The organism is Gracilibacillus saliphilus (assembly GCF_010994085.1).
Classification (GTDB): Bacteria; Bacillota; Bacilli; order Bacillales; family Amphibacillaceae; genus Gracilibacillus; species Gracilibacillus lacisalsi.
Window position 1 is genome coordinate 1 of record NZ_WJEB01000041.1, and the last position, 56,527, is coordinate 56,527.

Sequence of the window (56,527 nt, forward strand, 5' to 3'; positions counted from 1 at the left end):
ATATACCTCACCTCTCCTTTTTTTAGAAGTACCCAACAAACGCAAACTTACGTTCCTTATTTATTATATACCCGAACAAACGATCTGTCAAAAAACGTTCACCATTCATCTCATCACTAAAGTAACGAGTTTTCTGGTGAACATTTATAAAATAAAATTATCCTTTATACAGAGTAAACACCCCACTTCATAGTGCGAAGTGGGATGTTTCTATACATATTCAAGTATTTGTTGCAGTTCTTCCACATATTCAGCTGATCCCGTCACAACTAAGCGGTCGTTCAATTTCAATTCTGTATCTCCATGTGGAACAATGGAATCCTTACCGCGAAAAATACGAACCATAATAACGTCACCTGTAAACGGAAACTCTCGAAGTAGTGTACCATCATAATTAGCGTTATTCATGTTAATTTCATACAACGCACTGTCTTGTTGGGTAAAGATATTTACAACATTTGGTGCTTCAATCAATGCCTTCAATAGTGTTTTAGATGACATTAATACAGAGAAAACATCGATACCAATTTCCTGTAACTTTTTTTCAGTAACTGGGTTTTCGATACGAGCAATAACTCTTTCTACACCATGTTCCTTAGCATACGTGGCAATTTCCTCATTCTTGTATTCATTTCCAGTAGAAACGACAACAATATCATGATCAAATACACCAGATGCTTCTAGCGTGTCTAGTTCATAGTTATTAAGCTCGTTAATATCAAAAATAGTACGACCTTTTTTTACATCCAGTTTTTCTTGTTTTGTATGGAATAAATGCGTCTCAAATTCTTTCGGATCCAACTCACGAACAACCGGAATGGTTGCTTGATTTGTACCAATGAAAGAAACGGTTTGCTGATAGTCTACTTCTTCTTGATTTTCATAATATTTTTTAAAGAATGACGGTGTAATAATACAAGATAGCACGGCAACTAACACAAGAGCACCATGCATTTCACTTGAAATAATCTCTAGTCGTTCACCAATCGTCGCAGCAGCGATGACTAGCGATAATGTAGAAGTTAATAGCATACTTGCTGCAACGACCGTTTTGGTATCATACCATTTTCTCAAAACAGCGACCGGTATAACTTTTGAAATCAAGAGTGCGATAAATAATAAAGGAATCAACGCTAATACTTTTGGTTCATCAAATAGTGCCCATAAATCTAAATCTACTCCCACCATCACAAAGAAAATAGGAATTAAAAAACCATATCCAAAGCTATCCAATTTTTGTACTAACTCTTGATTTGGTGCTAATAACGAGACTAATGCTCCAGCTAAAAAAGCACCAAGAATATTTTCTGCCCCTACCGATTCCGATAAAGCTACAAGGAAAATGATTAAGGTAAACACTGCCCTTGTCCCAATTTGAATCGTTCCTTTAGACATTGTTTCGATAAATGACTGATTGCGAAAATACTTGCCGACAAAATACAGTAAGACACCAACACCAAATAGGATTAACAACAACCACATATTGCCGGATTCTTCACCATAGAATGATACGAATACTGCCAATAAGATCATGGTAACTAAATCGGCAATGACAGCAATTAATAAAATCGTTTGTCCTACGGTAGTTTGCATCGCTTGTGCTTCCTTCAACGTTGGAACCACAACCCCTAATGAAATCGTAGAGATAATTAACGTCATTAAGTAAACATTATCGATAAATCCAAATAACACAAATAGATAAGACAGGATGAATGATAATATTAAAATGCCAACAAAAACAAGACTTGCTAATAAAACTGGATTGGGCATTTTTTCCGTCATATTCTTTTGATTTTTTCGTTGTTTTTTACTAGAAAAAATCGAAAAATCTATTTCCAAACCACTAAGAAACATTAAAAAAATAAAACCTAATGTCGATAATGTTTCCAACCAGTTACTCTCTTCAACAAGGTTAAACCCGCTATTTCCAATGATCAAACCTATGATAATTTCCGCTACCACAACCGGAATCATCTTCAACCGGAATCTGTGTAACAGTATTGGTGTTAAAAATGCCGCGATGATGACTATTACTAATGAACTAACAGACTCAGCATGCTCCATCTTACCGCACACTCCTTTCCCCTTAAACTAAGAAGCTCATAAACGCCGTTGCTAAACCAAAATAGATAAATATGGAAATTAAATCATTTAATGTCGTGATAAATGGTCCTGATGCTACTGCCGGATCGATATTAAAGCGGTCCATCATCATGGGAACAAAAGCTCCAGATATAGTTGCTATCAATAGAGTAGCCATCAATGAAATTCCCACTATGATTCCTAAAAAGAATTGATTATACACTAAGCTAATAAGCATGATAATGATAATACCACAACAGAACCCTGTAATTAAGCCTGTCTTTGTTTCTCTCCAAATCACTTTAATTTTTCCCTTTTTTTCTAACTCTCCTGTTGAAATACTCCTAACTGCTACCGCCAACGCTTGCGTGCCTGTGTTTCCTGCCATACCAGCAATTAATGGAATGAAAGCAGCCAAGATGGCTACTTCTTCTAAAGCCGCTTCAAAGCGGGTTATAATACTGGCAGTAAGCATGCCTAGGAATAGGAGTGCTATTAACCATGGCAATCTTTTTTTTGCAGAAGAAATAGCTGTATCACTACTACTTTCAACATCAGAAATACCAGCTAGCTTGGAATAATCATCACTTGCTTCTTCATCCATAACGTCCATAATATCATCGACGGTTATAATACCTAATAGATGTTCTTGAAAATCAACAACTGGAAGTGCTAAAAAGTCATAGTCTCGCATCATTTGTGCGATATCCTCTTGATCTTCTCCAACTGGTACGGAGACAACGCGCTCACTCATAACATCTTGAATAAGCCATTCACCTTCCGCAATAATTAAATCTCTTAATGATATAACACCGACAAGTTTTTTAAAGGAATCGACAACATAAATATAATAAATCGTCTCGGCAGAAGGAGCTTCTTTTCTTAAATGCCTCATCGCCTCTTTGACGGTCATTTGTGTATGAATCACAACAAATTCTGTAGTCATAATACTACCGGCTGTTTTTTCTTCATAATGAAGCAATTCTTTAATTTCTTCTGAAGATTTCTTTTCCATTATCGTTAAAAAACTCGCTACTTTATTTTTATCAAGCTCATTTAAAATGTCTACCGCATCATCCGTTGACATATGTTCCAATACTTTTGCTGCAAATGCTGGAACCATCTCCGTGATGAATGCTTCAACTAAATCCTCATCAACTTGCTCAATCACATCAGCCATTTCTTCTGGGGATAGATAGGAATAAATTAAAAAGCGGATATCCTCATTTTGTTCTTCAAAAATCTTTGCCTGATCATAAGGATGCAACTCTAAAAATTCTGCTCGAAATTTGTCAATTTGTTCATCAAATAATGCTTTTTGAATTTTTTCCCACATTTCCAATCGCTCATGCTGTTCTAAATGTTCCATTATACCGTCCCCCCTTACTTACACTGACTTATTCTATATCTTGGGATGTTAAAAGAATAACACAAATTTCGAAAAAAAACGCTAATTTTACACATTCTTATCAAAAGAAGATGTTACAATAAAGTGAGACTTCCACTAGCGGGGGAATTTGTCCCCCACTGGGCTCGGCGAAGTTACAGTGTTAGCATCCGTTATCTCCCTTAGCTTCTTCGACGAAACTTGATTGGGAGTTTACGACCGATTAGCACCATGGTAATGTGGGAAAATTATTGTTTTTATTCTCAAAAAACCATTTATACACTATACTAGGAATAGACTATATTTTTCAAGAAAGAAAGGTTCAGTTATTATGTCGGAAAAAAACTCAAATTCAAAGCTTGATTATTCATTGATTTTAATTATTATTTTACTCGCGATTATAAGTGTTTTTACTTTATATACATTAGATCCATATTTAGATCAAAACCCCTTATTTCAAAACATGTACTTAAAACAAATAGTCTGGTATATCGCCGGATCAATGGCAGTTGCTATTATTATGATGTTTGACTATGATCGCTTTCGACAAGTTTCCTGGCTGCTTTATGGATTAGGTGTCCTAGCGTTACTTATGCTTTATTTCCATTTTCCACCAGGGATTGCCAAACAAGTAAAAGGTGCTTGGGGATGGTTTGAGTTTCCAGTGCTAGGAACTATTCAGCCAGCTGAATTTATGAAAGTCTTTCTCATTATCTTTTTGGCTCATATCATGGTCGCACATAATGAGAAATATCCAGTGCATACCGTAAAAATGGATATTTGGTTACTATGTAAAATGGGATTTTTTATGCTGCTCCCTGTTTTTTTCCTATTAAAGCAACCTGACCTTGGCGGTGTATTAGTATTGGTTGCCATTACTGCCTGCATGATTCTTGTCTCTGGTATTAAGTGGCGGATTATCTTAACTATTTTTGGTACATTTCTTGTTTGTTTTGTATCTGCTATTACCCTGTACTTAACAAATCCGGAAGAAGTAAATCAATTCCTCTATGATCAAGATCTTGATCACGTAGTCGAACGATTTCAAGGATGGTTATTTCCTGATGAATACAGTCAAGGTGGGGCTTATCAAACATTAAAAGCAATGTTGGCTATTGGCTCTGGACAATTATCAGGTAAAGGGATGGGAGACCTTCAAGCTGCCTATCAAGTACCAGAGTATCATACGGATTATATATTTACGACTATCGCTGAACAATTTGGATTTTTTGGTTCTAGTGTTGTGATCCTTATTTACTTTTTGCTCATTTACAGACTGATTTATATTGCACTGAAATGTAAAGATCCGTTTGCCAGTTATATGCTAACCGGAATAATCGGTATGTTTACTTATCAAGTATTTCAAAACATCGGAATGTCGATTCAATTACTTCCTGTAACTGGATTACCATTGCCTTTTATCAGCTATGGTGGTAGTTCAACCCTTACCTACATGATTGCAATCGGAATTGTTTTAAGTGTCTTTTATCGTATAAAAACCTATATGTTTGACGAATCATAAAGGGAGAGTTTTAGTTCTGACTGATTATTAGCGAACAAGTAATACGTGGTATACATTGAACAGACAACGGATAGGAGTTATTTCAATGAAATTAGATATTATCGGCGATATTCATGGGTGCTATCAGGAACTTCAAACACTGCTTAAGGAATTAGGGTATCAATGGGAAAACGGTAAAATCCATCATCCTGAAAATAGAATACTTGCTTTTGTAGGAGATTTAACTGATCGAGGGCCTCGTTCGCTCGATGTGATTCGTATTGTCTATCAGATTGTTTTAGAACAGAAATTCGGCTATTATGTACCAGGCAATCACTGTGATAAACTGTATCGTTTCTTTCTGGGCAATAATGTGAAACAACAACATGGTCTAGAAACAACCGTAGCAGAATACCAACAACTGTCTAAACAAGATCAAGCCGAAGTAAAAAAGATGATGATGACACTTTATGAGGATGCGCCGTTATATCATGTGATCGATGAATTATATACCGTGATCGCACATGCTGGGATTCCCGAAAAATATATCGGGAGACATGATAAGAAGGTAAAAACATTTGTGCTATACGGAGATATTACCGGTGAAAAGCATGATGATGGTAGACCAGTGCGCAAAGATTGGGCACAAGATTATCATGGTGACAAATGGATTGTTTACGGGCACACTCCCGTTTTAGAACCAAGATTTGTGAACAAAACAGTAAACATTGATACTGGTTGCGTATTCGGAAATAAGCTGACAGCCTTTCGTTTACCAGAAGAAGAAATAGTCAGTGTCGAGTCCACCATGCCATTTGTTGAGGAGAAATTTAGATATTAAAAAGAATAATTAGCTAAAAAGTTCCGATCATTCGTAGATCGGAACTTTTTGGTTGGTATATTATTTATTTAAGATTTCCACGTTACCACTTCTATTTCCCATCACAATGGTATCGGCCATATGAACAAATAGGCCATTTTCAACTACTCCAGGAATCATATTTAAGGTATGGTTTAGTTTGTAAGGGGCTTGTATATTTTCAAAATAGCAATCCAAAATATAATTTCCGTTATCTGTAATGAATGGAGTATTCTCTTTAGCGCGTAATGTAGGATTGCAACCTAATCTACTTATCTGTTTTCTTGTCATTTCCCAACCAAATGGCACAATTTCAACTGGTAAGGGGAATGCACCTAAATGACGAACGTATTTTGATTCATCGATAACGATAAGGAGCCTTTGCGAAATGGATGCCACCATTTTTTCACGTAACAAAGCTCCTCCACCACCTTTGATTAGTTCGAAATTTGGATTGACTTCATCAGCTCCATCTATAGTTAAATCCAAATGGTTGACAGAAGACAGATTCACTAATGGAATACCTAAATCTTCTGCGAGAGTTTCAGTGCTTTTAGAAGTAGGTACACCTTTAATATCAAGTCCTTTTTTTACTAACTCAGCTAACGCTACAATAGTCCAATAAACGGTTGAACCAGTTCCAAGACCGACTAGCATTCCGTCCTGTACATACTCAACAGCCTTTTCTCCTGCAATCTGCTTACTATCCATTTCATCACCTCATCTAAGTATTCACTGTTCAACTCTTCTTTTTTTGGTGAGAAGCATGAAAAAGAGCGAGCCTTGGTTAATTGGTTAATTCGTTTATGACTTCGCTAATTTAAATCGTTGCCATGCCTCTTCTAAATCATCAGCTAGCGAGATTTCGAATTCCATTAGTTCCTTTGTGAGAGGATGATGAAAGGAAAGCTGATGACAGTGTAATGCTTGGCGCTTTAATTTAGTAGTATCTCCATCATATAGACTATCACCTATCAATGGATGACCAATCGAAGAGAAATGAACGCGAATCTGATGGGTTCTTCCCGTTTCTAATTTGATCTCTACTAGCGAAATGTCTTCTAACTCCTCTTTTACTTGATAATGCGTAATAGCTCTTTTTCCAGTAGCTGCAACCACCCTCTTAATAATTGAATCCGGAGCTCGGTCAATCGGGTAATCTAGCACCCCTTTTTTCTCGTTAAGCTGACCAGTAATAATCGCTTGATAACGTCTATTTACTTTTGCTTCATGCTGGTCTTGAAATAAAATGGAATGGCTATAACGATGCTTGGCGATTAATAACAACCCTGATGTATCACGATCCAATCGTGTCACCACATGAACTGTGTAAGGTACTTGCTGTTGGTCATAATGATAAATGATCCCATTCGCAAGTGTATTACTAAGGTGGTGAAAGGAAGGGATAGTAGCCATATACGGCGATTTATTCAAAACCAGCACATCATCATCTTCGTATATAATATCAATCGGAATTGGTTCCGGGATTAATAACTTGCTTCTTTTTTCTGGTGGGAATACAACCTCTACCAGATCATTCTCTGACAATCGATGACGAACGGTAACGCTATTATTATTGACTAACAGTTTACCACCTTCAAATTTAATTGCTGTTAAAATTCTTCGTGATATTCCTCGAACTTGTATTAAATATTCTCTTAACAATAAGCCGTTGTACTGCTTATTTACTTTCCACTTCAATTTATCCACCTACACTATATTATGATCTTTCATCAGAAATAAAGGAGTCGTGCACCCTTTTCCAAAAAGGAAAGGCTCTGAACCTGGCAAAACGAATTTTTTCATCTGAGACGCGACATTCGATACGATCAATATTGGCATACTCCTCTGTATTATGATCTACTGTAATTAACATACTTCTATCATGATATAGTGGCAACAGCTCACATACATGATGCTTCGGTAAAATTAACGGAGAACCAATTGTCCGGAAGACGCGATTATTGATCGAGGCCATCTCCGTAATTTGTAAGGCATTAAGGGACGGATGGAGAATAGCTCCACCTAATGCTTTATTGTATGCTGTACTTCCAGATGGGGTTGATACACATAAACCATCTCCACGAAATCGTTCGAAATGTGCTCCTTTAATATGAACATCCATTGCAACCGTACTATCAATTGATTTGACAGAAACTTCATTTAATGCCACGAATTGTTGATACTGTGCACTATCAACCGGATGGATTTTTATATCTAATAGCGGATATTCCACTACTTCAAAGGGCTTTTTGGCAATTTCAATAATTAATTTCTCCACTTCCTCTGGCACCCAATCTGCATAAAAGCCTAAATGGCCTGTATGAACTCCTATAAACGCGGTGTCTTTTAATCGATGTTTGTACGTATGGAAAGCCTCCAGAAACGTACCATCGCCACCTACTGAAATAACAAGCTCTGGCTTCTCTTCATCATATTCAAGTGAAAAATCCGTTAAATATTGTTTCACTCTCGACTTAATAACTTCTGACTTATTATCACTTCTTGAAAGGATTGCAAAGCGCATGTTATCCCCCTCCATTAGTCATCACTTTCTTTGTTAGTTTTAAAAATTCTTTGTGCTTCTTGAATTTCATCTTTTACTTTGGCCATTTCTTCATCTAATTTAAACGCTGCTTCAGCAGCACGCTTTAGTCTTGTCCTTACTTTTTCAGGCATTCTGCCTTCATATTTATAATTAAGAGAATGCTCATTTGTCGCCCAAAAGTTCATGGCTAATGTTCGAATCTGAATTTCTGCAATAATTTTCCGTTCCCCGTGAATCGTTTCTACTGGATAAGATATAATTAAGTGATAAGAACGGTATCCACTTTCTTTCTTATGATTAATATAATCACGTTCTTCTATTACCTCAAAATCATTGCGTGACTTTAAACGGTCAACGATATCATATATATCATCAACAAATTGACAAACAACACGAACTCCTGCAATATCCTGTAATTCTTCTATATTATCCATATGTATATTTTTACGTTTCATTTTTTCTTTAATACTTGATACAGGCTTAACTCTAGCCGTCACAAATTCAATTGGTGAGTGGCTGGACTCATATTCAAATTGTGATCGCATCCCTTTCAGTTTTACCTTTAATTCTTCAACCACCTGTGCATAAGGTGCCAAGAAGTTTCTCCAATTCATGTCTTGCACCACCTATTGTTTACATTATCTGAGTTTATTTTATCATATATCCTAACAAAGAAGTAATCTTTGCCATTTTCATTATTTTTGCTTTTTTGGCAGAAATCCTTCAAAATATAGAAAGCATGAAAGGATGAGTACAATGACACAAGAAATTGAGATAGAATTTAAAAACCTTTTAACAAATGCAGAATACCAGCAATTAGTTAAACATTTTCATTCCTATCAGATGACGAAAATTGAGCAAAAGAATCACTATTTTGAAACGGCTGATTTTCAATTAAAAAAGCATCATGCTGCACTCCGAATCAGAGAAAAGCAGGGGACATTTCAGTTAACATTGAAGCAGCCTAATCCGAATGGAGCTGGTTTATTGGAGACACATTGTCCTATAACAACCGATGAAGCACAACAATGGATCAATGGGCATATAATTGCAAAAGATGAAGTATCAAAAGCTCTACAAGCCATGCATGTAAATATCCAGGAGTTAATATACGGTGGAATGTTGAAGACAAACCGATTGGAATGCACGTATGATAATACCACTGTTGTCCTTGACCAAAGTCATTATAACGGTTATACCGACTATGAATTAGAATTAGAAGCGGAAGATGAGCAACACGGTAAAACCGTCTTCCAACAACTTTTAACTGCTCATCAAATTCCAAAACGGAAAACCCCGAATAAAATTGAACGTTTTTATCATACACTAAAGATATAGGAAACGCTTTCATTGCAAAACAAATATAACCTGCTATACTGTTCAATAACAGTTGAGTACCTACTGCTAAAAGGATTAAACTACCAAAACACATAAGTTGCTAGTTCTATGTAAACACTGTTACAATATAGTAACATAAAGAGAGAACTATTTAGTAACATGAGATGAAAGGTTTGGAGGAATATGAGAGAAGAAGCGCGCTCCATCTATGAAGCAATTGGTGGACAGGAAAAAATTGATGAATTAGTTGAGGCTTTTTACGCACGAGTGTCTAAACATCCTGATCTAATTCCAATTTTTCCAGATGACTTTACTGAAGTCGCGAGGAAACAAAAACAATTTTTAACTCAATTTTTTGGCGGTCCACCGTTATATATACAAGAACATGGGCATCCTATGATGAGAAAGCGTCATTTACGCTTTCCAATTACTCCGACAAGGAGAGACGCTTGGCTTTCCTGCATGGAGGGTGCACTGGAAGAAGCAAATATTGAGGAACCATTTCGAAGTGCAATGTTTGATCGGCTCACTCTTACAGCCAATCACATGATGAATACGCCTGAAGAGAAAGGAGAATCATTGTGAATTGGAATTCTGCCGGATCTTGGCAACCGCAAGATCGCAACCAAACTGCGCATTATCACTTTATTGATATCTTAAAGAAGCCAATTGAAATATATGTGTTTATTGATCCACTTTGCCCGGAATGCTGGTCTCTTGAGCCATATTTAAAGAAACTTACCATTGAATATGGGCGTTTTTTCACTATAAGAACAGTGCTGAGCGGACAACTAACAAACTTGCATAAAGACAAATTTGAAAAACCACGAAAATTAAAAGATATCTGGGAAAAAACCGCAAGTCGTACCGGTATGAGTTGTGATGGGGATCTCTGGATCGAAAACCCGATTCATTATCCATGGCTCGCTTCCATCGCTATAAAATCCGCAGAATTACAAGGAAAAAAAGCGGGTAGACGTTTTTTACGCAAATTACAGGAGCTTGCCTTTTTAAATAAACAAGATATTTCTCAGGAAGAAGTATTATTGAGTTGTGCTAGAAAGGTTCATCTCGATATTGAAGAATTTCGCGAAGACCTTTGTTCAAAATCGTCAAAAAAAGCCTTACAGTGTGATTTGAAACTTACCAAAGAGATGGACGTTGAATATATTCCTACTATGGTTTTCTTTAATGAGTCAGAAGACGATGCGGGCTTGAAAATTTCTGGTATTTATCCCTATGAAATTTATGTCAAAGTTCTTAAACAAATGCTTCAAAAAGAACCACTTCCAGCGAAGAAACCTAAATTGTTGGATTTCGTATCACACTATGATTTTGTTGGAACAAAAGAAATAGCAGTTGTCTATGATTGGCCCATGGAAAAAGCTGAAAAAGAAATGAAAAAGTTACAACTGAAACAACAAGTTGAAAAAGTACCTGTAAAGTTTGGCTACTTTTGGAAATATGCGAAATAGCAAAGAGGACATGTTACGTAACATGTCCTCTTCTGCTTTACCTATTACTAGATAAGGGATGGGAGAAAGTTTCAGGTCAAACAAAGGGGTTGTTTGTTTTACCTTGTCTTTACTATACCAAGCGTGAAGCCGGATGACAATAGGTTTGTGCACAAATTCACAAAAGTTTCACACTTCTAGATTACAGTGTAGTGTTACGATATAATGGTGCATTTATCAGTCACTTTACGAAAATCTAAAGAATAATATCCATTTTTATTAGCTCCTCTTAGTTCAAACCATGCTCGGACTAACATTTTTCTGATGGCATCAGCAGATTGGACTAATAAAAAATCTCTTGCAAGTCGGTTGGATACTGTATTTCCGCTTAACAAGGCAAGATGAAATAATGGTCGCAGATGTGCATCGTCACTACGTTTACCGCAATGAGGACACTGCCACCGATAACGTTCTCGTTTCATCGCAAAAAGTTCACACGTTATACATGGTACACCTTTTTTCAAATCGTTCCATGAAAGTCCATGTTTTTCCATTAGATTGATCTGATCCTCCACATGACCACTTTTGAGATAATTAACAAGATCCTCTTGTTGCTTTGAACTTATACTATTAACATAATGTTGATCCATTATCTGAATATATAAAGGAAGTGCTTGACTAGTCAGAATTCGATCTTTATGGGGGTAGTTAACTATTTCTAACTTTTCATTAAAATTTGTGAATACACAAACAGTATAAATCGGTGGAATAGGGTGAGGAAAATGATGCAAATATTGCATTAACTGTATTTTTTGTAATTGAACTTGTAAAATGGGATCCGGAAAAATATCGATCTGTTCCTCCTTGTAACGGTGAAGTTGGTGTGAATGAGTATCAAAATGAATAATTCCAGACATATTTTTTACTTCAATGATTAATATATATTTAAGAGAGACTAATATTCTATCCATCTGAAAAAAGTCATGATGTTTTAGTCGTAAACCTTTTATTAAGTGTTTTGCCATGGAGTCCACTCACACGAAAATAATAATCAAGAGAATCTTCTCCAAACAACCCTGATTGATATTTACGGAATTGGCTATGTATGTCGGCATATTGAGGATGATGCGGATTAAGTCGTTCCAGTAATGCCTGATAGCTGGATAGTTTCATCAATTCACTCCTTTAAAGGTGGTGTCGTAATGAAAGTATTACTTTTCGTTCTACCGGTATTTGCGTTTATACTTAATATTTTTGGATTAATGCGAATGATTCCACTCTATTTCACTGTGCCCCTATTATTTGTTACGATTTATATGACCCTTTATTTTTGGCGAGACAGAAAACAATTCAAAGGATTTAAAAAGGCCACCAGATAAGAGTGGCCTTTTATAAAATCTTGAGCATTTAGTGATTAGGACTGACTAATTTTGCTCAGTTTTTCTTAATACCTATTTAATTAACCTGATCTAATAATTTTTCCATTTCATCAAGCTTTTCCTCAAATACCTTCAATGCATTAGTAACAGGAGTTTTTTCTGTCATGTCTACACCTGCTTTTTTAAGCACTTCGATTGGATAGTCGCTGCTTCCTGCTTTCAAGTAACCGAGATAACGTTCTACTGCTGGTTCTTTATCTTCTAATATTTGAGCAGCTAATGATTGGGCAGCTGCATAACCTGTTGCATATTGATAGACATAATAGTTGTAGTAGAAATGTGGGATACGTGACCATTCTAAACCAATTTCTTCATCTACCACCAGGTCATCACCAAAGTATTTTTTATTCAAATCATAGTATAATTCTGTTAAACGGTCAGCTGTTAATGCTTCCCCGTCCTGGGCTAACACATGAATGTTATGCTCAAATTCGGCAAACATTGTCTGTCTGAACACTGTACCACGGAATCCTTCTAAAAAGTGATTAAGCAAGAATAATTTTTCTTTCGGGTCATCCGTTTTTTCCACTAAGTAATTATTCAATAATGCTTCATTACAAGTAGATGCTACCTCTGCAACAAAAATTGAGTAGTTTCCATAACGATATGGCTGGTGTTTATGTGTGTAATAGCTGTGCATCGAGTGACCTAATTCATGTGCCAATGTAAATAAGTTATTTAAATTGTCCTGCCAGTTCATAAGAATGTATGGATTGGTACTGTAGGCACCAGAAGAATACGCTCCACTACGCTTTCCTTTGTTCTCCTCGACATCAATCCAGCGTTCATTGAATGCCCTTTGCATGACGTTTAAATAATCATCACCTAAAGGTTTAAGTGCTTCTGTCACCGTTTCTTGTGCTTGCTGATAGGTAAAGGACATATCGACATCTTTTACTAATGGCGTATACAGGTCATACATGTGCAATTCCTCTACATCTAATACTTTTTTCCGTAAAGCTACATACCGTTTAAGTAATGGTAATCCTTCATGAATCGCTTCAATGAGGTTATCATATACTTTTTCTGGGATATTATTTTTGTTTAAAGCGGCTTGTCTTGCTGAATCATAGTTGCGGATTTTTGCATAGAAATTATCCTTTTTGACAACACCTTGTAAGGTTGAAGCAAACGTATTCCTCAAGCTCCCATATGTTTCATACATTGCTTTGAAGGCATCACGGCGCACACGTTGATCCTTTGATTCAAGAAAATTAATATAGCGGCCATGTGTTAAATCTACTTCATTTCCTTGCTCATCTGTTACAGCTGGAAAGGTTAAATCAGCATTGTTAAGCATACTGAAAGTTTGAGATGGGTTATCTGTTACTTCAGATGCTTCGGCTAATAACGCTTCTTCTTTTTCTGATAAAACATGTGGACGCTGACGATTAATTTCATCTAATGTATGCTTATATAAAGCTAAATCTTCATGCTCTTTAAGATATTGCTCTAATGTCTGCTCGTCCAACTTTAAGATCTCTGGCGTTATAAAACTCATCTTACTGGAAGCCTGTGTAATCAAGTTCTCTGCTTTTCCGTTCATCGCTTGATAGAATGAGTTAGTCGTATCCTGATCATAACGCATATGCGCGTATGTATAAAGTTTGCTCAAACGATCTGATACTTCATCTTGCAATTGTAACAATTGATATACTTTCTCTGCGCCATCGTTTAATGTTCCTTGAAATGCTTCAAATTTAGGTAATAATGCTTGTACCTCTTGCCATTCCTTATCCCATTCATCATCTGTCGCGAAAATATCTTCTAATTTCCATGTTAACTCTTCAGCTATTTCCTCACGTTTCGGTAGTGATTTCTGAGCCTTTGCCATTTGAATTCCTCCTTCTTTTGCTCTTGTGTCTTATTATAACTTATTTACGTATTGTTCATACAGTAGTACGATTTACTTGGTATTTGGTTTCAGAGACCTCCTTTAAAATACCTATACGCACTAATAGCTGTAAATATTCACAAACTGGATGATTTTTAGATTGAATTAACGGAAAATGATCAAAAGGATGGTAATGATCACGGAGAAGATGCATCGCTACATCGATTGTGAAAAACTCTTTTTTTAAGAAGAGGTCAATATAGAGTCTTGATTGCCATATCCATGGTGGGTTTTTCATCCGAAATTGGGTAGTAACAGGAAGATAAATGAAGGAAGGTAAGGTTTGCACATTTAATTGATGAAGATATAACCATTGTCGCCAATTCATCTCTTCTCGTTGATAAGGAGGTACTGGGCGATTACGCCATTGATGTTTCTGTTGTTGCCAATATTTGCGGAATAAATTTTTATGTCGATATCTAGGTTGAAACAGATCATGCCATCTAAGTGAAGTTAACTTGGATATATGCAAGGTCCCAAATGTGTTTGTTTTTGTTAAAAAAATCATATCTTGATAAATGATCAAACGTTTTGTTTCGGAACAGTAATAAAATAAGCTTAGTGGTAATAATGGATGGAATTGATGTAGAAAAGCTTGATCATTGGAAGGAATGGTAAGTGAGTGCGCGCCTTTTCTTTTTAATTTATTGGCTCCGAGTATTCAAATAGGAATAACACCTATGGAACGGTAACCTGCTGTTCTACGACAGATTTCCTGTATCGAAATCGGAGCACATTGATACTCAATCGCAATTTTTTTCTTTTTCACCTCCAAGGAAATATCAGCTCTTTGCTTAATGTTTGGGAAATAATGCTCTAATGTTACTTGATAGCCTCGCGCATGTAACCACAAATAAATATCTTTTTTTCCATTTTCATGATAACTGCCTTCACCAGAAAGACTGCAATTACTTTTCCTGTGATGAGCGAAATGCGGCGTATTCTTCGTCCCCGCCTTAATCATTAACCGCTCATGACAAGCTGGACAAAAAAATTTTTCCTTTCTCATTTGCTTAATTTGATCACGATTCAACTTCCAAAGTGGTACAAGCTCACCAGATTGATTGACTGCTTGCAACATAAAAAATCACCTCCATGTAATTATAATTCTACAAAGAGGTGATTATTCCTGCTTATGAAGCTTTTCCTGGTATCGAATTTTTGATAAAGAAGGCTAAAACAAAGCCTGCAATCGAGATGATACCTGCAACCATAAATGAAACATTGACACCATGGACCATTCCTGCTAAACCATCAGCAGGGATTGCTTGATTCATCATGACGGAAACGAGCAAAGCTGTCCCAAGTGCACCGGACATTTGTCGCATCGTATTATTCATCGCTGTACCATGCGGAATAACATCGTTTGGTAATTGATTCAATCCGGCTGTCGTTACTGGCATCATTACCATTGAGATACCAAACATTCTCACAGCATTCACTGTTGCAATATAAGCAAAACTTGTTTCTGTTGTTAAAATAGCTAGTAAAAAGGTGGTGATCGTGAGTAATCCTAATCCGATCACAGCAAGCCATTTTCCTCCAAAACGATCGAACAGACGTCCAGTGACAGGATTCATTAATCCCATTAATACAGCTCCCGGTAACAATGCTAATCCTGACTCAAGGGCTGTAAATCCTAGGTAATCCTGCATCATAATTGGTAGTATAATGGCCCCACCAATCATGGCTAGAAAGGAGATCATTCCGATAACAGTAGTTAAACTGAACATGCTATACTTAAATATCCGAAATTCCAGGATCGGTTTCTCTAACTTGAATTGACGGCGGATAAAGAAATATAACGTTACTGCTCCTACCACTAATGGTATCAGTACCATTCCACTTAACCAACCATGATTAACATCTCCGGCCATACTAAATCCATATAAAATGCCACCAAAACCTAGAGTAGATAAGATGATTGAAACCGTATCTACTTTAGGGAATGTTTGCTTTGTTACGTTAACTAAAATCTTATTTGCAACAATCAAATCTATTATAGCGATCGGTAACACGACGTAGAATAAGCTTCTCCACGGAAAAGTTTCCACTAACCAACCTGATAATGTTGGTCCAATTGCTGGTGCAAACGCAATAACCATCCCAAATAGACCCATAGCGGTTCCGCGCTTTTCAATTGGGAAAATTAAAAACATGATCGTCTGCATTAATGGCATCATAATACCTGCACCAGCTGCTTGCAATACTCTCCCAATCATCAAAACAGAAAAGCCAGGGGCTACTGCTGCTACCAAAGTACCTACAGCGAAACTTCCCATTGCTGTTAAAAATAACGCTCTAGTTGTAAAACGTTCAATTAAAAATGCTGTAACAGGAATCATAATTCCGTTTACAAGCATAAAAATCGATTGTAACCACTGAGCAGTAGCCGCATCGATTTCTAAATCTTCCATAATATGAGGTAATGCTGTTCCAAGTAATGTTTGGTTTAATATTGCGACAAATGCACCTGACATTAAGACAATCATCAACGGTGTTCGTTTTATCTCTATATCGTTGTTCATACTCTTCCTTCTTTCTATTTTTTACATACAGCATATATCATAACATAATTTATTTCGAAATACGAAATACTTTACAACATTTTTTATTTTTTCACTTCAATATTTATTAGTATGTACTAGATAGAGCCTTATTATTTTTAATTGTTTTTAATAAGAAAAGCGCAGAGTGCCCGCTTAAAAACGTAGCGGCTGGAGCTAATCAACTGAGATAAAGGAATCACTGAGAAAAGCGAACCGATGATGACTTTCGCCTAAAGGCATAAGTGCGACTAAGCCTCTGTTTTCACCAATCGGCAAGTCTTCTTTATCGTAAGGGGATTCGTGAAGTCGCCTAGTTTTTGGGCGCTAGGAGCTAGACATCTCCGAAAATTTTATACTTTCTTGTCCTATAGGAAAAGCGAAAAGTGCCCGCGGAAAGCGAAGTAATTAGTCAGAACTTGCAAATATGCATAAATTATTTCAAAATAACTACTTCGATAAACACGGTCATTGCACTGGTTTTATACTTTCTGGCGTTATGAAAAAGAAAAAAACTAAGCATCATACTGACACTTAGTTTAACGTGCAAAATGTTCACTAACTTGTTCTAGTGCATCTTCTTCAAAGATCACTTTACCGTATTCCTCTACAACGAATACTGTTAGCGCTGATTCTTGACCATATTCTAAAATTTGACTAATTAAGTCCTCTTGCTCATCATCTGTCAAATAATCTTCATCAAATCGGGTAATCAACATGTATTGATTATCATAGTAATATAACTCATCTCGCATTCCAATGGACGATTCAAAAACATGGCTTAATTGAATAATATCTTCTAACTCTTTAAAGTTGACTACTACAACAAAATCCTGACCATATTGGTGTTCCATTTCTGGCATTTCTTTCTCAGTTGGTCCGAATTTCTCTTCTAAAAGAGATTCAATCTTATCATCAACTGGCATATCAATGGTTTTTCCAGACTCAGTTGGTAACTGCAAGTTTTGGCCATCTTTCGAAATTTGCGCTTTTGTTACCACAATTTCCAGACCTTTTTCAAGAGCTTGCACTTGGATCCATAATGGACCATCGATTTGGAAGTCTTCTTCGTTATAATTGACTTCATCCATCACTTGCCAAAAAAGTTGTTCACTCTTCTCACGATTATACCAAATTTCTTCTCGATCAAAGCCACGGTCTTCGATATCCATGTAGGAGATGTAAAATTTAATTGTATTTTCGTTAATTCTTTCTATTTCCATCCTGTAACTCTCCCTTCTTGATAAGTGATTGGGTTGGAAGGGATCACTGTTCATCTATCTAAACCCTTATTAACACAAATACCCTTTTGGTCATCCTATCTTATTAAGAAAAGTGCAAAGCGCCCGATTAGAAACGTAGTGGCTGATCGAATCAACTGAGATAAAGGAATCCCGGTGAGTTTACGAACCGATGATGACTTTCGCCTAAAGGCATAAGTGCGACTAAGCCTCTGGTTTCACCAATCGGCAAGTCTTCTTTATCGTAGGGCGATTCGTGAAGTCGCCTAGTTTCTGGGCGTTCGGAGCTAGACAGCCTCCCAATTTTTTATACTTTCCTTTTTAAAAGGATGTTACCTCTATTGTATGATAATTACTCCTTATTTGAAAACATAAAAACCTAAATATTTAAAATTGGACTTGAAACATTGTATTAATTATAGATTGTAGCTTATTATACCCTATTTGTCACTAGTTAATTGCTTCAATTTCGCAAAAAGCACATTACAATTTATTAACAACTGCTTTAATAAAAAAGCAGACCTCAAAATAAGATCTGCTTTTCCTTTTAGTTTACCATTCTTTGTGCTTCTCTTAATTGGAATGTACGAACTGTACGTGGTAAGAAGCGACGAATTTCATCTTCGTTGTATCCAACTTGTAGTCTTTTCTCATCTAGAATAATTGGTCTTCTCAATAATCCAGGATTATCTTGAATCAATTGGAATAAATCTTTTAATGGAAGCTGATCCAAGTTTACATTTAATTTCTGGAATACTTTAGAACGAGTTGAAATGATCTCATCTGTTCCGTCTTCCGTCATTCTTAAGATTTCTTTAATCTCATCAAGCGTTAATGGTTCTGAGAAAATGTTGCGTTCTGTAAATGGAATATCGTGTTCCTCTAACCATGCTTTCGCTTTACGACATGATGTACAACTTGGCGAGGTATAAAGTGTTACCATGTAACTTCACTCCTCAAAATGAATTAATTTATAATATTTAGATGCTTGTCACTTACACCTTTTATTACTTTAAAATGAGTTTAATCTATCATCTATGTACTAAGTATACTATATCTTGTAGTGGAATGATAGGGGGTTATGTGTTTTTCTTCACTTTTTACATATCTTTACCGTTACCAAAAGTATTCCCTTACCGTTCCTCCCTAAACACCATTTTAGAACTTTATTTATTTTTTTCTTCTTGTTGTTTATCTAATACATCAAAAATATCAGTCGCTTCCCGGTCACCATCATAGGTTAACACTTCATCAACAGGCTGATAGGATTTTCCGTAAATTTCTTCATCCTTATAAGTATGAATATCTTCGTACATCCGTTTCATTTGCTCATAAATTTCTTCTTCATTTTCTCCAGTTGGTGACCAATATAAAATTTCTAATGAATTAGCCTCATCAGTTGCCAAGGACTTTCTTGTATAACCAATGGAAACCGCATGCTTAAACCCTTCTCGTTGGTAGAAGCGTAATCGCTTAGTTGAATCACTATCTTGATAATCATAAGGTTCGACTTCTAAAATAATCGGTTTATTTTTTTTCTTTAACTTTTCGATAAGTTTATGACCAATTCCCTGTCCACGTGATTCCGTCGATACATAGACATAGTCAATAAATAGAAAAGTTGGAAACTCAGCATACATTAATACGTGATGTGGTCCTTCATCTTTATAATAAACATCTCCTTTTTCTTTTAATAGCAATTCCATATGTTGTTTTGACTTCATTTCCTCTACAGGGAAATATTGCTTTAATTTCTCGTACCAGTTCATAAACTAATCTCCCCTTTAATAGTGTCTTTCCTTAATGCATAGAATCACTTTCATTATACCCTCTTTTGCTATAATTAATCGCAAAAAAGAACATTCCATCCATTCTACTCAATAGAAAAGACCTCACATTAGTGAGGCTAATCTAATGGTGTATAATCGACTCCTTCAGTATATGAATTCCCAGCATTCCAAATTAGAAATTCATCAATACCATTCTCGTTTAAAGCTTTTATCTGTGCTTCCACTTCTTCCACCCCATACTGGAAAGTTGGTCCACTATAGAGCCAAGGAGCTTCAAAATCTTGAATCCATGGCCTAGATACAGGTGGATTATCTAGTGCACCTAACACTTCATTTTCCACTTTGGCATATTCATTGACAAGTTTGTATGGTTCTTGATCCGGTTTATCAATTCCAAAATAAGGTGTCCAATGACTAGGGTAAATCATCGATGAAATTATATCGACATTATCTGCAATTCTAGAGAAGTTTTGGCCAATACCTGGTGTTTCTTCCAGTGTTGCCGCATAACCAAATATGTCAACTGATACATCAACATTATAGGATTCTAATTCTTTCTTCGCATAGGCAACAAAATCTGTCACAGCTTCTACTCTTTTTTTAATGTCGTCCAGTTCGACATCTTTATAATCACCTTGGCCATATTCTAATTCCTTATCACGCTTTTCAAAGCCTTCTGGGAAACGAACATAATCAAATTGGATTTCTTTAAAGCCAAGTTCTGCAGCCATTTTGGCGATCTCAACATTATATTCCCACACTTCTTGTTGAAAGGGGCTTACAAAGGATTCTTTTTTACCATTTTCCCAAACTTCGCCATTTTTTGTGAATGACAGGTCTGGTCTTGCTTTTGCTAAAACAGAATCTTTAAATACAACAACACGCGCTATTGGGTAAATTCCTTCCTCTTCAAGTGTTTTTAAGACTTCTTTTGGATCACTCATAAAATTTTGAGCAACCCCTTCATATGGCAACTCTTCCTCGGGTTCATACGTAAGATACCCATGATCTTCTTTAATGTCGATTACCATCGCATTTAGATCGGTTGAATCAATAAGATCCAATAATTCCTCGAAACGGCTGCCACCAGCAGAATGTCCGGTTACATAGATACCTCTAACCGCATCTGGATATTCAAATTGTAAATCAGAAACAAACGAAAATCTTGCTAATGCTTCTGGTAATTCGTGAATAAATAACTCTGTTTCCTTCTTCTTATGAGCTTGCGCTTGCAGTGTATCTCCTTCTTCTTCAGCGCTTACTGTTGTTGTGATTGCCACTAACATAAGCATTGCAATCATCATGCTGACTGACCATTTTATGTACTTACGCATATACCATCAAACTCCTACAGCAAAATTTATGTATAACTTTATTATATAGAATTTCTGTCCTCTTTTGTTAATATTCGTAGAAAAATTCTTAAAAATGATGGAATTTGGTTCTTTTATCTTAATCTTACTTCATAATAACGGTAAATATACCTAGTTTTATGTTGATTCACTTATTGGCGATGGTTAAGATGAAAACAAACCCAGGGACACTAGTCACTGGGCACTGGTCCAAATGATTAAGCTTTTATTATTGATTGCCTGGGTACGCTTTATATGTTTCTTCGTTACATAATAACCAATGGCCTTGTTTCACTTCTCTAAATTTAGCATTGTCCGCATCATGTTGTGCGGGATCATAAATCGTCCGCTCACGGGTACGCTCAAAATCTGGATCCGGCAACGGAATCGCTGATAAGAGGGAACGTGTGTATGGGTGCAATGGATTTTTGTATAACTCGTCACTGTCTGCAAGCTCTACTATTTTACCAGCATACATTACTGCAATACGGTCACTAATATATTTAACCATCGAAAGGTCATGTGCAATGAAAAGGTATGTCAGCCCATGTTTTTCCTGCAATTCTTTCATTAAGTTAACTACTTGGGCCTGGATTGAAACATCCAACGCAGAAATTGGTTCATCGGCAATAATAAATTCAGGATCAACTGCTAATGCTCTCGCAATCCCGATACGCTGACGTTGTCCTCCACTGAACTCATGAGGATATCGAGTCGCATGTTCTTTATTTAAACCAACTGTATCTAAAAGGTCTTCAACTCGCTTTGTTTTTTTCGCTTCATCTTTGATTAACCCATGAATTTCAATACCTTCTAAAATAATTTCTTTTACCGTCATCCTTGGATTCAAGGATGCATATGGATCCTGAAATATCATTTGCATTTGACGGTTAAATTGCTTCAAATCTTTCTTTGACTTACGCCCATGAACATCAATACCATTAAATTTTACTTCACCACTTGTTGCATTATATAAGCGTATGATCGTTCTTCCAGTTGTTGATTTTCCACAACCAGACTCTCCAACTAAACCAAATGTTTCCCCACGATAGATGTCGAAACTGACACCATCTACTGCTTTAACAATACGCTTTCTTCCTGCTTGGAAATATTGTTTTAAATTTTTGACTTCTACAATCTTTTCTTCATTCATCATCGATTCTCCTTCCCAGCAGAAAGGTTCCCTTTTGCGATACCTTTCATTCGCTTTTTCACTGCTTTAGGAGGTTCCACATCAGGTGCATCACCATGTAGTAACCATGTTGCCGCATAATGTGTACCTGATACCTTAAACATCGGCGGTTCTTCTTCCAAGTCAATTTGCATAGCATATTCGTTACGAGCGGCAAATGCGTCCCCTTTTGGTGGATTGATTAAATCCGGTGGTGTACCTGGTATTGCCATTAATTTCTCGTCATCACTATCTACTGTTGGCATCGAACCAAGTAACCCCCATGTATAAGGGTGTTTAGGATGGTAGAAAATATCATCGACTGTTCCTATTTCCACAATTTTACCTGCATACATAACCGCTACACGATCCGCTACATTGGCTACTACTCCTAAATCATGAGTAATAAATATAATAGAAGTTTCCATTTTCCTTTGTATATCTTTCATAAGTTCTAAAATTTGTGCTTGAATTGTTACATCAAGTGCTGTTGTCGGTTCATCTGCAAGCAATACTTTTGGATTACAGGCTAGCGCAATTGCAATCACAACCCGTTGTCTCATACCACCTGAGAATTGATGTGGGTACTGATTCATACGGCTAACTGGATCGGGTATCCCTACTAATTCCAATAATTCAACAGCACGATTGCGAGCTTCTGATTTCGATAACTTCTGATGTAAAACCAAACTTTCCATAATCTGTTTTCCAATTTTCATTGTTGGGTTTAAGGATGTCATCGGGTCCTGGAAAATCATTGATATATCCTTCCCCCGTATTTTCTGCATCTCTTTATCGGAAAGTTTTGTTAAGTCTTTTCCCTCAAATAGAATTTCACCTTTGGGAATGTGGCCAGCTGGCTTCGCAACAAGTCCCATCAAAGCTTTGACTGTTACGGATTTACCAGAACCTGATTCCCCGACAATTGCCAGTGTTTCACCTTTCTCAAGTGTGAAATCCACACCTCTTACCGCTTGAACCGTACCACCATAAGTATCAAAGAACACATGTAAATGACGAACATCTAAAATGGGATCCATCTTCTCTCCCTCACTTTCTCATCTTCGGATCTAATGCATCTCGTAATCCATCCGCTAAAATATTAAATCCAATCATTAATAAGGAAATAATCACAGCTGGGTAAAGCAGCATATATGGAAATACTCTATAATCATCAAAGGCTGTATCGATAAGAGTTCCTAGTGATGCGATCGGTGGTTGCAGGCCTAAACCAATAAAACTTAAAAAGGCCTCAAAGAAGATTGCACTAGGAATCGTAAACATCGTATTAATAATGATCATACCTGTCACATTTGGTATTAAGTGTTTCATCAATATCCGTTTATCATTTGCACCTAATGTTCTTGCCGCTAAAATGAACTCTTGTCCTTTTAATTTTAGTACTTGCCCACGTACAATACGTGCCATACCAATCCAACCTGTTATTGTTAAGGCAATCGTAATGGCAATTAATCCCGGTTTCAATAAAATGATCATTAAAATAACTACAACTAAATTTGGTATTCCGGAGAGAATTTCAATAATTCGTTGCATGATATTATCTGTTCTGCCACCATAATAACCAGATATTCCACCATAGATAACACCAATTACCATATCAATCATCGCTGCAAGAAAACCAATATATAAAGAAATTTGTGTACCATTCCAGATACGTGTCCATAAGTCCCGCCCCATACTGTCGGTACCAAACCAAAAATATTGATCTTCTAATCCTCGCGCTGCATAAATATCTACTTCCATTGCAACCGTTACATAACCATCTTCACTTTCTTCTTTCGTGATTACTACTTCTGTGTCTTGCACATACTCTTCCTCTATTTCATATCCAGCTAACCCACGTTCTATCGCCTCTTCTTCGGTTGCGCCTTGCACTTCATATGTTTGCATACCATCGAAGCCGATCGCTTCTAATCCTTTTACCTTCGGAGGCAAATAGGCAGCATCATAATTCGCACCTTCATTGGAGTATTCATTCATAAATGGTCCAATGAAAGCAATTAAGATGATAAAGACGATTACGATTAATCCAGTAATAGCGCCTGTATTTTTACAAAGTCGGATCCAAGCATCCTTCCAAAAGGAAAGTTGCGGACGTGAGAGTTCTTCATTGACATCATCTGGTAAATGGACACGTTCGAACTTTTCCGCGTTATACTTCTTTGTACCATTGTCCATTAGTCCTTCCCTCCTGTAATACGGATTCTTGGATCTATCATTCCATACAGTAAATCGACAATTAATATTACCAAGATAAATAATACTGAAAACAGCATGGTTGTCCCCATAATAACAGGATAATCATTAACACTAATCGAACGAACAAATTGTTCACCAATTCCCGGTACAGCAAAAATTTGTTCAATCACTAATGTACCCGTCATTAAACTAACGGTTATGGGGCCTAATACGGTAATAACAGGTATTAAAGCATTTCGCAATGCATGTTTAAACATAATACTTGAATTTGAAACACCTTTTGCTCGTGCCAATTCAATATAATCAGACCCTAATACTTCAAGCATCTCAGTTCGCATAAAACGTGCACAGATCGCCATTGGAAATATCATCAGCGATATCGTAGGTAGTACCGTATAAATCGGTCCCTCCCAAAAGGAGGGCGGGAAAATTCTCCATTGTACTGCAAAGTAATATTGCAAGAGCCCTGCGAATACAAATGATGGTATGGATATCCCTATAACAGCTAAAACATTGGAAGAGTAATCAACCCAAGTGTTATGTCTAATCGCAGCTATCATCCCTAAAATAATTCCTAAAATAGAACCAATAATTAAAGCTTGTGCACCTAAATGTGCTGATGGACCAATTCGATCCAGTATTATGTCTGTTACCGATCGATTATCATATTGAAACGACACGCCTAAATCACCTTGTACCATTCCAAGCATGTATTTGGCATACTGTACAGGTACAGGATCATTTAATCCGTATTCCTCTAGTAATATTTGCTCCTGTGCTTCTGTCATTTTGCCACCAAGTTCGTTAAACGGAGAGCCAGGAAGTAACTGCATGAGAAAGAATGTCGCTGTTGCAATAACAAACAATGTAATAAACATATAAACCAGTCGTTGTAAAATATATTTGGCCAATGCTTCCACCTCCTATATTATAAGTTCACTTTAATCTTAGTTAAAAATTCTAATAATCCCTTGATCTAAGTTTTATTCGTTGAACATGGATGTGTAAAAAAGAGCATAGCTCAGGCAGACCTAGGCTATCCCCTCCTTTACCTTGCTATACTATAAAATATGACTATGAACAGTGAGGATTTTGCCCCCACTGTTCATCAGTCTTAAATGTTACTTAACAATATCCACATATTTAAAGCTGTAGTCGTTACCGAACGGGTTTAATGATTCCATACCTTTTAAATAATCTTTAGCAAGTACTGAAGTTTTACGCTGCATAATCGGCCCAAGAGCTGCTTCTTCTAACGCAATTTTTTCTGCGTCTTGCATTGCTTCGAATCGTTCTACAGGGCTTGTTGCTAGCTCTCCTTTTGCTGCTTCTACAAGTGCATCATACTCTTCGTTAGAATATCCAATATCGTTATTTTCTCCATCTGTTACCCAAAGATCTACGAAAGAAATAGCATCTTTATAGTCAGGACCCCAACCGGATACTGCTAATTCATAATCTTGTTCACGCATAATTTCTAATTGTTGTGCCCATGGAACATTGTTCGCTTCAATCGTTAAGCCTTCTAAATTGGTTTCTAGTTCTGTTTTCATGAATTCACTAATATTTTTAGCAACATCACTATCCCCACTTAAGAAGGATAAAGTCACTTCGTCAAACCCTAGTTCTTCTTTTGCGGCTTCCCAAAACTCCTGTGCATCTTCCACGTCATAGGCTAAAACATTACTACCTGTTTGGAAATCTTCTCCTGTTTCTGGATGCTCAACAAAGCCTTCCGGAACAAAGAAATTAACTGGTGTTGAATCATTACCATAAACCACATCAATATACGCTTGTTTATCAAACGCTTTAGCTAATGCTTTTCTAAAGTTAAGGTTTTGCATATATTCGCTCGCAGTTTCTGAATCTTGATTAAACTTCAACCAGAAGACACTTGTTTCCGTAAGAGAAAGAAATTCTGGACTTGTTTGATTATCTTGTACCTGTGCACCTGACAAGGTAACACGGTCTAATTCACCTACTTCATAGTTTGAAAGTGCTGTATCTGCATCTTTAATTACTTTTACTGAAATACCGTCTAATGCCACATTTTCTGCATCCCAATAAGTTTCATTTTTCTCAAATTCCCAACCTGCTTCAGCCTCCCATTCTGTCATTTTAAATGGACCGTTTGACAGAATATTATCAGGGGACAGGGCGAAGTCATCACCTTGTTCCTCAACAAATTCTTTATTCATCGGTAAAAATGTTGGAAAAGCGGCATATGATTCGAAATAAGGTACCGGTTTCTCTAATTCAACCACAAATGTATGATCATCTGGAGCACTTACACCTAATTCAGATGGGTCTAATGGTTCTACATCAGATTCATCATCTTCTGTTACATAGATTTCAGCAGCATTTTTCACTTTGCCATTCATTAAGTAATTAGCATAAAATGAACCGTTGCCCGGATCAATAGCACGTTGCCATCCGTAAACGAAATCGTGTGCAGTTACTGGTTCTCCGTTTTCCCATTGTGCATCTTCACGTAAGTGGAAAGTATACGTTAATCCATCTTCACTTATTTCTGTTTCATCTTTCTTTGCAATACCGGAAACTATTTCACCCTCAGGCGCCAGACGATACAAACCTTCATACACGGTATCAGTGTATTGAATGGATACATTATCCTCGGCAAGAATCGGATCCATAGTAGGAATATCTGAAGTAGATGCAATTCGCAGAACTTTTTCGCCTTCTTCTTCTTCCCCTTCGCTTTCACTTTCACCATCTGTTTCATTTTCTTCCACATTGTCCGTGTCCGTTTCGTCCTCTTCTGCACTATCGTTTTCAAAGGAACACGCAGCTAGTACTAATCCAAGAACAAGTGCTAACACTAACAACCACCATTTGTTACCTCTCATCTCAATACCCCCTATATATTTTTTATAAAACATTAAAACTTGTACTCTTGAATACTGAGAATATCCACTAATATTAGCTGTAATCTGTCAATTATTGTTCTTATAATATTGCTAATCTTAAGCAAATATCTCATAATTAAAAAAGGAAAGGAGACAATTTCTCATGAAAAAATGGCTCCAGCATGTAACTCTAATATTTGCACATTGTTTAGTATGTCTACTATTAGTCATATTATTTACACGTCATGCTTCATTACTGGACTACATCAATATTACTTTTTATATCGGGACATTTTATATAATGATAGGACTATTACTTTATGTAATATCAAAGAAATTCTTTGATATCACAACTCTTAGTTTTAGAAAAGTGATTACTAGAGTGAACAACCAGAAAAATGGGCACAGCAGCTTTGAAGAACATCCATTACCTTCTGACAGAGTTAATACGAATTGGGTAACTTTCTTTATTATTCAAGGAGGGACTCTACTAGGAATTATGCTAATATTATTTATATTTTATTATTAGATTTTAAAAGTATGTTAATTTCTAATAATTTTTGTAAAAATAACAATGTGGAAGAATATTTACAAGGAATGTGGATTTTACATGTATACAGTGAAGTGAGTAATTTTGCTAAAATAAGGGCATCTTATTTTACTCAAGAAAAATCTTTGTATTTTTAACTCTATATTAAAGAATAGAACTCAAAATGAAACAACACACCATCTAAATAGCCAATGACTACAAATAGATCAGTCGAAATCTAACAATAAATCAATGAACATTTATTTCATTTTACTAATATCCACTGATTTCTTACATAAAACTGTCAGATAATCTTACGTTTTTTCAAAATCACTATTTCGTTTAATACGGTCAATGTGCTGATTTTATACTCTCCATATATAAGAAAAGCGCAGAGCGCCCGATTAGAAACGTAGCGTCTGGAACGAATTTACTGAGATAAAGGAATCACGGTGAGTTTACGAACCGATGATGACTTATCGTAGGGCAATTCATGACGTCGCCTAGTTTCTGGGCGCTCGGAGCTAGACATCTGCGCAAAATTTATACTTTCTTATCTTATAATAAAAACTGAGCAAAATTCGCTCAGCCCTTATGACTAAAAAGCTAAAGGTTTACCATTTCTCTAGCATCCATTTTGAAATATTTGAACAGCCTTATCACCTCTCCGGCTGCCCACATTCCTTTCCGTGGGGTTTGCCCTTCAGCTAACTTTTTCGAGCAAAACCCGCTCAAAAAAGTGGATCTTCAGGTCAAACAATTTCCACAGGAGTGAAAGTGGGCGGCCTTCGCTAAGTTCTGCTCTACAACTCTAGCATGAAGTAACATTGCTGCTTTTATACTTATGGATAGCGGTTCTTGCTCTTATCTATTTTATAAAATTCAACCTATTACTTCTGACTAGAATTGTTGCACATTCTCATAGCGGAGACTAATTACGTAGACTCCTGCGGGAATAGCGCGAGCCGAAAATCCACTTTGCAAAATGTTTTTCTTTGCAAAGTTAGTTGAGGCCGTGCCCGCGGAAAGCGAAGTAATTAGTCGGAGCGTTGGCAAACACACATAAAATATGTCAAAATAACTACTTCGTTAAACACGGTCATTGCGCTGATTATATACCTACTTGTCCTAAAATAAAAGCCTTGGAGGGGATCCAAGGCTTTAAAATAGTATTTCATAAAAACAAGCAAAGATGATCTAGTGATTTATTCAGGAATGTAAGGTAAATCTCGATTTTTAGGAACGTTAATCACATGTGTATCGGTATATGCGAGAATTCCTTCTTTCCCATATTCACGTCCTATTCCTGATTGTTTCACTCCACCAAATGGGAAGCGGACATCAAGTCCTTGAACGGCTGCCGTATTAATCATGGTAGTACCAGCCTGAATATGCTTCGCAACATCTATGGCATGCTCTTCTTTCCCCCAGACAGAACTAGTTAAGCCGAAAATACTGTCATTTGCAAGTTCTATTGCATGCTGATCATTTTCAAAAGGTAAGATCGGTACGGTTGGCCCAAACTGTTCTTCGACAACGATGGGGTCGTTTTGATCTGCACCTAAAACGACTGTAGGCTGCATGAAATAACCTTCTTCAAATAATTCCTGATCAAGGATCGTACCTAATTTCACTATTTTAGCTCCCTTGCCTGCAGCATCGTCCACTAAGCTTTGAACATATTCTGCTTGCTTTTGGTTATTAACCGGTCCCACCGTTACATTATCATCAAAAGGGTCTCCAACCTTTATCCACTTATTAGCGGCTTCTATATACTTTTCAACAAACTGATCATAAATCGATTGGTCCACATAAACTCTTTTTGCAATCATGCAAATTTGTCCAGCAGTAAGGAAATTAGAAATAACTAATCGTCGCATTGCTCTTGCATCATTTATATCAAAATCACTTAAGACAATGGCTGCATCGTTTCCTCCTAACTCTAATGTCATATGTTTAATAGTGTCCGCTGCCGCCTTCATGATGTGTTTGGCTGTTTCCGTTCCTCCAGTAAAGGCAATCTTTGCGATTTTTGGGTTGGATGTTAATTCAACACCAACATCTGCTTCCCCGTGTACCATGTTTAATACTCCTGGCGGAAATTCGTCTGCAATGATCTCAACAACTCTACTAACGGCAAGGGGTGCTAAGGGACTTGGTTTTAAAACCATCGTGTTTCCAGCCAATAAAGCTGGTGCTATCTTAATAGTAGAAAGGGAGATAGGATAATTCCAAGGTGTGATTGCAGATACTACACCGATAGCATCTTTTGCAATAATCGTCTTTCCGTTATCGTGTTCTTGCACCTCGTTTTTTAATACTTCTTTGACATTATCACATGCATATTCCATCCACATCAGTGAAACACCAATTTCACCTTCGGAATCATAAAGCGCTTTTCCATGCTCACGTGATAATAGTTTTGCAATTTCAGGTGTGTTATCTTTAATTTTCTGAATCGCCCTTCTCATACGTTCAACCCGATCATCAATAGACGATTCTCTCCAAGTTATAAAGGTTTCGTGTGCTACATCAATAGCTTTTATAGTATCTTCCACTGTATTAACTGGTGCATACCCTACAATTTCATTCGGATGTGTAGGATTTTCTCGTGCCTCCTGTTTCTCGGCCTTATACTTTTCTCCATTGATAATAGCATCTATTATAATCTCGTTTTCAGCCATAGATTTTTCTCCTTTCATGTTGAAATGTTATTATAGTTATTCCCCGTTACTCATAGAATCATGCATCATATAACTGTTCCATTAAGCAATCTTTCAACTTTGTCTTACAAGTGTTATGATAATAGAAAGCGATTGAAAAAAATGAATATGTTAATAAGAGAAATTATTTCTTACATGTGATAAAATCAATTACGTATATGTCGAAATAAATGTAACAATGAATAATGAAATCGTAAAAAATATACATACAGATTTATAGAGGTGAAGTAAAGTGAACACAATTTTTTCAGGTATTCAACCGAGTGGTAGTCTAACATTAGGAAATTATTTAGGTGCAATGAAGCATTTTGTCTCCCTGCAAGAAGATAACCAATGTTATTTCTGTGTAGTAGACCAACATGCCATTACTGTGCCACAAGACAGATTAAAATTACGCGAAAACATTAAATCCCTTGCAGCATTATACATAGCTTCTGGCATTGATCCAGACAAATCTGTTCTTTTTATTCAATCAGAAGTGCCCGCTCATACACAATTGGGTTGGATGCTACAAACGATCAGTTACATAGGCGAATTGGAACGCATGACCCAATTCAAAGATAAATCCAAAGGAAAAGAAGCAGTATCTGCTGGTTTATTAACTTATCCGCCGCTAATGGCTGCAGATATTTTACTGTATAATACCAACATTGTCCCTGTTGGTGATGATCAAAAACAACACTTGGAATTGACACGTGACTTAGCTCAGCGTTTTAACCATCGCTACAATGACATTTTTACAATTCCGGAAATTAGCATTCCTAAAGTTGGTGCACGTATTATGTCCTTACAAGAACCAACGAAAAAAATGAGTAAATCAGATGATAACCAGAAAGCTTCTATTTTTATGCTAGATACAGAAAAACAAATTGAGAAGAAAATTAAGAGTGCCGTTACTGACTCTGATGGTATTGTTCAATATGACAAAGAAAATAAACCAGGAATCAGTAATTTATTAACTATTTATGCAAGTTGTACAGGTGAATCAATTAAAGAACTAGAACAAAGATATGAAGGTAAAGGTTATGGGGAATTTAAACAAGATACTGCTAATGCTGTGATTGAGACACTACGTCCGATCCAAGAACGGTATAACTCACTAATTGAATCAGATGAATTAGATGCCCTACTTGATCAAGGTGCTGATAAAGCTAACTTTGCTGCAAATAAAATGTTACGTAAAGCGACAAAAGCAATGGGGCTTGGGCGAGTACAAAAAAAGAAAAAATAAGCAAAAAGAGAACCCTGCTTCTATGCTAGCATATAAAAACCTTGGAGACCCTAACAGCTCCAAGGTTTTTAAAGTTTTTAAGAACGTAATGATTTAGTTGAATATGGTTGGTGCTCCCGCTCCCATATGTCTTCATAAAAAGCTTGGCCTTTAATAATTTGCTTGCAAAAAACTTCATGTTTTGTACTCCACCCGGTCACTAAATCGTTGTAAAGCTTTTCCCATGCTTCATTAAACGTCATTCTTTTAATGGAGTGATACTGCTCTGGGGCCCATTCAGTTAACCAGTATCTTACTTCTTCCAGACAATGAGTGACTTCTAACTGATCCAAAGCAATCATTAATAATTGTTTTAATTGACGCTCTCTTCTCGTCAAACCTACCATATATTCTGGCGGTAATGATAAAATGTGAAATTCTTTATCCGTATGGTTAGGTATTGAATATGTCTTGGCGGTTCGTCCCTCAATCAGATCAAACACTAACCGCTCCTGACGTGGGATTAGTCTGCTTTTTCGAATCGGTATATGATATCCCATTGTATCAAATGCTAGAATCGATGAACCGTTCGTGATGACGCAAGCATAATCAAGCTGTTGCCGTTCTTGATTTTTGCGAATGTAGGCACGTTGATAAATTTGATCTAACATAGGTTGAGGTATATCTTGCAAATCGTTTTCAATGTATTGAAAGGTTTTGTCATCGATGAAGAGTATCGGAGCTTGATCTAGAATTTCAATACCGTCTGATTTTCTCCATTCATGGAAGGGACATACATTATAGCCGTTTTCTTCTCCTTCAAACCAATTGACCCATACATCATGTAAATACAACATATGACGAACCCTCACTTTGACTAATCTGTTTTATCAAACAGTATGACCAATACACGATAATTTATTCTTTTCTTGTTATTATTTAACAGAAAATAGTGTCATCCTTTGAACAGATATTCCCATAAAAATAAGGCCAAGGAGGAAGAAATAACATTCAATTTTGGTTTGAACAATGGCAAGATAGTCGAAAAAAGACAAACCAGCTGGTATAAAATTCAGATAAAGAATGATCGAAACGCCACCCGATATAGATAATCCAAATCCAATTAAAAAAAGCAACAGATAAATCACCACAACCCGCCCCTTAACCGCTTTATACTAATTTATATGTACAAGCCTCTAAACTATGACAATAGGACGTATATTGGTTATTGACAGCATAAGAAAAGCGAAACGGTCAGCCGTAGCGGTTGACTGCACTAGCTAGCTTTCAAAATAGCAACTCCATATGTATAGCTATTCTTGCTTCTTAAAATATACGTGTTGAATCACCTTTTCCTATCATACTTGCTTATAAAAGTTGTGATATCAATGGTTATATACTTCCTTATAAGTAAGAAAAGAGGACAGGTACTCCTGTCCTCTTTCATAGATATTATTGATATTTTTTGAATGCGAGTGTTACGTTATGACCGCCAAAACCTAATGAATTACTAATGGTGATGTTGATATCTTTTTCGATCGCTTCATTTGGTACATAGTTAAGATCACAAGCTTCATCTGGTGTTTCGTAATTAATCGTTGGTGGTAAAATACCGTCTTGAAGAGCTTTTACACATGCAATCGATTCTATCGCACCAGCTGCTCCTAATAAATGTCCTGTCATGGATTTCGTCGAGGAGACATTCATCTTGTATGCATGTTCGTTGAAAACTGTTTTGATCGCTTGTGTTTCAAAGGAATCATTGTACTCCGTACTTGTACCATGCGCATTAACATAGTCTACATCTTCAGGAGATATTTCTGCACTATCTAGCGCTTGCTGCATTGCGCGTGCTGCTCCTTCTCCTTCAGGTGCTGGTGATGTAATATGGTACGCATCACCAGATGCGCCATAACCTACAATTTCAGCATAAATGGTAGCGCCACGTTTTTCAGCAGATTCTAAAGATTCTAGGATTAAAATACCTGCTCCTTCTCCCATGACAAATCCATCACGGTTCTTATCAAAAGGTCTACTTGCTGTATTTGGATCTTCATTAAAAGACAATGCTTTTGCTGTTGAGAAGCCTGCGAAAGCCATTGGTGTTAATGGTGCCTCTGCTCCACCTGTGATCATGTAATCGGCATCCCCACGTTCGATAACTTTAAAAGCGTCACCGATTGAATTTGCCCCTGACGCACAAGCAGTTACGGAACAGTTATTGATCCCTTTTGCACCTAATTGAATCGACACTTGACCAGCAGCCATATCCGGAATTAGCATCGGTACAAAGAATGGACTAACCCGACGATAGCCTTTATCAACAAATTTTCTAAATTGCTCATCATACGTTGCCATTCCACCAATACCAGAGCCAATCCATACACCTACACGGTTAGCAATATCATCAGTAATTTCTAGATTAGCATCTTCTACCGCCATTTTAGCGGCACCTACTGCGTATTGTGTAAATAAGTCCATGCGTTTTGAATCTTTTTTCTCCATATAATTGGTTGGGTCCCAATCTTTTACCTCACCAGCAACTTTTGCCGGAAAATCATCTTTATTGACCTTTGTCACATAATCGATTCCCGAAGTCCCAGATTTTAAATGATCCCAAAATTGAGCGACAGTATTTCCTAATGGTGTCACGGCACCCATACCAGTAATAACCACTCGATTTTTACTCATATCGATTCCTCCCTATTTTTCTATTTTCCCCATTTTAATGCTACAGCGCCCCATGTTAAACCTCCACCGAAGCCAACTAAGACGACCAAATCGTTATCCTTTATTTTATCGTTTTTAACTCCTTCAGATAAAGCAATAGGTATCGAAGCAGCTGAAGTATTACCATATTTATTAACGTTGACTGCCATTCGATCCTCTTCAATACCAAGCCGTTGTCTAGCAGCTTCCATAATGCGAATATTTGCTTGATGTGGAATTAAATAATCAACATCTTCTTTAGCATAACCTGCTTTTTCCACCACATGTACTGATGATTCTGGCATTTGTCGTACCGCAAACTTAAAAACTTCTCGACCATTCATAAAAATATAGTCGTCATTTTGTTCTAAATGCTTGCCACCACTACCATCAGCACCTAATTCAAAGGTTAGCACACCTTTATCTTCACTTACAGGTCCCATTACTGCAGCACCTGCACCATCTCCAAATAAAACACATGTATTGCGGTCTGTCCAATCAGTGATTTTCGATAATTTGTCCGCACCGATTATTAAAACATGTTTATAAGCACCTGTTTCAATGAATTGTTTTGCCGTAATGACACCGTACATAAAACCTGCACACGCAGCACTGATATCCATTGCTGCAGCCTTTGTTGCACCTAATCGTTCTTGCAGTTTACAGGATACTGTAGGAAAAGGTTGATCTGGTGTAACAGTTGCAACTAAAATCAAATCCAAATCTTCCCCTGTAATTTGCGCTTCCTCTAAAGCTTGTTCTGCTGCTTTAAATGCCATATCTGATGTATCTTCATTGTCATGAGCGATTCTTCTTTCTTCAATTCCAGTTCTTGTGCGAATCCACTCATCACTTGTATCGACGATTTTTTCCATATCAGCGTTAGTTAATACTTTCTCTGGCGCATAATGACCAGTTCCAATTATTCCTGCTTTCATGTTTATCCTTCCTCTCAAAGGAATTGTTATCAATTATTAAGACTTGGTACTAATTTTATAGCAAGATTTCATTTTTTTCAAGTTTATTTATTTAAAGTCTATCCACTCTATGGAAAAATACTCGCTAATCTAAGTTTAAAAGAACCCATACATTCTAGTCGATTCTCCCATACAATGACTTTAGGAGGGATAGATATGGAAAAGCAAAATCGATTTGATGAATTAATGTTCGGTAAAAAGCACAAGGAGGAGTCGGAAGAACGAGAAGAAAATGAGGAAAAAGACGAAAATGCTTTTGACTTATTTCAAACCGTACAATTACTAAATGATACGTACAAGAAATTATCACCAATCAAAGATATGTTCAAAAACATAAAATGAGATTATACCTTGATAAAAAAATAGCTGTCACATCGACATGACAGCTATTTTTCCGTTTGATGAGGTAATAAGCCTGTTTCCTTATACTCTTCGATTAGTTCATTCAAGTAATCGATGAAATTTTCAGACAAATGCTCACTATACGGGCCCAAGGTTATAACTTCTTCTTCAAAACCGAAGTTATAAATTCCACCTTCTAATTCACCTTCTTGTATTTGTTCAATGGCATAGACGTATAATTTATCAATATGTTGAACCGTACTGGTTAATACAGACTGCCCACCAATAGGTTGCTGATCATTAACATAGCCAATCGAATATATACCTTGATTCATAGCAGACTCCACGATGGAAACACTATAAGCATCGCCAGCTGGGTAAATAACATCCATATTTTGATTAAGCATTTTCTGGTAATGTTCCACTGCCAGATCCTTTTCATCCCAATCATAGACATACTGAATATCGACATTAACCTGATCGTTTTGATAGAGAACGCCCTCATAAAATCCTTCTACCTCCGGCTGCCATTCATAGGCAGCAATAATTCCTACATGATTTGTTTCCGTCATTTCTCCTGCAACCATTCCAGCAAAAAACCCCATTGCCAATGAGTTAAAATTTAAACTAATCAAATTATCTGCTGAATAGCCACCGTTTACATATATAAATTGAATATCAGGATATGACGCTTGTATTCGATTAAAAAATTCACCAAAGTTGCTACTATGGCCGATAATAACCTGTACCCCTTCATTGGCAAACTCTTCAACGGCAATATTTACTTGCTGTTGCGTCTGGACACCTTCACGGAAATATATATCCATATTAAATTCTTCTTGTATATCCAGTAAACCTCGATAACCTTTATTGCCCCAATTTTGATCATGAATCGTGTTTTCAATCAGCATTCCCACACGTTCTATTTTTTCACCACTTGCGTTGTTGTTACAGCCGGATAATATTGGAATAATTATAAGAAAAGTAAAAATGAGTAAGATCATATATTTTTTCAATATCCGCACTCCTTAAAGAATGGCATAGACGAACAGACTATCCTTAGGACTATTTTATCGCTTAGTCGACATTCCGTAAACTAAGAAAACATTACAAATAGATTACAATTATGTAGAAACCCCCGTAACATCAGCATTCACAAAAAGATCACAAATTTCCTTTTGTACAAGATTTTTGTTTATTTTATTAATAAAATTTGATAAACTATAGATGGCGAAAAACGTAAGGGTATACATAATTCATAATAAATAGTATAGGATTCATAATAGATAGAGAGGTGAGACAATGAAATATTTCGCAACTATTTTTTGGGCAGTCATTATTTTAACCGTTGTATCATATGTATTAACAAGTATGGGTGGTCAAGAGTTTAATCTTGCTTCTGCAGTTTCCATTGCAGCAATTTTTAGTATTGTTGCAATCATTCTCGGCGATGGCATCTTGAAAGAAGAAGAATAACTTAAAAGATAGATCACTTTCGACTAACAGATAACCCTTGTCAACAAACAGTGACAAGGGTTATCTTTATGGAATACGGATTTTAGGGGGATACATAAATGGAAGAACTACTGTTATTGATCAAATATTTATTTTTAGGGTTAGTACAAGGTTTCACGGAACCAATTCCTATTTCTTCAAGTGGTCACTTAGTATTATTACAGGACATATTTGGTGTAGGTGTGAGTGGCTTATCGTTTGAAGTTTTAGTCAATTTTGGTTCCTTAATTGCGGTACTGATGATTTACTGGAAAGATATTATCCAGATAGCTAAAAACGGGATTAACTATCTAACGACAAAAGATAAAGCCTATCATGATGATTTTATGTTTATCATTTATCTGGTTGTTGCCACGATTCCAGCAGCAGTACTTGGCTTGCTATTAGATGATTATATTGAAGTAACCTTTGCTGATCGGGCAAAAATGGTTGGAATTACTTTAGTTATTACAGGTATTGCGCTTTGGATTATTCGAAACTTACGTGGAAACAAAAATGATGGTGCTTTAACGATGAAAGATGCGCTTATCGTTGGTTTTGCTCAATCTGTTGCTTTATTGCCAGGAATTAGCCGTTCAGGAGCAACGATAGTAGCAGCGATGTTATTAGGGATGAAACAAGAAACAGCATTACGTTTTTCATTCCTAATGTTTATTCCTGTCAGTGTTGGTACGATGATGCTGTCTGTTGATGATGTAGTAAATGACCCAAACTTTAATACACTTTGGATTCCATATCTCATCGCCTTTATCGCAGCTATTATTGCAACTTATTATTCCTTGCGCTGGTTTATGAATATTATGCGGAAAGGTAATTTAAAATATTTCGCTTTCTATTGCTTTATCGTAGGTATTATCGCCTTTATCCTCCTATAAAGTGAGGCTTGGCGTTACTACTATGATATGAGGTGAGAAGGAGGAAACATTGTGAAGCAGCAATCTATTGAAGAAATTTTACATTCGATTCCAATTTTCAAGGAATTAACGGTGTATGAAATCGACTCTTTAAAAACAATTGCCCATACTAAACGATATCAAAAGTATACACATGTTTTTATGCAAGATGACCACCTTTCAAATGTCTACTTTATATTAGAAGGTAAAATAAAGATATATAAAACAGATATCCATGGTCGGGAGCAAATCGTAAATATTTTACAAAGTGGCGATATGTTTCCTCACCAAGGATTCTTCCGTCACGATAATTATCCGGCACATGCGGAAGTAATCGAGCCCAGTATCCTTGTTTATATACCGAAACAACAATTTGAAGATTTTTTAATGCAATTTCCACAAATAAGTGTTAAATTGTTTCGCGTGCTTGGTGATATGATTGTCGATTTACAACAGCGTCTCGAAGAACAAATCCTGCATAATACGCAGGAACAAGTCATGATGTTGATTTTGCGATTGGTAAAGAAACATGGTAAAGAAAATAGACATGGTGATGTGATGTTAGCTAAACAATTCTCGAACAAAGAGCTAGCGAATATGATCGGGACGACTAGAGAAACAATCAGCAGAACACTCAGTCAATTAAAAAAAGAAAGCTTAATCGAGCTTTCAGCAAATAATATGTGGAAAATTGAAGTAGAGAAAATAGAGGACAAGTTGTTTGAATAGGTTGAGCGGACATTTAGTTCGTTATTTTACGGAATAGCACCCGTTTTTCACGGTCATTGCACTGTTTTTATACTTTCTTTCCATATAAAAAAAGCGCCTGTTAGAAGGGCGCTTTTCTTCTTAATCCGGAATACCGAGTGCGATTTTTGCGTATCTCGACATACGGTCTTTTGACCATGGCGGATTCCAAACGATATTCACTTCTGTATCTTTTACCTCAGGAATATCTTCCATAACACGCTTCACATCTTGTTCAATGTGACCTGCAAGAGGACATCCCATTGCAGTTAGTGTCATTGTTACCGTAGCAATACCTTCATCATCAAGGTCTACACCATACACAAGACCTAAATTAACGATATCTATTCCAAGCTCTGGGTCAATCACATTTTCCAGTGCTCCCATTAAATTCTCTTCTAGTGCTTGATCCATCTCAATCCCTCCTTCAAACTCTTATCACTTATTATAAAACAAATCGGACACTTTTTAAATGATTTAAATCATAGTTGATATTCTAACCATTTTACAAATTCTAAAATCGCAAAACGGCTAACTTTATGTCCGCGTCCTATTTCTTTTAAGAACGTTATATTTTCGGGGTTTTTGTAGTGCTCAATCGCTTCTTCATAAAAGCTATAGGCATGATCAAATGGTACCACCGCATCCTCTTCCCCATGCCAGAAGAATAATGGTCTGCCAAATAATTTCTCGATTTGTATCGATAAATCAATGTCTTTTAATTCCTTTATTAATAAGTGAAGTTGATCATCAGTGATTGGAAGTTCTTTATGCTGAGCTTTCATAAAGCCAATTAATTGTTCGGCATATGCCGTGATTTTCGGGGATCCCATCATCACTCCAGCTGTCTTAACCCATGAAAATTGTGTTAAGGCAGCTGCAGTCGTGATTCCTCCCATACTTGTACCGGCTAACCCAAAGCGATTGCCTTCTAGTAATTGCTTTGCGACTAACTCTTGGTAAATAGTTTCAATATCATCCAAATTTTGCTTTACTATATCGAAGAAGTGAAACTCTCTTTCCGTATGTGAAAGATCGGTTTCTCTATCACCGTGTAACATCGAATCAGGTAATAATACTCGATATCCTTTTTCTGCTAATAAGTATGCTATTGGTAAGTTATGTTCTTTCGCACTTGTAAAGCCATGTATGTATGTTAAAGTTGGTAATGCTTGCTCTTTCTTTTCTTGGTCAACGACATGTAATAACGGTATGTCGTTCCAATATTCTTTATTTATAGCTATCATCGGTACACCCCTTTCTCGTATCTTTTCTTACTTTTCATGATATAACTTCTTACTCAAACATGCAAAATATAGAAATAAAAATATACAAAACTTTACACCTGAATGAAAGATCTTTAAACTATAATTACAATAGTGAGGTGAAGATATGCGAACAAATAGACACTTAGTTGCATTAGATCTAGACGGAACACTGTTAACTGATCGAAAGGAAATTAGTCCTTATACCAAATCAGTTGTACAGCAAATTATCCAAGAAGGACATATTGTGGTGATCGCCACAGGACGACCGCATCGTGCAAGTATTGCGTATTACCAAGAGCTTGGTTTACAGACTCCGATGGTTAACTTCAACGGTGCACTTATCCATCATCCAACCGATCAAAAATGGGACGTATTACACACACCACTCCCAAATCGAACTGCCAAAAAAATTATTCAAACGTGTTACGATTTTGAAGTCCATAATATTTTTGCAGAAATTCGGGATAATATGTACTTAGATCAGTTTGACCAACAAATTATCGATGTTTTTTCGGAGCCTAATCAACAGGATTTGATTACAATTGGAAGCTTAAAAAATCACTTACAAGAGGATCCTACTTCATTATTAATCCACCCGAAGGACGACCATATTGAGGAATTACGTCAATACTTAGATGATAAACATGCATCCATTATTGAACATAGAAAATGGGGTGTGCCTTGGAATGTAATTGAAGTTGTACGAAAAGGGATTAACAAAGCTGTTGGTTTGAAAAAAATTGCACATTACTTTCACATCCCTGTAGATAATATCATTGCATTTGGTGACGAAGATAATGACCTCGAAATGATCGAATTTGCCGGTGTCGGTGTTGCGATGGGGAATGCTATTGATGAATTAAAACAAATTGCTAATTACCAAACTAAAACCAATGAAGAAGACGGAATAGGCAATTTCCTTGTTGATTATTTAAAATTGGAAGCTAACGTTAAGGTTGGCAAAGATCTATCTGAATAGAAATCCGTGATTAATCCATAATAAGCATGAACATCAAATTGGTGTTCATGCTTCTTTCTTAAGCTCTGTTTCAGTGGTGGTTTATCAAAGAACAAAGCTTCCAGTAATTCTCTACCACCATTAAAAAGGATCATAACGGTAATCCAATTGATAAGCCTAGTGATTCAATAGACAGGAGGATTTATTATGCAAAACCAATTGTTTCAGCAAGCAAGAGATGCCGTCAATCGCTTAATGAATCGTGCGAACGGGAACTTCAGTGAGCAGGATAAGCAAGCCGCTCAAAATGCGATTCAGTCTGCTTATACAAATGCAACAGCAGAAGAACAGCAAGAACTCCGCGAATTAGAGAATCAATTAAAGCAACAAAATGAATTAAAATAAGCTCCTCTGTTTAAAGAAGGTATACGGATTCGTATACCTTCTTTTCTTCATTCCAGCATCTGTTGAATTCCTTTCATAATCAACTACATTTTGATATGATTGTGATAAAGTACGTTTTATAGGAGGAAATACGATGAGTATTCATGTAGAAGCAACACCAAATCCAAACGCAATGAAATTTACTAGTGACAAAATGATTTTTGAAGGAAACAATAGTATTTCTGTTATGCCTGGTCAAACAAGTGAATATGATATTTTAAATGAACTAATGCAACTAGAAGGTGTCGATAATGTATTTGGCTTCCAACACTTTATCACAGTTAATAAAAAAATGGATGTCGAGTGGGACGAGCTGATTGGTAATGTAGAAGAAGTTATTACAAAATATGGTTATTAAGCAAAAGAAATACTGAAATAAACATTAACTTAAAACAGCCCCATCAGTGTAATATCCTGATGAGGGCTGTTATGTTCTGGTAATCTCTTAATAGTTATACTACTAAAATTTAAGAGCAGCAGATCTTTTTAAAAAAGGATGTATGAATAGGACAGTCGAAGCAATGGTTTCCTGTACAAGCTATTTCAAAATGGCTACTCTGCTTACAAATGCGTTGATACCGCGGATTATATACTTTCTTATCTTAAAAAAAGGCTTGGTTCTCTAACCAAGCCTTTTAGGTGTTCATTATTTTGTGATTTTGTTTCAAGTTTTATCACTTCTTCTTGCTTCTATGGCATTACTTCTAATTGCACAGGTCTTTGTTCGGAACGATCCTCTGTATACAGTAACATAACTACTGCTCCGTTTTGAGGTAACATATCCTCGTCAATCGAAATTTGGATCTGAAACTCCTGCCATCCATCGCCTTCAACAGGGATTTCTGTTTGTTCCACTAGATAATTATGGCCATCCTCTACTTCATAATAAGTTACACCAACGCTTGTATTAACTTCTCCTGTTACGGTATATTCGCCATTTTCTCCTTCAACATCAACCGAGCGAAAAGGGCCATCTTCATCAGCTGCTGTGTCCTCTAGTGTAATGGTAATTGTTTGTTGTAACGGCTCACCTTCTACCTGCTGCCCATTAATTTCAGCTGGTAAGAGCGTCATTTCTACTTGATACTCACCAGGCTCCAAATGTTCAATCATATCCCAGGACTCTGCCCAATTTTTGAATTCACCAGGTGCTAATGATTCTTCAACTAAAGCTTCGGTGAACATTTTTCCTTCCGAATATTGATAAAATAATTCATCTTCCTGAAACAACTTAATTTCAAATTGTTGACCAGAAGTAAACATCAAGTCAACGGTCTCCTCATTTTTGTTGATTAATTGAAATTTAAAATCAATCGTTGTACCTTGTTGTTCTGCAGCAACTTTCAAATCTAAATTTTCCATAATAGCTGAAAGAGCCTCCGTTTCGGATTGAGTTTCTTCTTCATTAGCATCCTCTGGTTCGGATGTAGAATTATCTACCGGTACCGAATCATCTGTTTCTGTTTCTTCCACATCCGAAGAACCACAAGCCATTAACAACAACATCAAAATAATAGATATGAGAGAGAAATATTTTTTCATATTTCTGCGACCCCCTTTAAAAGATTAGACGTTAGATACGAGAAAAGGTTTCAATCATTTCGTCGGAAGAATCCATAGACACCTGCTGTCTGAATAACATTCGTAAATGCATTCTCATCAACTTCATGGATAATCCGCTCTAAATCATATAACTCATATCTGGTTATAACTAAATATAACATATGCTTATCTTCTTTTGTATAAGCTCCCTTAACTGGCAATATCGTAATTCCGCGAATCATCGTGTCATGAATTGCTTGTTGCAGCTCATCTGCTTTTTTCGTAACAATCATAGCTGTCACTTTCTCATGACGAGTATGTATACCATCGATAACTCGTGTTGTTACATACAAACCTACTAAAGTATAAAGTGCGTTCTCCGGCTCATTTAAGATACCTGCAATAACAATAATCATCCCGTTGATCGCCATTAAATAACTACCAATTGGCTTGTCCTTCATTCGAGATAAAACCATTGCAATAATATCAGAACCACCTGTTGAAGCACCCCACTTTAGGGTAATACCGACACCAACACCGGCTATAACTCCACCAAATACTGCATTAAGCAAAATATCATTGGACAAATTAACAATCGGCAACACCTCTAGGAAAAAAGAGGTAGCAATAACCGAAAGAAAACTGTAAATTGTAAAGCCACGACCTACCATTAACCAACCGATAATAGCTACTGGTATATTAAGAATGAATAAAATAATACCGGTACTTGCAATTTCTACCCCTAAGTAATCAGAAAAAACAGTAGCTAAAATTTGTGAAATACCAGTAAAGCCACTAGCATATACATTGGCGCCAATTAAGAAAAAATTAAGACCAATGGCATTAAGTATTGCACCAACTATGACTATTGCTATTCGTTTTGCTTCCATTAAAAACATGTTGTACACCCCTCCTGTTAACGGAACCCACATGATTCCATACCCTTTAATATCATCACATAATCTTTTTTGCACAAGAATAAACTATACTAGAATCTGATCTAGAAACCAAGTACTTTGAACAAAAAAGTTTGTAAATTTGTTTTGACGTAACTGTTCGTTAAGCTTACACTTATATTAAGCTAAAACACGATCATCATACATGATCAAAAAGGAAAAAAAGGAGGGGTTACATTGACTGTAAAAATTCTTGCAGATTCTGCTTGTGATCTTTCATCTGAAGACTTTCAACAACTTGACGTCGAAATGTTACCATTAACTGTTCAACTGGATGGTGAAGATTACGAAGATGGGATTAGTATTTCTTCAAAAAAAGTTTATGATGCCATGAGAGAAGGCAAAGCGCCCAAAACGGCACAAGTCAGTCCCAAAGTTTTTAAAGATGCTTTCGAAAAACATGCCAAGGCAGGAAACCAGGTCTTATATTTAGCTTTTTCTTCAGAACTGTCTGGTACATATCAAGGGGCAAAGTTAATGGAGCAAGAAGTGAAAGAAGCGTATCCTGATTTTGACTTACATGTGCTTGATACGAAATGTGCATCTTTAGGATATGGACTTGTTGTGCTAAGGGCTGCAGAATTAGCTCAATCAGGTGCAAGTATGGAGGAAATACTAGAAGTAAGCAAACATCACTATGAACATATGGAGCATATTTTCACTGTCGATGACTTAGAATATTTGTACCGCGGAGGTCGTGTTAGTAAAACAGCCGCTTTTGTCGGTACATTATTAAAAGTAAAGCCTTTATTACACATGGAAGATGGTAAATTGATCCCACTAGAAAAAGTTAGAGGATCCAAAAAGGTGTTCAAACGTATGATCGAAGTGATGGAAGAACGAGGTAAAGATCTAGACAACCAATTAGTAGCGATCAGTCATGGAGATGCACTGGATACAGCTGAACATATTGCAAGCATGATTCGGGAAAAATGGAATGTGAAAGATATCAAAATTAACATGGTTGGTTCTGCCATCGGTGCACATTCCGGACCAGGTACGATCGCTCTCTTTTTCTTAAATGATTCTCCTAAGTAAGGTTAGACTGTTCCAAGTAGGAGTTTTGCGATCGAGTTAACATCGTCACCTCATCTTTTATTGGACACTTTTTTGGGGTTATTGGACACTTTGGACGATTTACTGGACACTTTTCGGATTTTATTGGACACTTTCACTGATTTATTGGACACTTTTCATCATTTACTGGACACTTTCAAAAAATCTCTGCACTCGCAGGGATTTTTTTACGTATGTTGCCCTGCTTTTTTGCCATACTAGGAGAAAAAGCTTCTAGGAGTGTCCGAAATGTCAGCAAATCAGCAAAAACAAGTATTACCGAAGCAGCATCAAGATCGACAGCCGGGTTTCGAATATAAGATGACACCTCTTCCTGTCAGTGTAAATGAAAATTATCAAGGGAGTAATAAATTAAAAGATAAAGTTGCAATCATTTCTGGTGGGGACAGTGGTATTGGTCGTTCTGTTGCGATTCATTTTGCTAAAGAAGGAGCAGATATCGCCATCATCTACTTCGACGAAGATCAAGATGCCAATGATACGAAGAAATTGGTGGAACAAGAAGGTAAAGCATGTAGTCTATTTCGCGGAGATATTTCGCATAGTGAGTTTAGTAAAGATGTCGTGAAAAAAGTCATGGATGAACATGGAAAAATTGATATTGTGGTGAATAATGCTGCGGTTCAATATCCACAGCAGGATTTTCTCCAAATTACTGACGATCAATTAGAAAAAACATTTCGAACAAACATTTTTGGTTATTTTTATCTCACAAGAGCAGCCCTCCCTCATTTAAAGCAAGGTAGTGCAATCATTAATACTTCTTCGATTACCGCTTTCCAAGGTAATGAAAGTCTGATTGATTACTCTAGTACCAAGGGAGCCATTACGACATTTACGAAATCTCTGGCAAAATCACTAGTCTCTCAAGGAATTCGCGTCAACAGTGTTGCGCCTGGACCAATTTGGACACCACTGATTCCAGCAAGTTTTGATGAGAATCAAGTTGCCACCTTTGGCTCTGATACAGAAATGGGACGTCCTGGTGAATCATCAGAAGTTGCACCAGCATATGTGTACCTTGCAAGTAAGGATGCTAGTTATGTAACAGGTCAAACCATTCATATTAATGGTGGAAAAATCATTTAAAGAGAAAAAACACATAGTCTGTTGGTACTCCCCGTTCACCCTGTTGATGAAGCATCGCCGTTAGATTGCCACGATGATATGTTCCATGATTAACGACATGATGCACTAAATCAACAAGGGTGAACTCACATACTCCGTGTTGTGGATGCTCTGTAGTGATCGAATGTTCAGGATTCTTATGCATATGGAAAAAATCATAATACTCTGTTGAAAGTTGATCATACAGCTCTTCTAGCTCAACAATTGAAGCTTGTGAAGCTTTAAATTTTTGATGTTCCACTTTTTTAATGATGGTATGAAAGTTACTTCCCTTCATTACTTCCAGCCAAGTTATATCGGTAGCATAAAGATGAGTCAACACTTCGGATATGGAGGAAAAAACACTTTTAACTTTGCCGTTTAAAATTTCATTTGGTAACTGCTTTAAATGTTCGAATATTTTTTTATTCGCCCAAACGTGATAATTATACATTTTTATTACCTGACTATTTGTCATTTGATCACTCCTTTTAAATCAATAGATGGTACCTTTAAATTTCTCCGGTTTTTTTACATAACCTTCAATAATATAGCCACAATTAGTACAAATTATATACTCAACATCAGAACCAAAGCTCATTTTGTTTACAGGTTGCATCACTGCATATCCACTATGCTTACCTAGCCCCAATTCCGTTTCCCCACATTTCGGGCACGCCGATACTCCTTGATACTGCATCCAACAACAACTCCTCTACTTTAACAGCTTATACTAGAAATACGTTTCAAAAGCTATTTGTGTTTCACTAATTTTTCATAGCAACAAATACTGCCAGCTAATCATCACTTCAAACACAATACGATTATAAGCTTGATGTCATCGATCTTTAAATTTTTCACCAAATAATAAAGATTAAACCGTTTCCTTTTTTTATTTTTTAGTGTAAAGTAATATTCTTACAACAAAATGATTGGGAAGAAGGAACATAATGAAACAAACTGAGACTAAAAATTTAAGTTTATTTGCTTTAACATGGCCTATTTTCATTGAAATTCTGTTACACATGTTGATGGGGAATGCCGATACGTTGATGTTAAGTCAGTACTCCGATCATTCGGTTGCTGCGGTCGGTGTATCCAATCAAGTGTTATCGGTTGTGATTGTGATGTTTGGTTTTGTTGCCGCTGGGGCATCGATACTCGTTGCACAAAATCTCGGGGCAGAACAGTCAAAAACAGCTGGAAAGATCGCTGTAACATCGATTAGTTTAAATTTATGGTTTTCATTAGCATTAAGTCTCATTTTATTTATTTTCAGTGACTTTATTTTACGTTTGATGGATTTGCCTGCAGAACTAATGCATGAAGCTTCTACTTATATGAACATCGTCGGCGGATTTATTTTCGTTCAAGCACTGATCATGACAGTATCAGCTATTTTACGAAGCTATGGCTTTACCAAGGATACCATGTTTGTCACGATTGGCATGAATATTGTAAATGTGATTGGTAACTTTTTTGTTATTTTCGGTCCGTTTGGATTTCCAATACTTGGTGTCGAAGGGGTTGCCTATGTCACAATGCTTAGTCGGTTTATTGGATTTGTTATCTTATTATTTATCTTGGCACGGCGTAGTGAACGGCAGCTTCCGTTCCAATCTTTTTTCCATTATGAAAAGAGCCACGTGAAAGACCTATTACAAATTGGCATACCATCTGCAGGGGAACAGTTATCCTATAATGCAAGTCAGATGGCAATCACCTATTTTATTGCTCAGATGGGGACGATCGCAATTACAACGAAAGTATATGTGCAAAACTTAATGATGTTTATTCTCCTGTTCTCCATCGCCATTGGGCAAGGTTCACAAATTCTGATCGGTCACATGATCGGAGCAGGAGATATGGAAAGTGCCTATAAACGTGGTATTAAAAGCTTGAAGATAGCAATTGTTATCAGCACTTTAATGGCAATTCTTTTCTATAGTTTCAGTTCGACATTACTTGGCATTTTCACAACTGACACTACTATTATTGAAAAAGGGATGTTCCTTTTACTCGTAACGATTATTCTTGAACCTGGTCGGGCATTTAACCTTGTTGTCATTAACTCACTGAGAGCTGCTGGAGATGTCAAGTTTCCTGTTGTGATTGGGATTGCCTCGATGTGGGGTGTCAGTGTTACCTTTGCATGGTTTTTTGGAATCTTTTTAGATTTAGGATTAGTAGGTGTCTGGATAGCTTTTATTGCCGATGAATGGCTAAGAGGAGTCTTAATGCTAAGAAGATGGCGTTCAAGAACTTGGATGAAGAAAGCATTTGTCAAAAAAGAAACAGAAGCTGTGGCGGAATAATCAAAAGCATACCAGCACACGTGGTGAATGGTATGCTTTTTGTTTTACAACTGAAAGAAAATTGCTATTTATCAGTAACCTCTAACACTTGTTTTGCCATTTCCTCATACTCTTCCAAGCCTGAAACTAAGGCAAACTCTGCGATAGCTACTGGATAAGCAGCACTCAGCTCGATAATATGTTCTTTCATCAAGGGCCAGCTATATCCTCCAGCTTCTTTGTATACGTCGATAAGAGAAACAAGACCCTCTTCTCCAAAAAGTTGATAGTACCCCACAAAGTCATTGGATATATCTGTCACTTTCGCTTCTGTCCAATCAATTATCCCTGTTACGTTGGTATCCTTATCAATTAATAGGTGACCTGCATGAATATCTCCATGAATGAAACCTGTTCGTTTTGGCCACATTTCATCATTATTTACCCATGTTTGCCAGCGATGCCATAAAGCTTCTCCTACCCCGTACTTTTCCTTCACAGCCTCCATTCTTTCAATCATTGACTGTCTCGCTTCTTCTGAGCTGTGTATCATTAAGTCAGCTTTTGCTACTTTCTCTAATGGAATGCTGTGCAGATCTGCCAGCGCACTTGCTAATGTTTTATGAAAATTAACTGGTACATCGTTGATATCAATTTCCCATACATAATTTTGAATCTCATGATCAATTGTCCCAGCAGGTATTCCATCTAATTTTTTATATGCAATCAAATCCTCTGCATATATCGACCAATTCGGAGCCTGAAAAGTAGATACCTGTTCATTCACAACATCTAAAGCGTTTTTCTCCACTTTCGTTCTTGGCATCACATCCGGCCTTCTCGGGATACGTAACGTCCACTCATTTCCTTCCTGATCTTTTGCAAAGACAACCTGAAAATCTAACCCTGACTCATTATATTGTAAGGTATCTTCTTGTAAGAATAGACCATGTTTCTTAGTTATGTCCATCACTTCTTTTATTGTTTTACTCACTTAACATCATATCCTTATTATATTTCTCGAATAAAAAAACACAGGTACTATCCTGTGCTGAATAATCGGATTTTCGCTTTGTGAGTAATAAAATCACCAGTAAAATATAACTAGCAAACCATTTTAAAAAAATCCCTAGTTGCTCCGTTATGAATCATATATTTGAATATACAATTTATAGTTTTATGATGATTACTTAAAAATAGGCAGACCTATCCGATTACTCTACACACAGGTAGAGCCTTTAAACACTATAAAATTAGTAGCATAAAGATTAAAATCGGATTCTAATATAGCAGATACCCATTTTTAAGCAACCCTCCGTTCCATTAAGTTAATCAAATCATAGCAGAAGCGACGATGTGTTGTAATATTTACATCAATATTGAGAAGGAATTGTTCAAGAGGGTTTCAGAACAACTTCAGCCTAAATAACTTAAAACGCTTGGATTAGGTTATGGATCCAAACGTTTTATCTGTAACTATCTTTTCTATAATACTGTATACATTTTAATGATTTTCAAGTTTCTGAACGGAATGTTTTTCCTACCTCTTTACCTAATTCAAAGTAATGCCTAAAATTATATATTAATGGACTCCACTTTGATGGATCAATATAATTTTCATTTTGTATAATATTATCTTCCGCATGAAAATGTAATACTTGCGTTTCAACAATTGCAAACAATGGATTATATTCGGGTATTCGAATGTTTTTAACTAATGCTTCGATTTGAATAGGACACTCTTCTATCCGAGTAGGAAAGACAGTTTTTGATTCTAAGGGAGTTAACCCTGAAGATTCGTATTTATCTTTTTTATAAGTGAATCCAATCTCTTGCTTATAAGACGGTATAACTTTTTTTCCACTATAAGAAGAGATTTTCTCAACATTTTCCCAAAGGTTTGGACTGGGTAAATTAATAACACATTCTTTATGCCTTTCTAAGTTTTCAATAGCCTTCCCTCCAAGTCCTATACCAAGAACGATACAATCACCTAGAGCCCAAGAAGAAGACATTGGACTTATGTTTGTTGTCCCGTCTTCATTTAACGTGTTAAGAAGTAATGTTGGTGTTCCATAATACATAATTTTAGGCTTAATTTCTTTAAAACTTAACATGTTCACATTTGTTGTCTTATTCAAGTTTTTTCCTCCTTTAACTTCATTACATTTATATTGTAAATCTTTAAATATTCAACTATCATCGAAATATCGATGTAAGGAGGAAAAATGATGAATCCCAATATTTCTAAAATCGCTTCATTATTATCTGATTCAACTCGATCGACTATTTTACTTAGCCTTATGGACGGTAGAATCCACCCTGCTAGTGAATTGGCTTTTCTTGCAAAGGTAAAACCTCAAACAGCAAGTTTCCATCTCCATAAAATGCTCGAGGCTAACCTAATTAATGTGGAAAAACACGGAAGGCATCGTTATTATAAGTTGATTAATAGTGATGTAGCAAAAGTGATAGAGCAAATGTTAAGTATTTCTCCTAACTCTCCTGTTACTTCATTTAGAGAATCCAAAGAAAAAGAGGCTATTCATTTCGCTAGAACTTGTTATGATCATTTAGCAGGCTATCTCGGTGTACAAATTACAAATTCTCTACTGGAACAAGGTTTTATAAAAAAGGTAGATTTAAACTTTGAAGTAACTCCCGAAGGCATCGAGTTTTTTCGAGACTTCGGCATTAATCTTGAGGAACAAAAAAAGAAACGGAGAGCATTTGCACGTTGCTGTTTAGATTGGAGTGAACGGCAACATCATATTGCTGGAGCACTTGGTAATGCATTGCTTTTAAAGATGATCGAACGACAATGGATAACACGTACACCTAAGATACGGGCTGTTAAAGTAACTCCAACCGGAAAAAATGAATTACAGAAACTTTTCAAATTCGATTACGAAAATAATCATAATACTTTTGAAGAAAGTTAACTAGAGAATTTATAAGAAAACGGTTGGATAAAACTCTATTATAGTGAGTCAAAGCATTTCTCTTGTCAAACTAGAGTAATAAGCGTAAGTAAAAATATAGCTAAGAAAAGCGCAGAGTGCCCGTTTAGAAACGTAGCGACTGGAACGAATTAACTGAGATAAAGGAATCACGGTAAGTTTGCGAACCGATGATGACTTATCGTAGGGCAATTCGTGAAGTCGCCTAGTTTCTGGGCGCTCGGAGCTAGACAAATACCTAAATTTTATACTTTCTTACCTTTCTAGAAAACCAGTTATTCTTTTAGGAGAATAACTGGTTTTCATCTAGAGCTCTAACTTCGCTCATTCACAATATTTTCACTACAGCTTGTGAGCGCCCTTCTACTTACACCTAGCTTCTGCATTATGTTTAGTATATAATTTCAAAGTTTGTCCACAGTAAAGTTCTGCTCAGTTCTTTGATTTTGCTTGCATTCTACGATTCTTCACACTAACCGCTACAATAAACGCGACAAACCCACCAAGAATCACAACCATCATGGCAATAAAGAACCAGTTAAACCCACTGTCTTCTTCTAAAACAAAGATATTACTTGTTTCGCGATCTAGTATCACTCGATATGTACCATCATTTTGTTGTCTGACGATGTTATCTTCTAGCAAACCTCTCAGTTGCATATCCCCACCGATCCCATCCAGGGAGGCTGTCTGGGTTTCGGTATCATTATTAATCGCAATGTACATCGTTTGATCCTCGGCACTTCTCTTGTAAACAGACATTGCGCCCGCTTGAGCTACTAGTTCCATTTCCCCGTTTTGTAACGCAGAGGAATCTTGACGGATTGCTGCTAGCTTTTCTAAATGTTGGGCTATTTCTTCGTCCTCTTTATTTAATTCGGCCATGCGGTGATCTGGTTCATCTTCACCATTATCCATTGGCACTTCTACTCCCTGATAAAACAAAGAAGATCCTGGTAATGTATAGAGTAAGGTAGATGCAAGCTTCCACCTTGTGACAGGATGATAGCCTTCTTTCACTGTTTCATGCGTAAAGCGTGAAGTAAGGACAGATTCCATGTAATGTACGCCAGTTATCTCATGAGAAAATAATGGCTCCAAGGACTCTCCGGGTTGTTTCAGGATATCAACCGCTTCCTTTCGAAAATCATGATCGATATTATTTTCGTCTTCCATTCCATCCACTATTAAAAACGCATCTTCTTTCTCAGATTGTATACGTTGACGCAGTTCATCGATAAAGGATCGTGGTGTCTGTTCATCTACATAAACATGAAAACCATCAATCCCCGTACTATTCATCCAATATACCGCTGTTTCCAAAAAATATTGCTGTACATCTTCATTTTGCAAATTAACGGTTGGCAATTCTTCATTCAATTGATTGACGGAAGGTTGAGATACCCAATCTGACTGTTCAGTTACCCAGAGATGTTCCTTATCTACATGTGATAAAACAAAATCTAAGATTACCTTGATGTCATTCTCATTTGCTTCGGCTACTAGATTTTGCAGCACCGCGATGTTTCCAAATTGAGGATCGACGCTTTGAGCATCTAAAGGATCAAATCCATGGTAAGAAGCTGCCGTCATGATAGGACTTAGGTTAATTGTAGTTATACCTAATTCACTTAAATAAGGAATTTTATCGATAATACCCTGTAAATCCCCACCATGATATGCAGAAGGATCATCAATATTAATCTCTATATCATTGCTACTGTCTCCATTTACAAATCGGTCTACTAAAATATAATAGATTCCTTCTTCTGTTTGTTCTTCTGCCATGACACTTACATTCGGAATTAAAAGCAGGCATAGAACCATAACTAGTAATACTTTTCTTATGTAGAGCATAATGGTCCCCTTTTCTCAAATTATATTCGTCTTCTATTATCCTAGACAATCAAAGAAAGTCAAATACCCTTATTGAAAAATAACATGAATTTTTTGTGACTGAAAAACTCCCTATCTTAAATAGATAGAGAGTTTTGGTATTTTTTCTTTACTTTTTCCCGAATTCGGTACGTGATAATTAATCCAGTTAAAAAGAGGATCGGTATAAGATAATAGACAATATTACGCCAGTGTAAAGGAACACGTTGGACAAATTCAGCTTTCACATATGCCCCTTGTTCTGCTACTGCAATTGCCTCGGAAATGTCTACACCTTCTACTTTAAAATACTTAGTACCTATAGGATAATGATTAGATGCATTGCCATAATATTTACCTGTGCGCTCATCAGCTTGGGTGGTTACTTCTCCAATCGATTGGCCGATAAGAGATTGATTTACTGATTCGTCGGTAACTTCATATACACGGCCGTCTAACACTACAAACGGGTGCGCCCATTCTAGTGCATGTAAGGTGATAGGAATAAGTAACAGAAGCAACATACCGATAGATAATTTCTTCATAACCGTCACTACTTTCTTCCAGTTTCGACGTTACAACATTATATATCAATCATTACATCATTTTCTTGCAGCCAGTATTCAATTTGCGCGAGATGAGCCAACAGTTGTGGTCCAGTCATTAATTGGCCAAACCATGGTGCACTGATATTTGCCGCTTTATGGTCGACCAATGCTTTTACTTTAGAACGATCCAGTATCTCGAATAGACGTGCATTCTTATCATCAATGATCTCATTCATCCAGTTGATGACTGCATTGGTATAAGCAGGGTGATGTGTTTTTGGATAAGGGCTTTTCTTACGGTAAAGAATTTCATCTGGCAAAATTCCTTCTAGCGCTTTTCTTAGTATGCCCTTTTCACGATCTCCGTGTGTTTTTATTTCCCAGGGAATATTCCACACATACTCAACTAGGTGATGATCACTGAACGGAACACGTGCCTCAAAACTTACTCCCATACTCATACGATCCTTACGATCTAATAATGTCGGCATAAACCACTGCATATTCAAGTAAAACATTTGTCTTCTTGCTTTGGCTTCTGCTCCTTCTCCATCTAATAAAGGAGCTTCTTTCATGGTATCTTCATATCTTTTTTTCGTATATGCTGCTAGATTTAATTGTTGACTCACATCTGACCGTAATAGATTTTGTCTGACTTCGGAAGAACGAATCCAAGGGAATCCTTCACGATTAAGATCATCTTCTCGATAAAACCATGGATAGCCACCAAATATTTCATCGGCACATTCTCCGGATAGTGCAACAGTCACTTCTTTTTTGGTTTGCTCACAAAACCATAATAACGAAGAATCAACATCAGCCATCCCTGGCAGATCACGGTATCGCACTGCATCTTTTAATAAATCTACCAATGTAACATTGTCTATCACAAAGTTATGATGCTCAGTTCCCAATGACTGTACCATTTTTTCAATATAGGTTTTATCTTGATTGGGCTGAAAATTACTTTTCTTAAAATATTTGTCGTTATCCTCATAATCAATGGAAAAGGTTTGAAGAGCATCCTTTTGATTGTTTTCGAGATATTGTGCTGCTATAGCTGTGATCGCACTAGAATCCACTCCCCCTGATAAAAAAGTGCCCAGTGGAACATCAGAAACTAGCTGTCTCTCTACTGCATCCACTAATAAATGGCGAACTTTTTCGGCAGTTTCTTCTACGGATTCTTCGTGTGGCTTACTTTCCACATTCCAATAACGTCTTGTTCTCCAGCCATCTCGGTTAAAGATGCCTACATGTGCTGCGCGTAATTCTTTCAATCCGTCAAATATACCATGACCTGGAGTACGTGAGGGACCAAGCGCAAAAATCTCAGACAACCCTTCCTCTTTGATGACAGGATCTACTTCATCATGGGCGAGAATCGCTTTTATTTCAGATCCAAATAGTAAACCATTGTGAAGTTGCTTGTAAAATAACGGTTTTACACCAAGACGGTCACGAGCAAGAAATAGTTGCTGTTTAGATGGATCCCAGATAGCATATGCAAAAATGCCGTTTAACTTCTCGACGTGTGCCTCTCCCCATTCGATATAGCTTTTCAACAGAACTTCTGTATCGGAGTGAGAATTGAATTGCCATCCTTGTTTTAACAATTCACTACGAATATCCTCTGTATTATAAAGCTCACCATTATACACTAATACGTAAGAATGTTGGTCTTTTGTATGGCTCATTGGCTGTTTGCCGCCAGCTGGATCAACAACAATTAAACGCTGATGTCCAAATCCCACATGTGTCTCCAAGTAAAAATCTGTTTCGTCTGGTCCACGATGACTGATTTTACTTGCCATACGCTGTACTTGTTCATGTTCATTCTCGATATTTCGGGTAAAGTCAATCCAACCTGTAATCCCACACATACTGTAATGACACACCTTTCCCTATCATAGTAGCTCTTATTAATGTATGCAGCAAAAGTGAGAAAATGAACAAGACAAACGAATTTAAACAACCGTAACAATCACAGCAGACAGCTAAACTAGCACTTTATGTTTGAAGCAGAACCAGACATTCGTTCCTTTATTTGTGACAAAAGTTTTTTGAAGGTCACGGACATCTATGCCGTTATTCAGCACAAATAACGTTGATAAGATCTGCTCTACACGGTTGCTTTTATAATTTCCTGGTGTATGAAATAATA

56 protein-coding genes and 1 pseudogene are annotated in these 56,527 nt (G+C 36.7%); 19 read left to right on the plus strand and 38 right to left on the minus strand.

Annotated elements, in window-relative coordinates:
* Positions 1–210 precede the first annotated feature (210 nt).
* Positions 211–2,064, minus strand: coding sequence for a monovalent cation:proton antiporter family protein (locus GHT08_RS19275; RefSeq protein WP_163583024.1), 1,854 nt, complete (start codon positions 2,062–2,064; stop codon positions 211–213).
* Between the two features lie 22 nt (positions 2,065–2,086).
* The gene (gene mgtE, locus GHT08_RS19280) at positions 2,087–3,451 is read right to left on the minus strand and encodes a magnesium transporter (protein ID WP_163583025.1); all 1,365 of its coding nucleotides are present in this window, start codon (positions 3,449–3,451) and stop codon (positions 2,087–2,089) included.
* A gap of 349 nt (positions 3,452–3,800) precedes the next feature.
* Here mgtE and GHT08_RS19285 point away from each other — a divergent pair, with 349 nt between their 5' ends.
* Both GHT08_RS19285 and prpE read left to right on the plus strand, forming a co-directional pair.
* A complete protein-coding gene (locus tag GHT08_RS19285; RefSeq protein WP_163583026.1) occupies positions 3,801–4,991 on the plus strand; it encodes an FtsW/RodA/SpoVE family cell cycle protein in 1,191 nt (396 codons plus the stop codon).
* 85 nt (positions 4,992–5,076) lie between these two features.
* On the plus strand, positions 5,077–5,811 hold the full coding sequence (gene prpE, locus GHT08_RS19290; protein WP_163583027.1) for a bis(5'-nucleosyl)-tetraphosphatase PrpE: 735 nt from the start codon (positions 5,077–5,079) through the stop codon (positions 5,809–5,811).
* Between the two features lie 60 nt (positions 5,812–5,871).
* On the opposite strand, the gene rpiA is transcribed toward prpE, so the two are convergent.
* The 4 genes from rpiA to yjbM form a co-directional block, all read right to left on the minus strand.
* Positions 5,872–6,540 (minus strand): ribose-5-phosphate isomerase RpiA, encoded by a 669-nt coding sequence (gene rpiA, locus GHT08_RS19295; RefSeq protein WP_163583028.1) that lies wholly within the window; start codon positions 6,538–6,540, stop codon positions 5,872–5,874.
* A 93-nt stretch (positions 6,541–6,633) separates the two neighbouring features.
* The gene (locus GHT08_RS19300; RefSeq protein ID WP_337747831.1) at positions 6,634–7,539 is read right to left on the minus strand and encodes an RluA family pseudouridine synthase; all 906 of its coding nucleotides are present in this window, start codon (positions 7,537–7,539) and stop codon (positions 6,634–6,636) included.
* Positions 7,540–7,549: 10 nt separating this feature from the next.
* A complete protein-coding gene (locus GHT08_RS19305; RefSeq protein ID WP_163583030.1) occupies positions 7,550–8,356 on the minus strand; it encodes an NAD kinase in 807 nt (268 codons plus the stop codon).
* A gap of 14 nt (positions 8,357–8,370) precedes the next feature.
* Entirely contained in the window at positions 8,371–8,991 is a 621-nt protein-coding gene (gene yjbM, locus GHT08_RS19310; protein ID WP_163583031.1) for a GTP diphosphokinase, read from the minus strand.
* A 142-nt stretch (positions 8,992–9,133) separates the two neighbouring features.
* Between yjbM and GHT08_RS19315 the strand changes: the two genes are divergently transcribed.
* From GHT08_RS19315 to GHT08_RS19325, 3 genes are all read left to right on the plus strand, one after another.
* Positions 9,134–9,715 carry a CYTH domain-containing protein gene (locus GHT08_RS19315; protein ID WP_163583032.1) on the plus strand — a complete coding sequence of 194 codons (582 nt, stop codon included), beginning with the start codon at positions 9,134–9,136 and terminating at the stop codon, positions 9,713–9,715.
* A gap of 183 nt (positions 9,716–9,898) precedes the next feature.
* Entirely contained in the window at positions 9,899–10,300 is a 402-nt protein-coding gene (locus tag GHT08_RS19320) for a globin domain-containing protein (RefSeq protein WP_018933329.1), read from the plus strand.
* Positions 10,297–11,190 (plus strand): ClpXP adapter SpxH family protein, encoded by an 894-nt coding sequence (locus GHT08_RS19325; protein ID WP_272953916.1) that lies wholly within the window; start codon positions 10,297–10,299, stop codon positions 11,188–11,190. The genes GHT08_RS19320 and GHT08_RS19325 overlap by 4 nt, the downstream gene beginning before the upstream one ends.
* 194 nt (positions 11,191–11,384) lie before the next feature.
* Here GHT08_RS19325 and GHT08_RS19330 read toward each other — a convergent pair whose 3' ends face one another.
* On the minus strand, positions 11,385–12,194 hold the full coding sequence (locus tag GHT08_RS19330) for a nuclease-related domain-containing protein (protein ID WP_163583033.1): 810 nt from the start codon (positions 12,192–12,194) through the stop codon (positions 11,385–11,387).
* Positions 12,151–12,342: a hypothetical protein gene (locus tag GHT08_RS19335; protein ID WP_163583034.1), complete on the minus strand. Its 192-nt coding sequence runs from the start codon at positions 12,340–12,342 to the stop codon at positions 12,151–12,153. Before GHT08_RS19335 ends, GHT08_RS19330 begins: the two co-directional genes overlap by 44 nt.
* A 29-nt stretch (positions 12,343–12,371) precedes the next feature.
* Between GHT08_RS19335 and GHT08_RS19340 the strand changes: the two genes are divergently transcribed.
* Positions 12,372–12,548 (plus strand): hypothetical protein, encoded by a 177-nt coding sequence (locus tag GHT08_RS19340; RefSeq protein ID WP_163583035.1) that lies wholly within the window; start codon positions 12,372–12,374, stop codon positions 12,546–12,548.
* A gap of 76 nt (positions 12,549–12,624) precedes the next feature.
* Here the strand turns inward: GHT08_RS19340 and pepF are convergent, their stop codons facing one another.
* The 13 genes and pseudogenes from pepF to GHT08_RS19405 form a co-directional block, all read right to left on the minus strand.
* A complete protein-coding gene (gene pepF, locus GHT08_RS19345; RefSeq protein WP_163583036.1) occupies positions 12,625–14,442 on the minus strand; it encodes an oligoendopeptidase F in 1,818 nt (605 codons plus the stop codon).
* 55 nt (positions 14,443–14,497) lie between these two features.
* Entirely contained in the window at positions 14,498–14,935 is a 438-nt protein-coding gene (locus tag GHT08_RS22660) for a hypothetical protein (protein ID WP_475404884.1), read from the minus strand.
* Positions 14,933–15,583, minus strand: a pseudogene (locus GHT08_RS22665) (competence protein CoiA); the annotation flags it as partial. The pseudogene GHT08_RS22665 and the gene GHT08_RS22660, both read right to left, overlap by 3 nt.
* Positions 15,584–15,635: 52 nt before the next feature.
* The gene (locus GHT08_RS19360; RefSeq protein ID WP_163583038.1) at positions 15,636–17,030 is read right to left on the minus strand and encodes an MDR family MFS transporter; all 1,395 of its coding nucleotides are present in this window, start codon (positions 17,028–17,030) and stop codon (positions 15,636–15,638) included.
* A 557-nt stretch (positions 17,031–17,587) separates the two neighbouring features.
* A complete protein-coding gene (gene mecA / locus GHT08_RS19365) occupies positions 17,588–18,271 on the minus strand; it encodes an adaptor protein MecA (protein ID WP_163583039.1) in 684 nt (227 codons plus the stop codon).
* A 565-nt stretch (positions 18,272–18,836) separates the two neighbouring features.
* Positions 18,837–19,232 (minus strand): transcriptional regulator SpxA, encoded by a 396-nt coding sequence (gene spxA / locus GHT08_RS19370; protein WP_018933337.1) that lies wholly within the window; start codon positions 19,230–19,232, stop codon positions 18,837–18,839.
* A 223-nt stretch (positions 19,233–19,455) separates the two neighbouring features.
* The gene (locus GHT08_RS19375; protein ID WP_163583040.1) at positions 19,456–20,058 is read right to left on the minus strand and encodes a GNAT family N-acetyltransferase; all 603 of its coding nucleotides are present in this window, start codon (positions 20,056–20,058) and stop codon (positions 19,456–19,458) included.
* A gap of 137 nt (positions 20,059–20,195) precedes the next feature.
* Positions 20,196–21,413, minus strand: coding sequence for a putative glycoside hydrolase (locus GHT08_RS19380; protein WP_163583041.1), 1,218 nt, complete (start codon positions 21,411–21,413; stop codon positions 20,196–20,198).
* A 247-nt stretch (positions 21,414–21,660) separates the two neighbouring features.
* On the minus strand, positions 21,661–22,584 hold the full coding sequence (locus GHT08_RS19385) for an ABC transporter ATP-binding protein (RefSeq protein WP_163583042.1): 924 nt from the start codon (positions 22,582–22,584) through the stop codon (positions 21,661–21,663).
* On the minus strand, positions 22,584–23,642 hold the full coding sequence (locus GHT08_RS19390; protein WP_163583043.1) for an ABC transporter ATP-binding protein: 1,059 nt from the start codon (positions 23,640–23,642) through the stop codon (positions 22,584–22,586). The genes GHT08_RS19385 and GHT08_RS19390 overlap by 1 nt, the downstream gene beginning before the upstream one ends.
* A 10-nt stretch (positions 23,643–23,652) precedes the next feature.
* The gene (gene opp3C, locus GHT08_RS19395) at positions 23,653–24,801 is read right to left on the minus strand and encodes an oligopeptide ABC transporter permease (protein WP_163583044.1); all 1,149 of its coding nucleotides are present in this window, start codon (positions 24,799–24,801) and stop codon (positions 23,653–23,655) included.
* Complete coding sequence (gene opp3b / locus GHT08_RS19400) at positions 24,801–25,733, minus strand: oligopeptide ABC transporter permease (protein ID WP_163583045.1); 933 nt, start codon at positions 25,731–25,733, stop codon at positions 24,801–24,803. Before opp3b ends, opp3C begins: the two co-directional genes overlap by 1 nt.
* 210 nt (positions 25,734–25,943) lie before the next feature.
* Positions 25,944–27,689, minus strand: a complete 1,746-nt coding sequence (locus GHT08_RS19405) for a peptide ABC transporter substrate-binding protein (protein WP_163583046.1) — start codon at positions 27,687–27,689, stop codon at positions 25,944–25,946.
* 163 nt (positions 27,690–27,852) lie between these two features.
* On the opposite strand from GHT08_RS19405, the gene GHT08_RS19410 reads away from it, so the two are divergent.
* On the plus strand, positions 27,853–28,218 hold the full coding sequence (locus GHT08_RS19410; RefSeq protein ID WP_163583047.1) for a DUF3899 domain-containing protein: 366 nt from the start codon (positions 27,853–27,855) through the stop codon (positions 28,216–28,218).
* Between the two features lie 1,205 nt (positions 28,219–29,423).
* Here GHT08_RS19410 and GHT08_RS19415 read toward each other — a convergent pair.
* Entirely contained in the window at positions 29,424–30,902 is a 1,479-nt protein-coding gene (locus GHT08_RS19415; RefSeq protein ID WP_163583048.1) for an aldehyde dehydrogenase family protein, read from the minus strand.
* A gap of 271 nt (positions 30,903–31,173) precedes the next feature.
* Here GHT08_RS19415 and trpS point away from each other — a divergent pair, with 271 nt between their 5' ends.
* Positions 31,174–32,172, plus strand: a complete 999-nt coding sequence (gene trpS, locus GHT08_RS19420; protein ID WP_163583049.1) for a tryptophan--tRNA ligase — start codon at positions 31,174–31,176, stop codon at positions 32,170–32,172.
* A gap of 77 nt (positions 32,173–32,249) precedes the next feature.
* Here the strand turns inward: trpS and GHT08_RS19425 are convergent, their stop codons facing one another.
* The 4 genes from GHT08_RS19425 to GHT08_RS19435 all read right to left on the minus strand — a co-directional run bounded on the left by GHT08_RS19425 (position 32,250) and on the right by GHT08_RS19435 (position 35,798).
* Complete coding sequence (locus GHT08_RS19425) at positions 32,250–33,008, minus strand: YjbA family protein (protein WP_163583050.1); 759 nt, start codon at positions 33,006–33,008, stop codon at positions 32,250–32,252.
* A 78-nt stretch (positions 33,009–33,086) separates the two neighbouring features.
* The gene (locus GHT08_RS22670) at positions 33,087–33,302 is read right to left on the minus strand and encodes a YuzI family membrane protein (RefSeq protein WP_475404883.1); all 216 of its coding nucleotides are present in this window, start codon (positions 33,300–33,302) and stop codon (positions 33,087–33,089) included.
* Between the two features lie 301 nt (positions 33,303–33,603).
* Positions 33,604–34,842 (minus strand): beta-ketoacyl-ACP synthase II, encoded by a 1,239-nt coding sequence (gene fabF, locus GHT08_RS19430; RefSeq protein WP_163583051.1) that lies wholly within the window; start codon positions 34,840–34,842, stop codon positions 33,604–33,606.
* 20 nt (positions 34,843–34,862) lie between these two features.
* Positions 34,863–35,798 (minus strand): beta-ketoacyl-ACP synthase III, encoded by a 936-nt coding sequence (locus tag GHT08_RS19435; protein WP_163583052.1) that lies wholly within the window; start codon positions 35,796–35,798, stop codon positions 34,863–34,865.
* 195 nt (positions 35,799–35,993) lie between these two features.
* On the opposite strand from GHT08_RS19435, the gene GHT08_RS19440 reads away from it, so the two are divergent.
* Positions 35,994–36,179: a hypothetical protein gene (locus GHT08_RS19440; RefSeq protein ID WP_163583053.1), complete on the plus strand. Its 186-nt coding sequence runs from the start codon at positions 35,994–35,996 to the stop codon at positions 36,177–36,179.
* A 44-nt stretch (positions 36,180–36,223) separates the two neighbouring features.
* On the opposite strand, the gene GHT08_RS19445 is transcribed toward GHT08_RS19440, so the two are convergent.
* Entirely contained in the window at positions 36,224–37,204 is a 981-nt protein-coding gene (locus GHT08_RS19445; protein WP_238343616.1) for a BMP family ABC transporter substrate-binding protein, read from the minus strand.
* Positions 37,205–37,481: 277 nt separating this feature from the next.
* Here GHT08_RS19445 and GHT08_RS19450 point away from each other — a divergent pair, with 277 nt between their 5' ends.
* From GHT08_RS19450 to GHT08_RS19460, 3 genes are all read left to right on the plus strand, one after another.
* A complete protein-coding gene (locus GHT08_RS19450; RefSeq protein WP_018933355.1) occupies positions 37,482–37,655 on the plus strand; it encodes a DUF2929 family protein in 174 nt (57 codons plus the stop codon).
* A 98-nt stretch (positions 37,656–37,753) separates the two neighbouring features.
* A complete protein-coding gene (locus GHT08_RS19455; RefSeq protein WP_163583055.1) occupies positions 37,754–38,569 on the plus strand; it encodes an undecaprenyl-diphosphate phosphatase in 816 nt (271 codons plus the stop codon).
* A 51-nt stretch (positions 38,570–38,620) separates the two neighbouring features.
* Positions 38,621–39,316 carry a Crp/Fnr family transcriptional regulator gene (locus GHT08_RS19460; RefSeq protein WP_163583056.1) on the plus strand — a complete coding sequence of 232 codons (696 nt, stop codon included), beginning with the start codon at positions 38,621–38,623 and terminating at the stop codon, positions 39,314–39,316.
* A 120-nt stretch (positions 39,317–39,436) separates the two neighbouring features.
* Here GHT08_RS19460 and GHT08_RS19465 read toward each other — a convergent pair whose 3' ends face one another.
* Together GHT08_RS19465 and GHT08_RS19470 are read right to left on the minus strand one after the other, a co-directional pair.
* Complete coding sequence (locus GHT08_RS19465; RefSeq protein WP_018933358.1) at positions 39,437–39,748, minus strand: metal-sulfur cluster assembly factor; 312 nt, start codon at positions 39,746–39,748, stop codon at positions 39,437–39,439.
* 68 nt (positions 39,749–39,816) lie between these two features.
* The gene (locus tag GHT08_RS19470; protein WP_163583057.1) at positions 39,817–40,581 is read right to left on the minus strand and encodes a prolyl oligopeptidase family serine peptidase; all 765 of its coding nucleotides are present in this window, start codon (positions 40,579–40,581) and stop codon (positions 39,817–39,819) included.
* A gap of 145 nt (positions 40,582–40,726) precedes the next feature.
* Between GHT08_RS19470 and GHT08_RS19475 the strand changes: the two genes are divergently transcribed.
* The 3 genes from GHT08_RS19475 to GHT08_RS19485 all read left to right on the plus strand — a co-directional run bounded on the left by GHT08_RS19475 (position 40,727) and on the right by GHT08_RS19485 (position 42,362).
* A complete protein-coding gene (locus GHT08_RS19475; protein WP_163583058.1) occupies positions 40,727–41,581 on the plus strand; it encodes a Cof-type HAD-IIB family hydrolase in 855 nt (284 codons plus the stop codon).
* A 186-nt stretch (positions 41,582–41,767) separates the two neighbouring features.
* Positions 41,768–41,965, plus strand: coding sequence for a DUF3813 family protein (locus tag GHT08_RS19480; protein ID WP_163583059.1), 198 nt, complete (start codon positions 41,768–41,770; stop codon positions 41,963–41,965).
* 133 nt (positions 41,966–42,098) lie between these two features.
* Entirely contained in the window at positions 42,099–42,362 is a 264-nt protein-coding gene (locus GHT08_RS19485) for a NifU N-terminal domain-containing protein (RefSeq protein ID WP_153833949.1), read from the plus strand.
* 332 nt (positions 42,363–42,694) lie between these two features.
* Here GHT08_RS19485 and GHT08_RS19490 read toward each other — a convergent pair whose 3' ends face one another.
* Both GHT08_RS19490 and GHT08_RS19495 read right to left on the minus strand, forming a co-directional pair.
* Positions 42,695–43,546, minus strand: a complete 852-nt coding sequence (locus GHT08_RS19490) for a BsuPI-related putative proteinase inhibitor (RefSeq protein ID WP_163583060.1) — start codon at positions 43,544–43,546, stop codon at positions 42,695–42,697.
* A 50-nt stretch (positions 43,547–43,596) separates the two neighbouring features.
* Positions 43,597–44,445: a YitT family protein gene (locus GHT08_RS19495; RefSeq protein ID WP_163583061.1), complete on the minus strand. Its 849-nt coding sequence runs from the start codon at positions 44,443–44,445 to the stop codon at positions 43,597–43,599.
* Positions 44,446–44,679: 234 nt separating this feature from the next.
* Between GHT08_RS19495 and GHT08_RS19500 the strand changes: the two genes are divergently transcribed.
* On the plus strand, positions 44,680–45,540 hold the full coding sequence (locus GHT08_RS19500; protein WP_163583062.1) for a DegV family protein: 861 nt from the start codon (positions 44,680–44,682) through the stop codon (positions 45,538–45,540).
* 267 nt (positions 45,541–45,807) lie between these two features.
* The gene (locus tag GHT08_RS19505) at positions 45,808–46,668 is read left to right on the plus strand and encodes an SDR family oxidoreductase (RefSeq protein WP_163583063.1); all 861 of its coding nucleotides are present in this window, start codon (positions 45,808–45,810) and stop codon (positions 46,666–46,668) included.
* Here the strand turns inward: GHT08_RS19505 and GHT08_RS19510 are convergent.
* Together GHT08_RS19510 and GHT08_RS19515 are read right to left on the minus strand one after the other, a co-directional pair.
* Complete coding sequence (locus GHT08_RS19510) at positions 46,661–47,164, minus strand: DinB family protein (protein ID WP_163583064.1); 504 nt, start codon at positions 47,162–47,164, stop codon at positions 46,661–46,663. The two genes, GHT08_RS19505 and GHT08_RS19510, sit on opposite strands and share 8 nt — an antisense overlap.
* A gap of 18 nt (positions 47,165–47,182) precedes the next feature.
* The gene (locus GHT08_RS19515) at positions 47,183–47,386 is read right to left on the minus strand and encodes a transcription initiation factor TFIIIB (protein WP_163583065.1); all 204 of its coding nucleotides are present in this window, start codon (positions 47,384–47,386) and stop codon (positions 47,183–47,185) included.
* Between the two features lie 250 nt (positions 47,387–47,636).
* Here GHT08_RS19515 and GHT08_RS19520 point away from each other — a divergent pair, with 250 nt between their 5' ends.
* Entirely contained in the window at positions 47,637–49,001 is a 1,365-nt protein-coding gene (locus tag GHT08_RS19520; protein WP_163583066.1) for an MATE family efflux transporter, read from the plus strand.
* A 64-nt stretch (positions 49,002–49,065) separates the two neighbouring features.
* Here GHT08_RS19520 and GHT08_RS19525 read toward each other — a convergent pair whose 3' ends face one another.
* Together GHT08_RS19525 and GHT08_RS19530 are read right to left on the minus strand one after the other, a co-directional pair.
* Positions 49,066–49,974 carry a macrolide 2'-phosphotransferase gene (locus tag GHT08_RS19525; RefSeq protein WP_163583067.1) on the minus strand — a complete coding sequence of 303 codons (909 nt, stop codon included), beginning with the start codon at positions 49,972–49,974 and terminating at the stop codon, positions 49,066–49,068.
* A 520-nt stretch (positions 49,975–50,494) separates the two neighbouring features.
* A complete protein-coding gene (locus tag GHT08_RS19530) occupies positions 50,495–51,097 on the minus strand; it encodes a flavin reductase family protein (protein ID WP_163583074.1) in 603 nt (200 codons plus the stop codon).
* 114 nt (positions 51,098–51,211) lie between these two features.
* Here GHT08_RS19530 and GHT08_RS19535 point away from each other — a divergent pair, with 114 nt between their 5' ends.
* Positions 51,212–51,922 carry an ArsR/SmtB family transcription factor gene (locus GHT08_RS19535; protein WP_163583068.1) on the plus strand — a complete coding sequence of 237 codons (711 nt, stop codon included), beginning with the start codon at positions 51,212–51,214 and terminating at the stop codon, positions 51,920–51,922.
* Between the two features lie 450 nt (positions 51,923–52,372).
* On the opposite strand, the gene GHT08_RS19540 is transcribed toward GHT08_RS19535, so the two are convergent.
* The 3 genes from GHT08_RS19540 to asnB form a co-directional block, all read right to left on the minus strand.
* Complete coding sequence (locus GHT08_RS19540; protein WP_238343617.1) at positions 52,373–53,797, minus strand: alpha-amylase family glycosyl hydrolase; 1,425 nt, start codon at positions 53,795–53,797, stop codon at positions 52,373–52,375.
* A 116-nt stretch (positions 53,798–53,913) separates the two neighbouring features.
* Positions 53,914–54,360, minus strand: coding sequence for a hypothetical protein (locus GHT08_RS19545; RefSeq protein ID WP_163583070.1), 447 nt, complete (start codon positions 54,358–54,360; stop codon positions 53,914–53,916).
* Between the two features lie 38 nt (positions 54,361–54,398).
* Positions 54,399–56,246 carry an asparagine synthase (glutamine-hydrolyzing) gene (gene asnB, locus GHT08_RS19550; protein WP_163583071.1) on the minus strand — a complete coding sequence of 616 codons (1,848 nt, stop codon included), beginning with the start codon at positions 56,244–56,246 and terminating at the stop codon, positions 54,399–54,401.
* Positions 56,247–56,527 lie beyond the last annotated feature (281 nt).

Coding starts and splice junctions, on each gene's coding strand:
- GHT08_RS19275 (WP_163583024.1), bottom strand. CDS start 2,064: ATGGAGCATGCTGAGTCTGTTAGTTCATTAGTAATAGTCATCATCGCG.
- mgtE (WP_163583025.1), bottom strand. CDS start 3,451: ATGGAACATTTAGAACAGCATGAGCGATTGGAAATGTGGGAAAAAATT.
- GHT08_RS19285 (WP_163583026.1), top strand. CDS start 3,801: ATGTCGGAAAAAAACTCAAATTCAAAGCTTGATTATTCATTGATTTTA.
- prpE (WP_163583027.1), top strand. CDS start 5,077: ATGAAATTAGATATTATCGGCGATATTCATGGGTGCTATCAGGAACTT.
- rpiA (WP_163583028.1), bottom strand. CDS start 6,540: ATGGATAGTAAGCAGATTGCAGGAGAAAAGGCTGTTGAGTATGTACAG.
- GHT08_RS19305 (WP_163583030.1), bottom strand. CDS start 8,356: ATGCGCTTTGCAATCCTTTCAAGAAGTGATAATAAGTCAGAAGTTATT.
- yjbM (WP_163583031.1), bottom strand. CDS start 8,991: ATGAATTGGAGAAACTTCTTGGCACCTTATGCACAGGTGGTTGAAGAA.
- GHT08_RS19315 (WP_163583032.1), top strand. CDS start 9,134: ATGACACAAGAAATTGAGATAGAATTTAAAAACCTTTTAACAAATGCA.
- GHT08_RS19320 (WP_018933329.1), top strand. CDS start 9,899: ATGAGAGAAGAAGCGCGCTCCATCTATGAAGCAATTGGTGGACAGGAA.
- GHT08_RS19330 (WP_163583033.1), bottom strand. CDS start 12,194: ATGGCAAAACACTTAATAAAAGGTTTACGACTAAAACATCATGACTTT.
- GHT08_RS19335 (WP_163583034.1), bottom strand. CDS start 12,342: ATGAAACTATCCAGCTATCAGGCATTACTGGAACGACTTAATCCGCAT.
- GHT08_RS19340 (WP_163583035.1), top strand. CDS start 12,372: ATGAAAGTATTACTTTTCGTTCTACCGGTATTTGCGTTTATACTTAAT.
- pepF (WP_163583036.1), bottom strand. CDS start 14,442: ATGGCAAAGGCTCAGAAATCACTACCGAAACGTGAGGAAATAGCTGAA.
- GHT08_RS19360 (WP_163583038.1), bottom strand. CDS start 17,030: ATGAACAACGATATAGAGATAAAACGAACACCGTTGATGATTGTCTTA.
- mecA (WP_163583039.1), bottom strand. CDS start 18,271: ATGGAAATAGAAAGAATTAACGAAAATACAATTAAATTTTACATCTCC.
- spxA (WP_018933337.1), bottom strand. CDS start 19,232: ATGGTAACACTTTATACCTCGCCAAGTTGTACATCATGTCGTAAAGCG.
- GHT08_RS19375 (WP_163583040.1), bottom strand. CDS start 20,058: ATGAACTGGTACGAGAAATTAAAGCAATATTTCCCTGTAGAGGAAATG.
- GHT08_RS19380 (WP_163583041.1), bottom strand. CDS start 21,413: ATGCGTAAGTACATAAAATGGTCAGTCAGCATGATGATTGCAATGCTT.
- GHT08_RS19385 (WP_163583042.1), bottom strand. CDS start 22,584: ATGAATGAAGAAAAGATTGTAGAAGTCAAAAATTTAAAACAATATTTC.
- GHT08_RS19390 (WP_163583043.1), bottom strand. CDS start 23,642: ATGGATCCCATTTTAGATGTTCGTCATTTACATGTGTTCTTTGATACT.
- opp3C (WP_163583044.1), bottom strand. CDS start 24,801: ATGGACAATGGTACAAAGAAGTATAACGCGGAAAAGTTCGAACGTGTC.
- GHT08_RS19405 (WP_163583046.1), bottom strand. CDS start 27,689: ATGAGAGGTAACAAATGGTGGTTGTTAGTGTTAGCACTTGTTCTTGGA.
- GHT08_RS19410 (WP_163583047.1), top strand. CDS start 27,853: ATGAAAAAATGGCTCCAGCATGTAACTCTAATATTTGCACATTGTTTA.
- GHT08_RS19415 (WP_163583048.1), bottom strand. CDS start 30,902: ATGGCTGAAAACGAGATTATAATAGATGCTATTATCAATGGAGAAAAG.
- GHT08_RS19425 (WP_163583050.1), bottom strand. CDS start 33,008: ATGTTGTATTTACATGATGTATGGGTCAATTGGTTTGAAGGAGAAGAA.
- fabF (WP_163583051.1), bottom strand. CDS start 34,842: ATGAGTAAAAATCGAGTGGTTATTACTGGTATGGGTGCCGTGACACCA.
- GHT08_RS19435 (WP_163583052.1), bottom strand. CDS start 35,798: ATGAAAGCAGGAATAATTGGAACTGGTCATTATGCGCCAGAGAAAGTA.
- GHT08_RS19440 (WP_163583053.1), top strand. CDS start 35,994: ATGGAAAAGCAAAATCGATTTGATGAATTAATGTTCGGTAAAAAGCAC.
- GHT08_RS19450 (WP_018933355.1), top strand. CDS start 37,482: ATGAAATATTTCGCAACTATTTTTTGGGCAGTCATTATTTTAACCGTT.
- GHT08_RS19455 (WP_163583055.1), top strand. CDS start 37,754: ATGGAAGAACTACTGTTATTGATCAAATATTTATTTTTAGGGTTAGTA.
- GHT08_RS19465 (WP_018933358.1), bottom strand. CDS start 39,748: ATGGATCAAGCACTAGAAGAGAATTTAATGGGAGCACTGGAAAATGTG.
- GHT08_RS19470 (WP_163583057.1), bottom strand. CDS start 40,581: ATGATAGCTATAAATAAAGAATATTGGAACGACATACCGTTATTACAT.
- GHT08_RS19475 (WP_163583058.1), top strand. CDS start 40,727: ATGCGAACAAATAGACACTTAGTTGCATTAGATCTAGACGGAACACTG.
- GHT08_RS19480 (WP_163583059.1), top strand. CDS start 41,768: ATGCAAAACCAATTGTTTCAGCAAGCAAGAGATGCCGTCAATCGCTTA.
- GHT08_RS19485 (WP_153833949.1), top strand. CDS start 42,099: ATGAGTATTCATGTAGAAGCAACACCAAATCCAAACGCAATGAAATTT.
- GHT08_RS19490 (WP_163583060.1), bottom strand. CDS start 43,546: ATGAAAAAATATTTCTCTCTCATATCTATTATTTTGATGTTGTTGTTA.
- GHT08_RS19495 (WP_163583061.1), bottom strand. CDS start 44,445: ATGTTTTTAATGGAAGCAAAACGAATAGCAATAGTCATAGTTGGTGCA.
- GHT08_RS19505 (WP_163583063.1), top strand. CDS start 45,808: ATGTCAGCAAATCAGCAAAAACAAGTATTACCGAAGCAGCATCAAGAT.
- GHT08_RS19510 (WP_163583064.1), bottom strand. CDS start 47,164: ATGACAAATAGTCAGGTAATAAAAATGTATAATTATCACGTTTGGGCG.
- GHT08_RS19515 (WP_163583065.1), bottom strand. CDS start 47,386: ATGCAGTATCAAGGAGTATCGGCGTGCCCGAAATGTGGGGAAACGGAA.
- GHT08_RS19520 (WP_163583066.1), top strand. CDS start 47,637: ATGAAACAAACTGAGACTAAAAATTTAAGTTTATTTGCTTTAACATGG.
- GHT08_RS19530 (WP_163583074.1), bottom strand. CDS start 51,097: ATGTTAAGTTTTAAAGAAATTAAGCCTAAAATTATGTATTATGGAACA.
- GHT08_RS19535 (WP_163583068.1), top strand. CDS start 51,212: ATGAATCCCAATATTTCTAAAATCGCTTCATTATTATCTGATTCAACT.
- GHT08_RS19540 (WP_238343617.1), bottom strand. CDS start 53,797: ATGCTCTACATAAGAAAAGTATTACTAGTTATGGTTCTATGCCTGCTT.
- GHT08_RS19545 (WP_163583070.1), bottom strand. CDS start 54,360: ATGAAGAAATTATCTATCGGTATGTTGCTTCTGTTACTTATTCCTATC.
- asnB (WP_163583071.1), bottom strand. CDS start 56,246: ATGTGTGGGATTACAGGTTGGATTGACTTTACCCGAAATATCGAGAAT.